At 34.7% G+C, this 57,671-nt stretch carries 57 protein-coding genes (1 of these 57 running past the window's edge); 23 read left to right on the forward strand and 34 right to left on the reverse strand.

Annotated elements, in window-relative coordinates:
• A partial coding sequence (locus EGI22_RS11895) for a hypothetical protein (protein ID WP_255068641.1) occupies positions 1 to 286 on the reverse strand: 286 nt, incomplete at its 3' end.
• A 231-nt stretch (positions 287 to 517) separates the two neighbouring features.
• Positions 518 to 1,906: a YfcC family protein gene (locus EGI22_RS11900; protein WP_255068643.1), complete on the reverse strand. Its 1,389-nt coding sequence runs from the start codon at positions 1,904 to 1,906 to the stop codon at positions 518 to 520.
• 154 nt (positions 1,907 to 2,060) lie between these two features.
• Here EGI22_RS11900 and EGI22_RS11905 point away from each other — a divergent pair, with 154 nt between their 5' ends.
• The 5 genes from EGI22_RS11905 to pruA all read left to right on the forward strand — a co-directional run bounded on the left by EGI22_RS11905 (position 2,061) and on the right by pruA (position 6,978).
• On the forward strand, positions 2,061 to 2,495 hold the full coding sequence (locus tag EGI22_RS11905) for a hypothetical protein (RefSeq protein ID WP_255068645.1): 435 nt from the start codon (positions 2,061 to 2,063) through the stop codon (positions 2,493 to 2,495).
• Between the two features lie 30 nt (positions 2,496 to 2,525).
• Positions 2,526 to 2,918, forward strand: coding sequence for a thiol-disulfide oxidoreductase DCC family protein (locus EGI22_RS11910; protein WP_255068647.1), 393 nt, complete (start codon positions 2,526 to 2,528; stop codon positions 2,916 to 2,918).
• 224 nt (positions 2,919 to 3,142) lie between these two features.
• Complete coding sequence (locus EGI22_RS11915; protein WP_255068648.1) at positions 3,143 to 3,523, forward strand: LytTR family transcriptional regulator DNA-binding domain-containing protein; 381 nt, start codon at positions 3,143 to 3,145, stop codon at positions 3,521 to 3,523.
• A 94-nt stretch (positions 3,524 to 3,617) separates the two neighbouring features.
• Positions 3,618 to 5,204: a tail fiber domain-containing protein gene (locus EGI22_RS11920; protein ID WP_255068649.1), complete on the forward strand. Its 1,587-nt coding sequence runs from the start codon at positions 3,618 to 3,620 to the stop codon at positions 5,202 to 5,204.
• 148 nt (positions 5,205 to 5,352) lie between these two features.
• Positions 5,353 to 6,978 (forward strand): L-glutamate gamma-semialdehyde dehydrogenase, encoded by a 1,626-nt coding sequence (gene pruA / locus EGI22_RS11925; protein WP_255068650.1) that lies wholly within the window; start codon positions 5,353 to 5,355, stop codon positions 6,976 to 6,978.
• A 57-nt stretch (positions 6,979 to 7,035) separates the two neighbouring features.
• Here the strand turns inward: pruA and EGI22_RS11930 are convergent, their stop codons facing one another.
• The 3 genes from EGI22_RS11930 to EGI22_RS11940 are packed head-to-tail and all read right to left on the reverse strand — an operon-like array spanning position 7,036 to position 9,413.
• Positions 7,036 to 7,878 (reverse strand): polysaccharide deacetylase family protein, encoded by an 843-nt coding sequence (locus EGI22_RS11930; RefSeq protein ID WP_255068651.1) that lies wholly within the window; start codon positions 7,876 to 7,878, stop codon positions 7,036 to 7,038.
• Positions 7,878 to 8,642 carry a methionyl-tRNA formyltransferase gene (locus tag EGI22_RS11935; protein WP_255068652.1) on the reverse strand — a complete coding sequence of 255 codons (765 nt, stop codon included), beginning with the start codon at positions 8,640 to 8,642 and terminating at the stop codon, positions 7,878 to 7,880. The genes EGI22_RS11930 and EGI22_RS11935 overlap by 1 nt, the downstream gene beginning before the upstream one ends.
• A gap of 21 nt (positions 8,643 to 8,663) precedes the next feature.
• Positions 8,664 to 9,413, reverse strand: a complete 750-nt coding sequence (locus tag EGI22_RS11940; RefSeq protein ID WP_255068653.1) for a glycosyltransferase family 2 protein — start codon at positions 9,411 to 9,413, stop codon at positions 8,664 to 8,666.
• Between the two features lie 122 nt (positions 9,414 to 9,535).
• Between EGI22_RS11940 and EGI22_RS11945 the strand changes: the two genes are divergently transcribed.
• From EGI22_RS11945 to EGI22_RS11960, 4 genes are all read left to right on the forward strand, one after another.
• A complete protein-coding gene (locus EGI22_RS11945) occupies positions 9,536 to 10,558 on the forward strand; it encodes a patatin-like phospholipase family protein (protein ID WP_255068654.1) in 1,023 nt (340 codons plus the stop codon).
• Between the two features lie 39 nt (positions 10,559 to 10,597).
• Positions 10,598 to 11,179 (forward strand): Crp/Fnr family transcriptional regulator, encoded by a 582-nt coding sequence (locus EGI22_RS11950; protein ID WP_255068655.1) that lies wholly within the window; start codon positions 10,598 to 10,600, stop codon positions 11,177 to 11,179.
• Positions 11,180 to 11,251: 72 nt separating this feature from the next.
• Entirely contained in the window at positions 11,252 to 12,523 is a 1,272-nt protein-coding gene (locus EGI22_RS11955; protein WP_255068657.1) for a parallel beta-helix domain-containing protein, read from the forward strand.
• A 4-nt stretch (positions 12,524 to 12,527) separates the two neighbouring features.
• The gene (locus tag EGI22_RS11960; protein WP_255068658.1) at positions 12,528 to 13,607 is read left to right on the forward strand and encodes an SO2930 family diheme c-type cytochrome; all 1,080 of its coding nucleotides are present in this window, start codon (positions 12,528 to 12,530) and stop codon (positions 13,605 to 13,607) included.
• A 62-nt stretch (positions 13,608 to 13,669) separates the two neighbouring features.
• Here the strand turns inward: EGI22_RS11960 and EGI22_RS11965 are convergent, their stop codons facing one another.
• On the reverse strand, positions 13,670 to 14,386 hold the full coding sequence (locus EGI22_RS11965) for an SDR family oxidoreductase (RefSeq protein WP_255068660.1): 717 nt from the start codon (positions 14,384 to 14,386) through the stop codon (positions 13,670 to 13,672).
• Positions 14,387 to 14,567: 181 nt separating this feature from the next.
• Here EGI22_RS11965 and EGI22_RS11970 point away from each other — a divergent pair, with 181 nt between their 5' ends.
• The 5 genes from EGI22_RS11970 (at position 14,568) to EGI22_RS11990 (ending at position 18,015) form a co-directional block, all read left to right on the forward strand.
• The gene (locus EGI22_RS11970) at positions 14,568 to 15,143 is read left to right on the forward strand and encodes a (2Fe-2S)-binding protein (RefSeq protein ID WP_255068661.1); all 576 of its coding nucleotides are present in this window, start codon (positions 14,568 to 14,570) and stop codon (positions 15,141 to 15,143) included.
• A 2-nt stretch (positions 15,144 to 15,145) separates the two neighbouring features.
• Positions 15,146 to 15,577 carry a thioredoxin family protein gene (locus EGI22_RS11975; protein ID WP_255068662.1) on the forward strand — a complete coding sequence of 144 codons (432 nt, stop codon included), beginning with the start codon at positions 15,146 to 15,148 and terminating at the stop codon, positions 15,575 to 15,577.
• Positions 15,578 to 15,609: 32 nt separating this feature from the next.
• Entirely contained in the window at positions 15,610 to 16,503 is an 894-nt protein-coding gene (locus tag EGI22_RS11980; protein WP_255068663.1) for an FAD:protein FMN transferase, read from the forward strand.
• A gap of 2 nt (positions 16,504 to 16,505) precedes the next feature.
• Positions 16,506 to 16,715, forward strand: coding sequence for a DUF4266 domain-containing protein (locus EGI22_RS11985; RefSeq protein WP_255068664.1), 210 nt, complete (start codon positions 16,506 to 16,508; stop codon positions 16,713 to 16,715).
• A 64-nt stretch (positions 16,716 to 16,779) separates the two neighbouring features.
• Positions 16,780 to 18,015 (forward strand): DUF3570 domain-containing protein, encoded by a 1,236-nt coding sequence (locus EGI22_RS11990; RefSeq protein ID WP_255068666.1) that lies wholly within the window; start codon positions 16,780 to 16,782, stop codon positions 18,013 to 18,015.
• A 14-nt stretch (positions 18,016 to 18,029) separates the two neighbouring features.
• Here EGI22_RS11990 and EGI22_RS11995 read toward each other — a convergent pair whose 3' ends face one another.
• Together EGI22_RS11995 and EGI22_RS12000 are read right to left on the reverse strand one after the other, a co-directional pair.
• Positions 18,030 to 18,770, reverse strand: a complete 741-nt coding sequence (locus tag EGI22_RS11995; RefSeq protein WP_255068668.1) for a LytTR family DNA-binding domain-containing protein — start codon at positions 18,768 to 18,770, stop codon at positions 18,030 to 18,032.
• Positions 18,767 to 19,768 carry a sensor histidine kinase gene (locus EGI22_RS12000; RefSeq protein WP_255068670.1) on the reverse strand — a complete coding sequence of 334 codons (1,002 nt, stop codon included), beginning with the start codon at positions 19,766 to 19,768 and terminating at the stop codon, positions 18,767 to 18,769. The genes EGI22_RS11995 and EGI22_RS12000 overlap by 4 nt, the downstream gene beginning before the upstream one ends.
• Positions 19,769 to 20,093: 325 nt before the next feature.
• Between EGI22_RS12000 and EGI22_RS12005 the strand changes: the two genes are divergently transcribed.
• From EGI22_RS12005 to EGI22_RS12020, 4 genes are all read left to right on the forward strand, one after another.
• On the forward strand, positions 20,094 to 22,622 hold the full coding sequence (locus EGI22_RS12005) for an outer membrane beta-barrel family protein (RefSeq protein WP_255068671.1): 2,529 nt from the start codon (positions 20,094 to 20,096) through the stop codon (positions 22,620 to 22,622).
• Between the two features lie 66 nt (positions 22,623 to 22,688).
• Positions 22,689 to 23,252 carry a YceI family protein gene (locus tag EGI22_RS12010; protein ID WP_255068672.1) on the forward strand — a complete coding sequence of 188 codons (564 nt, stop codon included), beginning with the start codon at positions 22,689 to 22,691 and terminating at the stop codon, positions 23,250 to 23,252.
• Positions 23,253 to 23,375: 123 nt separating this feature from the next.
• Complete coding sequence (locus EGI22_RS12015; protein ID WP_255068673.1) at positions 23,376 to 25,076, forward strand: SWIM zinc finger domain-containing protein; 1,701 nt, start codon at positions 23,376 to 23,378, stop codon at positions 25,074 to 25,076.
• Positions 25,077 to 25,079: 3 nt separating this feature from the next.
• Positions 25,080 to 25,694, forward strand: coding sequence for a hypothetical protein (locus EGI22_RS12020; protein WP_255068675.1), 615 nt, complete (start codon positions 25,080 to 25,082; stop codon positions 25,692 to 25,694).
• Position 25,695: 1 nt separating this feature from the next.
• Here EGI22_RS12020 and EGI22_RS12025 read toward each other — a convergent pair whose 3' ends face one another.
• Entirely contained in the window at positions 25,696 to 27,963 is a 2,268-nt protein-coding gene (locus tag EGI22_RS12025; protein WP_255068676.1) for an FdhF/YdeP family oxidoreductase, read from the reverse strand.
• A 472-nt stretch (positions 27,964 to 28,435) separates the two neighbouring features.
• Between EGI22_RS12025 and EGI22_RS12030 the strand changes: the two genes are divergently transcribed.
• Genes EGI22_RS12030 through EGI22_RS12045 form a run of 4 tightly spaced genes read left to right on the forward strand, consistent with a single transcriptional unit; the run spans position 28,436 to position 32,089 of the window.
• A complete protein-coding gene (locus tag EGI22_RS12030; protein ID WP_255068677.1) occupies positions 28,436 to 28,810 on the forward strand; it encodes a BlaI/MecI/CopY family transcriptional regulator in 375 nt (124 codons plus the stop codon).
• A 2-nt stretch (positions 28,811 to 28,812) separates the two neighbouring features.
• Entirely contained in the window at positions 28,813 to 30,030 is a 1,218-nt protein-coding gene (locus tag EGI22_RS12035) for a M56 family metallopeptidase (RefSeq protein ID WP_255068678.1), read from the forward strand.
• 12 nt (positions 30,031 to 30,042) lie between these two features.
• Entirely contained in the window at positions 30,043 to 31,674 is a 1,632-nt protein-coding gene (locus EGI22_RS12040) for a TonB family protein (RefSeq protein ID WP_255068680.1), read from the forward strand.
• Positions 31,667 to 32,089, forward strand: coding sequence for an energy transducer TonB (locus EGI22_RS12045; protein WP_255068681.1), 423 nt, complete (start codon positions 31,667 to 31,669; stop codon positions 32,087 to 32,089). The genes EGI22_RS12040 and EGI22_RS12045 overlap by 8 nt, the downstream gene beginning before the upstream one ends.
• A 40-nt stretch (positions 32,090 to 32,129) precedes the next feature.
• Here the strand turns inward: EGI22_RS12045 and EGI22_RS12050 are convergent, their stop codons facing one another.
• From EGI22_RS12050 to sppA, 24 genes are all read right to left on the reverse strand, one after another.
• A complete protein-coding gene (locus EGI22_RS12050; protein WP_255068683.1) occupies positions 32,130 to 33,644 on the reverse strand; it encodes a flotillin family protein in 1,515 nt (504 codons plus the stop codon).
• 10 nt (positions 33,645 to 33,654) lie between these two features.
• Positions 33,655 to 34,218 (reverse strand): serine protease, encoded by a 564-nt coding sequence (locus EGI22_RS12055; protein ID WP_255068685.1) that lies wholly within the window; start codon positions 34,216 to 34,218, stop codon positions 33,655 to 33,657.
• Between the two features lie 217 nt (positions 34,219 to 34,435).
• Positions 34,436 to 35,014: an alkylphosphonate utilization protein gene (locus tag EGI22_RS12060; RefSeq protein WP_255068686.1), complete on the reverse strand. Its 579-nt coding sequence runs from the start codon at positions 35,012 to 35,014 to the stop codon at positions 34,436 to 34,438.
• A 421-nt stretch (positions 35,015 to 35,435) separates the two neighbouring features.
• Positions 35,436 to 36,215, reverse strand: coding sequence for a sulfite exporter TauE/SafE family protein (locus EGI22_RS12065; RefSeq protein WP_255068687.1), 780 nt, complete (start codon positions 36,213 to 36,215; stop codon positions 35,436 to 35,438).
• A 19-nt stretch (positions 36,216 to 36,234) separates the two neighbouring features.
• Positions 36,235 to 38,595, reverse strand: a complete 2,361-nt coding sequence (locus EGI22_RS12070; RefSeq protein ID WP_255068688.1) for a TonB-dependent receptor — start codon at positions 38,593 to 38,595, stop codon at positions 36,235 to 36,237.
• A gap of 176 nt (positions 38,596 to 38,771) precedes the next feature.
• The gene (locus tag EGI22_RS12075) at positions 38,772 to 41,099 is read right to left on the reverse strand and encodes a glycosyltransferase (RefSeq protein WP_255068689.1); all 2,328 of its coding nucleotides are present in this window, start codon (positions 41,097 to 41,099) and stop codon (positions 38,772 to 38,774) included.
• On the reverse strand, positions 41,096 to 42,127 hold the full coding sequence (locus EGI22_RS12080) for a hypothetical protein (protein WP_255068690.1): 1,032 nt from the start codon (positions 42,125 to 42,127) through the stop codon (positions 41,096 to 41,098). Before EGI22_RS12080 ends, EGI22_RS12075 begins: the two co-directional genes overlap by 4 nt.
• Positions 42,124 to 42,294: a hypothetical protein gene (locus EGI22_RS12085; RefSeq protein ID WP_255068692.1), complete on the reverse strand. Its 171-nt coding sequence runs from the start codon at positions 42,292 to 42,294 to the stop codon at positions 42,124 to 42,126. The genes EGI22_RS12080 and EGI22_RS12085 overlap by 4 nt, the downstream gene beginning before the upstream one ends.
• Positions 42,295 to 42,306: 12 nt before the next feature.
• Positions 42,307 to 42,645, reverse strand: coding sequence for a cupin domain-containing protein (locus EGI22_RS12090; protein WP_255068694.1), 339 nt, complete (start codon positions 42,643 to 42,645; stop codon positions 42,307 to 42,309).
• A gap of 32 nt (positions 42,646 to 42,677) precedes the next feature.
• Positions 42,678 to 42,863: a hypothetical protein gene (locus tag EGI22_RS12095; RefSeq protein WP_255068696.1), complete on the reverse strand. Its 186-nt coding sequence runs from the start codon at positions 42,861 to 42,863 to the stop codon at positions 42,678 to 42,680.
• Between the two features lie 2 nt (positions 42,864 to 42,865).
• Positions 42,866 to 43,453: a YceI family protein gene (locus EGI22_RS12100; protein WP_255068698.1), complete on the reverse strand. Its 588-nt coding sequence runs from the start codon at positions 43,451 to 43,453 to the stop codon at positions 42,866 to 42,868.
• A gap of 432 nt (positions 43,454 to 43,885) precedes the next feature.
• Entirely contained in the window at positions 43,886 to 44,515 is a 630-nt protein-coding gene (locus EGI22_RS12105; protein WP_255068700.1) for a porin family protein, read from the reverse strand.
• Positions 44,516 to 44,561: 46 nt separating this feature from the next.
• Positions 44,562 to 45,026, reverse strand: coding sequence for a hypothetical protein (locus EGI22_RS12110; protein WP_255068701.1), 465 nt, complete (start codon positions 45,024 to 45,026; stop codon positions 44,562 to 44,564).
• An 18-nt stretch (positions 45,027 to 45,044) separates the two neighbouring features.
• Positions 45,045 to 45,233, reverse strand: a complete 189-nt coding sequence (locus EGI22_RS12115; protein WP_255068702.1) for a CsbD family protein — start codon at positions 45,231 to 45,233, stop codon at positions 45,045 to 45,047.
• A gap of 217 nt (positions 45,234 to 45,450) precedes the next feature.
• A complete protein-coding gene (locus tag EGI22_RS12120; RefSeq protein WP_255068703.1) occupies positions 45,451 to 46,056 on the reverse strand; it encodes a porin family protein in 606 nt (201 codons plus the stop codon).
• Between the two features lie 143 nt (positions 46,057 to 46,199).
• The gene (locus tag EGI22_RS12125) at positions 46,200 to 47,294 is read right to left on the reverse strand and encodes an AI-2E family transporter (RefSeq protein WP_255068704.1); all 1,095 of its coding nucleotides are present in this window, start codon (positions 47,292 to 47,294) and stop codon (positions 46,200 to 46,202) included.
• Between the two features lie 4 nt (positions 47,295 to 47,298).
• Positions 47,299 to 49,794 carry a cation-translocating P-type ATPase gene (locus EGI22_RS12130; protein WP_255068705.1) on the reverse strand — a complete coding sequence of 832 codons (2,496 nt, stop codon included), beginning with the start codon at positions 49,792 to 49,794 and terminating at the stop codon, positions 47,299 to 47,301.
• 131 nt (positions 49,795 to 49,925) lie between these two features.
• Complete coding sequence (locus EGI22_RS12135; RefSeq protein WP_255068706.1) at positions 49,926 to 51,632, reverse strand: murein L,D-transpeptidase; 1,707 nt, start codon at positions 51,630 to 51,632, stop codon at positions 49,926 to 49,928.
• Positions 51,604 to 52,212 carry a murein L,D-transpeptidase catalytic domain family protein gene (locus tag EGI22_RS12140; protein WP_255068707.1) on the reverse strand — a complete coding sequence of 203 codons (609 nt, stop codon included), beginning with the start codon at positions 52,210 to 52,212 and terminating at the stop codon, positions 51,604 to 51,606. The genes EGI22_RS12135 and EGI22_RS12140 overlap by 29 nt, the downstream gene beginning before the upstream one ends.
• A 193-nt stretch (positions 52,213 to 52,405) precedes the next feature.
• A complete protein-coding gene (locus EGI22_RS12145) occupies positions 52,406 to 53,023 on the reverse strand; it encodes a hypothetical protein (protein WP_255068708.1) in 618 nt (205 codons plus the stop codon).
• Between the two features lie 30 nt (positions 53,024 to 53,053).
• A complete protein-coding gene (locus EGI22_RS12150; protein WP_255068709.1) occupies positions 53,054 to 53,335 on the reverse strand; it encodes a hypothetical protein in 282 nt (93 codons plus the stop codon).
• A 4-nt stretch (positions 53,336 to 53,339) separates the two neighbouring features.
• Entirely contained in the window at positions 53,340 to 53,729 is a 390-nt protein-coding gene (locus tag EGI22_RS12155; protein ID WP_255068710.1) for a hypothetical protein, read from the reverse strand.
• Between the two features lie 298 nt (positions 53,730 to 54,027).
• Positions 54,028 to 54,588 carry an AraC family transcriptional regulator gene (locus tag EGI22_RS12160; RefSeq protein ID WP_255068712.1) on the reverse strand — a complete coding sequence of 187 codons (561 nt, stop codon included), beginning with the start codon at positions 54,586 to 54,588 and terminating at the stop codon, positions 54,028 to 54,030.
• Positions 54,589 to 54,856: 268 nt separating this feature from the next.
• The gene (gene sppA, locus EGI22_RS12165) at positions 54,857 to 56,620 is read right to left on the reverse strand and encodes a signal peptide peptidase SppA (RefSeq protein ID WP_255068713.1); all 1,764 of its coding nucleotides are present in this window, start codon (positions 56,618 to 56,620) and stop codon (positions 54,857 to 54,859) included.
• Between the two features lie 208 nt (positions 56,621 to 56,828).
• Between sppA and EGI22_RS12170 the strand changes: the two genes are divergently transcribed.
• Entirely contained in the window at positions 56,829 to 57,338 is a 510-nt protein-coding gene (locus tag EGI22_RS12170; RefSeq protein ID WP_255068714.1) for a YdeI/OmpD-associated family protein, read from the forward strand.
• Position 57,339: 1 nt separating this feature from the next.
• Here EGI22_RS12170 and EGI22_RS12175 read toward each other — a convergent pair whose 3' ends face one another.
• Positions 57,340 to 57,671 carry the 3' portion of a regulatory protein RecX gene (locus tag EGI22_RS12175; protein WP_255068716.1) on the reverse strand. The gene runs 133 nt beyond the window's last position, so 332 of the gene's 465 nt are visible here — the last part of the coding sequence; the start codon falls outside the window, past its right edge; the stop codon is at positions 57,340 to 57,342.

Consider the following 57,671-nt stretch of genomic DNA (forward strand, 5'->3'; position numbering starts at 1 on the left):
TCTCGTCTTTTTCGGTAAGTGTAAAAGGCTCAGTAATCCAATCTTGCCCTTTTACAGGCACTACGTCGGTCTGGCCAGATAATATTACGCCGCCATCCACTGCAGGCCCTATTCTGCAATGCATCAGTGCTTTGTCTCCTTCTGGGTTAGGAACTACCTCAAAATCTACATCTTGAGATTTTAAATAGTTTTTTAAATATTCAATAATACTTAAATTTCCGTCACCTCCCAAAACCTGGAAAGCTACCAATTCTGTCAATATTTCTTTTGTTTTCTGAAGTCTCATATATTTTTATTAAATCCTTTTTTATCAAAATTTTCCTGTTTCAAGGAAAAATCAATCTTTTTTTCTAAAACCTAATCAAACCAAATTTTATATATCCATTTCATAAATAGCCGATTTGTCAATTACTTTTCGATGATTAACTGGAGACTAATCAACAAATACACAAATTCCTAATTTACAAATACACAAATAACAAATACACAAATAAACCAATAACTAATTCAACCAAAATCAAGCAGGTCCGTAATGAATCAAAACAGAAATGACCACAAAAATAAGGCTGACAGCAATCAAAATTAACATTAATGGTAGAATAAATCTAACCCATCTGTCAAAAGGCACACGACAGATAGCTATCATAGCCACGAGTCCTCCAAGAGCTGGGTTTATCAAGTTAGTTAATCCATCTCCTATTTGAAATGCCAAGACCACTGTCTGTTTTGTTAAACCTAAAACCTCACCCACAGGTAAAAGAACAGGTAAAGTAGCCAATGCTTGGCCGCTACCTGAAGGAATCGCAAAATTCATTAGACTTTGTGTAAAAACCATTCCAACAGCTGATAAATAAGATGGAAGTCCAACTAAAAGTCCAGATAAATAATGTGCTATTGTATCGTTTATTTTTCCCATTTCCAATACAACCTTTATGGTAGAAGCAAACCCCACCATAAATGCCCCAGGAGCTACTTTGGCTACACTATCCAGAACAATTGAGCCAATTTTATTGGTATTAGTTTTAGACAATAATGCTAAAACAAAAGCCAGAATGAGAAACAATCCCGATATCTCATTTAAATACCAATGCCATTGAAACACACCAATTAACATCACGACTAACATACCTAAAAAAAGCAAAAGCGTAAAAATATCTTTTGCTGACATGCTATATTCTGAAAGTGGTTTTGATAATTCTAAACCTTTTGTTTCAAGGCCAATTCCTAGTCCATTTTCGGGTTTTATTTTCAGCTTTTTGAGATATCTTACATTGTGCCAAGCCAATGCTGCGATGCCTATGAAGCATAAAATACTTCTTAAACCCGCTCCAGAAAACAATGGCAATTGGGCAATTTTGTGAGCAGTTCCTACTGTATATGCGTTAAATGGTGAAAGGCCAAAACCGATTGTTACGCCTCCCACAGCTATACCAGCAGCAAGAATTAAATCTCCACCTATGGCTAAACTTAAAAGTGCAGCAATCGGTATCATGGCGATATTGTTTTCGTATCCCATAAAAATCCCTAAACCTCCATAAAGGAATGTCATTGCTACCACTAAGAAGTTTTTGTTTTTGTCGCCCAGCATATTTACAAAGGTGCCAACTCCGTTTTCAATAGCCCCACTTGCTTCTAGAAAACCAAACATTATACCACTTGACAAAATAATGAATACAATATCGACGGCTGTTTTAAAACCTTGAGGAAAGGCAAAAAACATTTTTACAATATTAACAGGGCTTTTCTCTATCAAATGATAAGAACCTGGTACAGCATTCATTTTGCCGTCTATTTCTACTCTTAGATATTCCCCAGCAGGAATTATATAGCTGAGTATTGACGCCAATACTAAAATTCCAAACAACATTACAATTGGGTGAGGAATATATTCATGCCATTTTTTCATTAAGAGCTTTTTTTAGGATAATAATTGAACACGTAATTTATCCGAAAAAAAATTAAATCGAGAATTTTCTACCTAGTTTAAAACCAAAATATGCCTTTTGGGTGTTTATTTAGAAATATTGAATTAATTTTGACAAACAATTAAACCCAATTTTATGTATTCCATTATTCTTCAAGCCCATCATTGGATCGCATTTATTTGCTTAGCTTTATTGGCTTATGCTACTGTAAACGGCATTATTGGCTCCAATTCTGAGAAAATATTTGATGATTCTAATCGTAAAATCAATTTATTTGCTTTGATTTCAACACATTTTATGTTCCTTTTAGGTTTGATTCTTTTGGCCGTTTCGCCAGTTGCCCAAAATGCATTTTCTGATATGGGAGCAGCAATGAAAGACGGAGCTATTAGAAAAGCAGTAGTTGAGCATCCATTTACTAATATTATTGCTGTGGTTTTAGCCACAATCGGTAATGCAAAGTCAAAAAAAGCTATAGGGAATGGTCGTAAATTCAAAGTTTCGATGATTTTCTTTGGTTTGGCCTTGATTCTGATTTTGAGTCGTTTGCCATTTGAGAAATTATTTTAAAAGAGATAGCCCCGAAAGGGGCTTTTTATTATGAATTCGCCTATAGTTCTTTTCGATGGAGTATGTAATCTGTGCAATTTTTCTGTACAGTTTATTATCAAAAATGACCCCGAAGAACTTTTTCTTTTTTCGTCCTTACAATCTGCATACAGCAAAGCTTTTTTCCTTAAATATAAAATTCCATCAGACGACTTATCTTCTATTATTCTAATACTTGATAATAAGATTTACAAAAAATCCGAAGCAGTTTTTAAAATCATTCTATTTCTACCTAAATATCGTTGGCTATCATTCTTTTCATTTTTGCCTCTTTACATCACTGATTTTCTTTATGACTTGATTGCCAAGAACAGATATAGATGGTTTGGGAAAAGAGAAACTTGCTGGTTGCCTACAGTACAATTGTCCAAAAGATTTTTATAGATACCAGTATTTTGTTGTTGATAATCAGTGTTTTAATGAATATTTTAATTTTGTTTTAATTTCAATCTTTCAATTTGTCTGTTAAAACTAGCCGATTATTTACTTTTTCATACCAATTGTTTAATAGTCCAATCTCATATTTTTTATTTTTTTAGGTTTGTTTAAGAATTTGTTCTGAGTGAAATAAATTCCTTAAAACTTTTAAACTATAAATTAAAAACACCATGAAAACTACTTTTACTACTACTGGTACACCTTGCATTATACTTAATTACGGAAAACAGGCATTACCAACACCCGAAATACAATATATAGTTGGAGAAGGTAATTATAGCCTAATTAGAACTAAAACCAATGGCTTACTTACAAGCTCTTTTACGATGCGTCTGTTTTCAGACAGTTTAGAAACATTCAATAACTTTTTCTCTCCTCGTAAAGGGCTCCTTTTAAATGTTGACTATTTGGAGAAAGTATACCAACAAGATGGCGTATATTATGCTATGATGTCAGATGGGAAATCACATATACTTTCTCGAAGAAAAGGTAAAGCTTTTCTTGATTATTTATTTAAAAATGAACTAGATAACCTAATTAATACGCCATAAAATAAAACAATTTACCATTAGATAAAACACTTGAATCAAAACCAAAAACCTCTTTTAATTTAGATTTACTTTTTTAAATAAAACAATTAAAACTATGAAAAAACTTATATTATTTTTGTTGATTTTGTTTCCGTTCTTGAAAATCAATGCCCAATCGGTATTGATAACGCCTGGAAATCAAACAACCACCAACTCCGCTCCTGATTTGGTTTTGAGGTCTTCAAGTTTACCTGATATTAGGGGGCTTAGGTCTTCTGGTTCAATATCCAGTCCAAGTGCCGTAACTAGCGGTAGTAACCTTCTTAGGTTACGAGGAAGTGGTTTTTACAATACAACCTCCTCGAGTGATCAAGCAGCTATTGACTTTGTCTCTGATGAACTATTTACTTTATCAGCTAGGGGAACTACTATGCGTTTCAGTACAACCCCTAAAGGTTCTACAGTTTTAACTGAATGGATGAGACTCGACCATAATGGCTATTTAGGAATAGGCACTTCGTCACCCGCAGCTAAATTAGATGTGGCAAATTCATCCTCTGGAGATTCAGATGCAAGTTTGAGGTTGCTTCATTCAACCTCAACTGGCTTTAATAGGTTAAACTTTGAAAATTTGGGTAGAACTGGAAAGTGGATTATGTCAGCTAATGTTGGTAGTAGTACAGCAGACTCTAGGTGGAATATTTATCACACAACAACAGGCAATATTTTAACTGTTACAGGCAATGGTAATGTAGGAATTGGATTAAGTAATCCGACAAATAAACTTCAAGTTGCAGGTAATACCCATTTACAAGGCGATTTAACATTAAATACTTCATTTCCTTTTGTTTTTCTTAATTCAACCGGAGCAAATGACAATGCCGGTTTGAATTTCCAACAATTAGGCAGTTCTAAAGGCTGGGTATTTTATGAAAATAGCTCGGCAGCAGTGAAAATCAATGCTTCTGCAGGTGGTGGTGGTGCTGGAGGTATAAATATTAAAAGTAGTGGATTTGTTGGAATTGGCACAGAATCTCCAAATCGCTCCCTTGAAGTTTCAGACGCAGGATCCCCGTTTATTAGAGTTTCTGATGTTTCTGGTGGAAGTGCAATAGGAATAGAATTACTGCGAACTGGAACAAGTTTTAATGATTGGAGAATGCAAAATGAAGGTGGAAGCTTAAAGTTTGGAGTTTCATTTAATGACTTCACTTCTACTACCGAAGAATATATTATGGACTCAGGGTCTTTTCGTCCTGCAACAGATAACACTAACGACTTGGGAAGTGCATCTTTCAGATTTGATGATGTTTTCGCCACAAATGGCGTAATACAAACTTCAGATAAAAGAGAAAAAGAAAATATATTGAGCTCAAACTATGGTCTTAATGAAATTTTAAAACTCAATCCAGTTACTTATTATTGGAAAAACAAGGCCGTTAAAGGTAGAAAACTGGGGCTAATTGCACAAGAGGTTGCTATACTAGTTCCTGAGGTAGTGAATGGTTTAACAAAAGATGGCAAAATTGGTGAAGAGCGATTAGGGATGAATTATGGTGAGTTGGTTCCTGTGTTGATAAATGCAATAAAAGAACAACAAGCAATGATTGAAAAATTGTCTGGTGATGTAAAAGTACTTAAGTCAGAACTTGCAAGTCTAGAGGATTCGAAAAGCATTAAAATAACCAATACAGACAAATAATTAATTTTTTATCTTTTTTTTGATAAAGGAAATGTCGAAATGATAACTCATTTCGACATTTTTTTTGCACTTTTAATCAAAGTTTATGGAATTCTAAAAAAATTCCGAACTTGCAGCATATTTCATCAATAAAACGTAAGTAGATAAAATGCATAATGCCATTTATAAAGTTCCGCTTCCACAAAACGAGCCTGTACTCAACTATGCTCCAGGAAGTGCCGAAACAGAAAATACTAAAAAAGCTTTAGCTGAACTTAGAAGTCAGCAGGTCGAAGTGCCCATGTATATTGGTGCTGAAAAGGTTTTTACAGATAAAAAAATCAAGCTTTCACCTCCTCATGACCACCATCATATACTTGGTAATGCTTCAGAAGGAGATGCTTCGCATGTAAATGCAGCCATTGAGGCAGCTCTTTCAGCTCGAAAAAAATGGGCAAATCTGCCTTGGAATGAGCGGGCAGCCATCTTTTTAAAAGCAGCCGATTTATTGGCTGGGCCATACAGAGCTAAAATCAATGCAGCTACGATGCTAGGGCAATCAAAAAATGCTTATCAAGCTGAAATAGATGCAGCTTGCGAACTAATTGATTTCTTGAGATTCAATGTGGCTTTTTATCAGGAAATAATGAACGAGCAGCCACAGTCTTCAAAAGGTGTGTGGAATAAATTAGAATATCGTCCGCTTGAAGGTTTTGTTTTTGCTTTGACACCTTTCAATTTTACGGCCATAGCGGGTAACTTGCCTGCTAGTGCGGCTATGATGGGTAACGTAATCGTTTGGAAACCAGCTTACACACAAATATATTCGGCCAATGTAATCATGGAAGTTTTTAAACTGGCAGGCTTGCCAGATGGCGTTATCAATATGATTTATGTGGATGGGCCACTAACTGGCGAAATCGTTTTTAATCATGCAGATTTTGCTGGAATACATTTTACAGGTAGTACGGGCGTATTTCAAAATATCTGGAAAACTATTGGAGGTAATATTCATAAATACAAGGCTTATCCTCGAATTGTAGGAGAAACTGGCGGCAAAGATTTTGTGATTGCTCACAAATCTGCGGATGCTAAAGCTGTAGCTGTGGGATTGGTAAGAGGGGCTTTTGAATATCAAGGTCAAAAATGTTCTGCGGCATCAAGAGCTTATATACCATCTAACCTTTGGGAAGATGTTAAAAAATATATGTTGGCAGATTTGTCTGACATAAAAATGGGACCAACCGAAGACTTTTCGAATTTTGTGAATGCCGTAATAGACGAAAAGGCATTCGATAAAATTTCTGCTTATATTACAGCTGCAAAAAATGATGCAAATGTAGAAATTGTTGCAGGTGGAGGTTTCGATAAATCTGTTGGTTATTTCATAGAACCGACTGTATTATTGGCCAAAGATCCAAAATATACAACCATGTGCGAAGAGATTTTTGGGCCAGTTTTGACAATCTATGTTTATGACGAAAATGCTTGGGAAGAAACTTTGGATTTGGTAAATACTACTTCACCTTATGCTTTGACAGGAGCAGTTTTCTCTCAAGATAGATATGCGATAGATCAAGCCACTTCTGCTTTGGTAGACGCAGCTGGAAATTTTTATATCAATGACAAACCAACTGGAGCGGTAGTGGGACAGCAACCTTTTGGTGGAGCTAGAGCATCAGGAACTAATGATAAAGCAGGTTCGAAATTGAATCTTTTACGTTGGGTAAATGCCCGTACAATAAAAGAGACTTTTGTTTCTCCAACTGATTATAAATATCCGTTTTTGGGTTAGAATTGGCACACGGATTTTACGGATTGGACACGGATTTTGTAATTCGTGTCCTTTTTTTTACAACTTCACAACCTTAGCTTTTTCCCAGTCAATAGAAGCCTCAGCTGTCCGAATATCCACAAATTCGTGTTTTTTAATCAATTTATCAAGCTTTGAAAGGCAGCCTTTGAGGCCGTAATATGACTTGAACTTCCTTACATAATTTAATCCTGGCACCATTGGTTGTTCGGCGTCAAAATCTCTTGGATGAAAATATGTCATAACATAGTCGGAGTTTTTGGTCATCAAATCTAGAAGAGGAAAGGGTAAGAGTCTAAAATACCCACCTCCCGAAAATATCATATTTTTTCCAGCTATGGAAGACAAGTTTATAGGAAATTCTTTCAGTTTCATGCCGTCTATTTCAATCCAACAGGGTTCGGCATGGCCAAATTGCTCAAAACCTCCATGTGATCTTTTGGCAGGGAAAATAGAAGCGTCGATTTCAATACCATTTTTTAGCAATACTTCGAACACCCATTTGTTTTCTTCCATTAAAGAGAAACCCGGAGCACGGTAAGCTCTGACTTTTTTTCCAATTGTATCTTCTATAGATTTTATAGAGCGTTCCAAGTCTTGCTCGAATGTTTGGCGATTTTGCTCATAAGCCAATTGGTGTAAATCTGAGTGCGTAGCTATCTCATGACCTCTTCTATCTATTTCTTTAAGTATTTCAGGATATTTCCTAGCAATCCATCCCAAGCAGAAAAAAGTTGCTTTTTGATTTTCTAGAATTCCATGAATTTTGTCCATATTCCCGTGAATCCTAGACTCAAAACCTTCCCACTCTGCTTCGGTTTTGGTGGCGTCATTGTCAAGTATATGAAACCATTCTTCTATGTCAAAAGTCAATATTTTCATCAAAAGAATCTTTTGCCTGCTTTATAAAATTCATCAACATCTTTCCTTGTTGGAAACGAAAAATAGGTCATTTCTTCGGCAGGATTAGGTATTAAATTGTATCCACCTTTTTGAATCAATTCCACACATTCTATTATCGATTCCATGCCTATTTGTTTGGTGTGTTTTATTAATTCCTCTTGGCTTCTATTTCCTATTTCTACTTTTTTTTGTACCAAAATCTCACCTGAGTCTATGCCTTCATCCACAAAAAATACGGAGACTCCGGTATATTTTTCATTGTTTTTTAAAACCCAAAAAGAAGGCATCAAACCACGATATTTAGGTAAAAGTGCAGTATGCAAATTCAAACAGCCATGTGTCGCCAAATCCAGTAAAGGTCTTTTGAAAATCTGATTTCCACCTATCGAAATTAATAAATCTGGCTCGTATTCTTTTAATCTTTTGCGGTTTTCTTTGCTGTTTATACTGCCCTCGATTTGTATAAGTGGGATATTGTGTTTTGCTAAAACTTTAGCTACAGAATTTGCGGCATCGAGTTTGGATTTTATAAATTTAAAACTGTAATAAGCAAAAAACCTAAACCCAAAAACATCAAAAGTCTTTTTCATTTTGTCTAAAAAAGACTCTCGTTTGCCGAAAGGCGAAACATCAAAAAGCACCGTACCTACTATTTCGGCCTCTTTGGGCATGTTTTTTACTAAAAAGTCAATGTTTTTTCCCAAATAAAATGGGTCATCTTGCGTCAATATTACAATTCTCATATTCCTTTTGCAGGTATTCTTTTATTTATTTTTAAACAGTTGAGTGATTTTTGATAGCGGTTTCCACCAAAGAGTATACCATTTTGGTTTTAAATCATTCACTTTCCATGCTTTTCTGTCCTCTTTGTTAGCTACCAATCTGTGTTTCCAAGAGGCTGTACTTGTGCCGCCATTCCGCATGGTCATTACTACTTTTGGTAAATACTTTGCAGAAGCATCGTTTTTGTATAAAGCCCTTAGCATCAATTCATAGTCAGCCGAGCAAGTGAAGTCAGTTCTATACGGTCCGATTTTGTCGTAGATTGATTTTTTAAGATAAAATGATAAATGTGGTGGCATCCAGCCTTTAAGCCAATTCTCTTTTTTGTATTCGCCTACCGTCCAATATCTTACTATTCTTGAGGTGTCTTCAGGGTTTACATATTGTTTGTCGCCGTAAATTGCATCCGTTTTGTATTTATCAAAAGCAGCAGCTATAGATTCTAAAACGTCATTTGAAGGGTAAAAGTCATCAGAGCCAATCATGCCAATAATCTCACCATTGGCCATTTTTAGGCCTTTGTTCATGGCGTCGTAAATGCCTTTGTCTTTTTCTGAGATATAACGAATTTGGGCTTTGTATTTTTCCAAAACCTGAAAAGTGCCGTCAATCGATCCTCCATCCACTACTATGTATTCAAAATCCTTAAAAGTTTGGCTTAAAACACTTTTTATGGTTTGTTCTATAGTACTGATGCTGTTATAGCAAACGGTGATAATGCTAAATTTCATTAAAGATGCTTTGTTGGCCTACAAAAGTACGGCATATTTGCCTTTTTTGTTTAAAAGTGTGGTATTTTTAAGCAATAAATCAAACAATATTAAGTTGTTTTTTTAGACTTAAAAAATATTTTATGATCCAAAAAGTATTAGTATTTATATTGATTTTCTGTAGCTTTCAATTACCTGCCCAACAAAAAACTGTTTATCGAAACCTCGTAATGGAAGGTGGAGGAATAAAAGGAATAGCTTACGGAGGTGCACTGGTGGAGTTAGAAAAAAATGGAATTTTGCAAAATATCTCTAGGGTAGCTGGGACCTCCGCAGGAGCTATTCAAGCGTCTTTATTGGCAATTGGTTATTCGCCCAAAGACATTGTGAAAATTGTAAATGAAACACCAATCGAAACATTTAATGACGATGGATTTATAGCCAGAGGTTCTAAAAGGCTCTTCAAAGAATTCGGTTGGTTTAGAGGAGATAGCTTTTTAAGAACCTTAGAGAATTTAATTTATCAAAAGACAGGAAATGCAAACTTGACTTTCGAAGAGCTACATCATTTAGCAAGAACAACTCCTTATAGAGACCTATATGTAACAGGAAGCAATCTTACTGAGCAAGTATTAGAGGTTTTTTCTTACGAAACATACCCTAAAATGAGAATAGCGGATGCCGTAAGGGTTTCCATGTCAATTCCCTTATATTACAGAAGCCTTTGGATTAGCAAGGAGGGAAAGGTTTTCGAACAAAATACACCCGAAGAAAACACCCGATTGTTCGTAGATGGTGGATTACTTTTGAATTATCCAATTGATGTTTTTGATGACAAAAAATACAATGAAAATCTAAATTCTGGTGATTTTTTTAATGAACAAACATTAGGCTTAAGATTGGAAAAGTGTCAACAGATTGATCATGAATTATCAAAGAAATCTGGTTTAGCTGAGCAAGATATTGTGGATTTTGGATCTTATATGGACGCTTTAGGCGGATTAATTATGCGAAATGTAAATCCACCTAATCCAAGAGATACTGAGAGAACAATTTACATAAATGACTTAGGGCTAAGTGCGAGAGTTCGGAAAGTTCCAGATTTTGAGAAAGTGCAAATGATGACGGCTGGTCAGCAAGCAGTGATTGAGTTTTTTGGTAGATGATTATTATCTTATTAAATTGTTGAAAAAAATAGATTGATATTGAATGAAATAAAAAAATCAATAATACAGAATCTCCAAGAAATGGTGGCTTTGGAATCGGAAGCGGTTTTAGCACTTTCGGATAGCTTGCAATCGTTTGAGTTTGAGAAAAAAGAATTAATTCTGCAAAAAGGTAATGTTTGCGATAAAATCTATTTTCTAGCAGAAGGTGCTGTTAGAGAGTTTATTTTAGATAAAAAACAAAATGAAATATCTGTATGGTTTGGCTTTGAAGGCGACGTTGTTGCATCATTGTCTAGCATGGTAAACCAAAAAGGAAGCCACACAGGATTTCAAGCACTTGAAAGATGTTCAGGGTTCTATATTAACTATGAAGATTTAAATAATTTATACTCCAAGTTTCACAGTATTGAGCGTTTAGGTAGGGTAGTTACTGAACACTATCTTCTTTCAACAGAAAGTTATCATTACGATTTTCATTACTTGACTGCTATTGAGCGATTTGAAAAACTCCAAAGTGAAAAAATGTGGATATTCAATCGCGTATCTTTGCACCAGATCGCCAGTTATTTGGGTGTTTCTAAAGAAACTTTAAGCCGAATTCGAGCCAAAAAGACATAAAATTGACTAATGTCAATTTTATTTTTCTTATTTATAAGATAATTTTACGTTTTCTATTTAAACCTTATCAATATGAAAAATATCTTTTTAGCATTTTTATGCTCTGCATTTTTATTTTCTTGTTCTTCCTCTGAAAAAACAAGCTCCAAATTAGATACTTCTATTCTCAAAAAAGCCTCTGAAGAGGAAATCGAAGAATTATTGGTACAGTTTATTGATGCTCAAGATGGAGCTGTAATCAATATACCAGAAGGATACTATGAAATTGGCACACAGTTAATACTAGATAGTTTGAATAACATCACCATAAAAGGTGCTGGAATGTATAAAAGTGTAATTTCATTTAAAACCCAAACTACAGGTGGAGAGGGAATGAAAATCGCTGGAAATAACATAGTTCTTGAAGATTTTACAGTAATAGATGCTCCCGGTGACGATATAAAAACCCAACATTGTGATGGGATAGTTTTTAGAAGAGTAAATACAACTTGGAGTCATTCAGATTTAGCCAAAAGCGGCACTTATGGTATTTATCCTGTACAATGCAAAAACGTTCTGGTAGAATATTGCGAAGTTTCCCACTCTCGAGATGCAGGAATCTATGTTGGTCAATCAGAAGGTATTGTGGTAAGAAACAATTATGTTTTTGAAAATGTAGCAGGTATTGAAATCGAAAACTCAGACAATGCAGAAGTATATGATAATGAGACCATAAACAATACATCTGGTATTTTAGTATTTAATTTGCCAGGTTTGCCAAAAGCTTTTGGTACCAATACTAAAGTGTACCGCAATTTAATAAAAGAGAATAATCACGACAATTTTGCACAAGGTGTGGCTTCTGAAAATGGTAATCCTATTTCTATGATTCCTCCAGGTAGTGGTGTTATAATTATGGCCGGAAAAAATGTAGAAGTATATGAAAACCAAATAATTAATCATAAAACTACAGGGGTTGCGATTTTGGATTATCAGATAACCGAACTAAAAGTGCCGAATCATCCAGGCTGGTCCCCATATTCTTCCGATATATATTTTCATGATAACATTTACGAACGTAAAATGGCTATTCCAGATATTTCTAAAGACTTTGGGAAACTAATAACTGCCAAATGCAAAGCACCACAAGATGTTATTTATGATGGAATAATAGATGAAAAAGTAGGAACTGACCCTACTAAAAATCCAATGAATATTTGTATTGCAGAGAAAACTGAAGGTTTAAGATTTTCAAGATTTGTTATTCCTGCCAAAGGAGGTATTATGGATATAAATGTTGTAAATGATCCTGAGAATTTTAATAGTTGTAAAGTAGCAGTTGCTACAGATGTAAAAGGTATTTGAAAAAATGAAAGGTTTAAAGATTTCGCTTGTATTCGCTTTATTAGTTTGGGGCTCTGTTGCATGTTTTAAAATGACAAAAAGCACTACGCCCGCAGATATTGATTTTACAAAACTTCCTTATAAAAATCTGTCTGAGTATGGTTTTTTTAAAGGAGAAATAAATGAATTAGAGGCAAATGAAAGTGTTTTGCTTTACGAGCCAATCTCTACCTTGTTTACAGACTATGCTTTCAAAACTCGCTTTGTTTGGATGCCAAAAGGATCGAAGGCTAATTTTGATATAAATGATCAAGACAAACCTTTGGATTTTCCTGAAAACACTATCTTAGTTAAAAATTTTTACTACCCAGAAGATTTTTCAAAACCAGAAGGTGAACGTAAAGTTATGGAAACTAGGCTTTTGGTAAAAAGAAAAGATAAGTGGGATGCATATCCTTATAAATGGGCCGACGACCAAAAAGATGCAAAGTATAAAGCAACGGGTGGGGTTTTTCCTGCTTCTTGGAAAGATGAAAAAGGGGAGAAGCATGATATAAAATATGCAATGCCCAATAAAAACCAATGTAAAAGTTGTCACAATAGAAATGGAACTTTCAGTCCAATTGGCCCTAAAATCAAGCAGTTAAATCATACCATAGCTTATGGTGATGAGAAAAAGAATCAGTTGGAAAAATGGGTTGAAGTGGGCTATTTGAACGGACTTCCAGATCAAACCAAGATAAATGGTCTCAAGAATATGAAAGATCAAACAGCAAGTTTGGATGCTAAAGCAAGGTCTTATTTAGATGCTAACTGCGGCCATTGCCACAGTACCTATGGCCCTGCAGCAAGCTCAGGCTTGAGATTAAATTATGAAGTTACAGATCCATATCATTGGGGAGTAAAAAAATCTCCTGTTGCAGCAGGAATCGGTGCGGGGGATTTCAAATACGACATTTATCCTGGACATGGTATGGAATCTATACTTACTTATCGCATGAATTCCACGCATCCAGGCATCATGATGCCTGAGATAGGAAGAGTGAGTATTCATAAGGAAGGAGTAGAACTTATTGCCCTATGGATAGATAGCTTAAAAGAATAAATTTAGCCAAAACATATTGGCCGAATTTATTAGTTTAAATATATGAATCCTTGATTTGCGAATTAAGGATTCATTCTAGAAAAAGCTGCTTTTAGCTCTTCTGGGCCAGCTTTCAGCATGTTTTCACTAAAGCCAAAAGTTAATTCATTTTTACCTTGTTTTAATTGCTCAAAAATTGAAGTAATAAATTCACTTACTGGAGGAGCATAGTCATGTAGTCCTATACCTCCCAAATCTGTATTTAGAGCTGGAGGAATAATTTCTATAACCTCAATATCTTTCAGTAAATATCTAAGAGATAGCGTTAAAGAGTGGAAAAAAGCTTTTGTGGCTGAGTAAACAGGCGTTTTAGCCAAAGGGGTAAAAGACAAGCCTGAAGTTACATTCATTATAGTTTTAAGGTTCGGCAATTTGGAGAAAAGCTGCGTCAAGTGAAGTGGTGCTTCTATGTTTATTTTTATTTCTTCTTGTGCTTTTTTAAAGAAATTTTCGTCTGAAATATCCATCCAATTTTGGATACCAGCATTGTTGATTAACACAGTTAAATCACTATGATTTTCAGCTATCCAATTGTATAATTTATTTCTTTCTTCAAAGTTGGCAACATCACAAATTTTCGTAATTATATCAGGATGTTTGGCTTTAGCATCTGCTAAGACCGATTCTCGTCTTCCACAAATAATAATAGTATTTTTTTCTGCTAAAAATTTCTCAGTCAGACCCCATCCTATTCCTGTTGCACCTCCCGTTATTAATATTTTTTGATTGCTAAGTTCCATAATATTGTTTTTTTGTTTTTCAACGTTTGGTATTTTCAAAAGGTTTAAAAAAAACTAAATCTTATTTTTTTTAATTAATTTTACGAAAGGCAAAGTTTGAGTTTTAAAAAGAATATTTTTTTTAAACAAAGGCAACGTCAAAATACATATAATCGTAAAGATTAGTATTAATATACAAGGTATGACGAGATACGATTTTTTGAAACAAGCAGGGTTTTCCGGAGCATCTCTTATGGCTTTGTTATCTTGTGTGCGAGTAGAAGATACTTATGTTGAGGCATTGGTGATTACTCCAGAAACTAACACTGGAGCAACTAATAGCACCACAAACGGCAGCTCAGATTCTACCACAACCTCTGGCACTACAGGTACAACAGGTACAACAACTAGCTCCCTTAGTACCGTTGCTGATCAATCTTTGTTTATTACCACCGAAGCACTAAATAGATTTTCTGCCAAAGTAAAATTAGACCTTTCTACAACTACTTACGCTAAGTTAAGAACATCATTAGGTGCTTATTTTGTAATTAATAATTCTTATGTAATTGCTCTTTCTAAAACTGGAAAATATATAGCTGCAACAGTGACTTGCTCTCATCAACCTAGAAATAGAATCGTTTTTTCAAACGAAGAGTGGTATTGTACAGATCATGGTGCTCGTTTTTCTTTAAACGGAACTGGCTTAAACTCAAGAGCCAATGGTGGTTTAACAATTTACAAAACTGCCACAGATGGAAATACACTCATAATTTATTAATAATGAAAATTTTAATCGTAAAGTTATTTTTTATTTTTCTTTTTGGAGAAGGTTTTTGGGGGCAAAACTTAGAAACTGCAAAAACAGATGCCAAAGAAAACCATAAACTGGTTTTGCTTTATTTTTCAGGCTCTGATTGGTGCGGGCCATGTATAAAATTGAAACAAGAAGTCCTTGAAACCTCAGAATTTCAGGCATTTTCAAAAGACCATTTGAATTTGGTACGGGCTGATTTTCCTCGAATGAAAAAAAATCAGTTGTCAAAAGAGCAAACGCAATACAATGAGAAATTGGCAGAAAAATATAACCCCAAAGGCAAGTTTCCGCTGACAGTTTTAATTGATCCAGATGGAAAGGTTCTTCAAGAGTGGGATGGTTATCCAAAAAACATGGATACAAATTCTTTAAAATCAGAAATTACCGCACATTTTTAATGCAAGAGCTTTTTTCGAGAACCCTCAAACTCATGGGGAACAGGTTCGCCATTACGGTATCTGATAAAGATGCCAAAAATGCTGAATCTAATATCGATAAAGCAGTAGCCGAAATAAGTCGGATTGAAAATCTTTTAACTACGTTTTCTGAAAATAGTCAAACATTTAGAATAAATCAGAATGCAGGAATCATGCCTGTGGAACTTGATAGTGAGGTGTTTAGCTTGATAGAGCGAGCTGGTAGAATTTCTAAACTTACAGATGGAGCATTTGACTTGTCTTATGGTTCTTTAGATAAAAGTCTATGGAATTTTGACAAGAATATGACGAGTCTTCCAGATATAGAAACAGCAAAAAATAATGTAAGACTGATAAATTATAGAAATATTATTTTGGACAAAACCAATCAAACGGTTTTTTTGAAAGACAAAGGAATGAGAATTGGTTTTGGTGGAATTGGCAAAGGATTCGCAGCCGACAGGGCGGCTCAATTGCTTAAAAAACTAGGCGTAGAAAGTGGAATTGTAAATGCAAGTGGCGATTTGATCACATGGGGAAACAATATAAATGGTCAACCTTGGACTATTTCGCTTGCACATCCAGACTTACCAACAAAGGCTTTTTCTGAATTGAATATCAGTAATCTAGCAGTTGCTACTTCTGGCAACTACGAAAAGTTTGTAATAATCGACGGTAAAAAATATTCTCATACGATTGATCCAAAAACAGGCTTGCCGATTTCAGGGATAAAAAGTGTTAGTATAATTTGTCCTATTGCAGAGCTAGCTGATGCATTAGCTACGCCCGTCACAATTTTAGGGGTAGAAAAAGGCTTGGACTTAATTAACCAAATGAACAATGTGGCATGTGTGATTATAGATGACCACAACTTTGTTTATAAATCAGATAATATAAAAATATCTTAAATATGCGAACATTCCTTTCAATTTTAGCTTCAACACTATTTTTAGGTTCTTGTGTAAGTGTAAAAGAATACCAAAAAAGCAGAATAAACGACTCTGAAATGGAGCTGGCTAATAGAAAAGTTGAGAAGTTTGAGACCAATTTTTATCTATATCGCGAAGGTGCTGCTGGTGCCAATGGCGGAAAAAGCGGTGGAGGATGTGGTTGCAACTAAGCTATTCTAAAGTTTTTAAAATTTAACCTCTAAGAATTAGGCAGTAAAATTCATTAAAATAAGAATGAAAAAAGTAGCAATAGCGATAGGATTATATTGTTTGGGTATGGTTTCTGCAAAAAGCCAAACCAATACCACAGATTTAAAATTACAAGAAACACCTAAGCAAGTGAAAACGGGTTTTAGAAGTTTGAAATTTGAGGAGGCCAATATAGTTAGTGCTTATTATCAACAAGATGGAAATAATTCCCCTGTAACAGGTGGCATCGGAAGCGAAAAGCTTTGGGATGTTGCCAATTCTTTGGATATTAAAATGTCTTTTTTGGATAAATTACAAAGGACAAATTATCTAACTATAGATGCTTCAATGGATTATTATTCTTCAGCTTCGTCTGATATGATTGATTCTCGTTCTTTGTCTTCCGCTTCCATGACAGACCTGCATTTTTATCCATCCATAACTTGGAGTAGAAAAGACGAGAAAAAACACAGCAGTGTAGGAGTGAATTTTGCCTATTCTACCGAATGGGATTATCAATCTTTTGGAGGGAATTTGAGCTACTCTAAGTCTTCAAAAGACAACAATACTGAGCTGAATTTAAAGATTGGAGCTTTTTTTGACCAATGGATGGCCATTTTGCCTTATGAACTCCGGCCGACAGGTTATCCGTCTGGAGCGGAAGGTGACCAAGTAGGAATAGCTTATAAACAGCGGAATTCTTATAATACAAGTATCGGAATTTCAAGAGTTGTTTCTAAGCGAATGCAGTTGCTCTTTAGTATTGAGCCTGCTTATCAAGAAGGATTATTGAGCACGCCTTTTCATAGAGTATATTTTACAGACAATACCTTGAAGGTTGAAAAACTGCCTGGTCAAAGAGCAAAGTTGCCGATGAGTTTGAGAGCCAATTATTTTCTTGGAGACAAAATAGTCATTCGCTCGTTTTATAGGTATTATATCGATAACTGGGGTATGACAGCCCATACGTTTAGTGCCGAAACATCCTATAAAATCAATTCTTTTTTGTCCATTACGCCACACTATAGATTTAACAGTCAATCTGCCGTTAAATATTTTGCTCCATATCAAAAACATACCCTGAGCGAAGCTTATTATACTTCAGATTATGATATTTCGGATTTTAATAGTGCTTTCTGGGGGGCAGGGTTAAGAGTAGCACCTCCTGGGGGAATAATGGGTAACAGATGGTGGAATTCTTTCGAGATAAGATATGGCCATTATAACCGCACCAACGGAATGGTATCACATATAATATCCTTAACTACTAAAATAAAATAAATAGGATTGGGGTTTTACAGAGCTCCAATTTGCTTTTTATCAATGAGTTCTCTGAAAGCCTTTTTGTAAGTATCTGAGATTGGAATGGTGTTTTTTCCAATAACTAATCTATCTTTTTCGATGGTGTCTATTGCATCAACAGCAATTATATAACTGTTATGAACTCTCACAAATCTATTTTCGGGCAAGGCTGAATCTAACGATTTCATGGTTTGAAGAGAGACTATTTTTTTTGTTAAAGTATGAATACAAACATAGTCTTTTAGGCCTTCAATGAACTGGATATCTCCAAGGTTTATCTTTATGAGTTTAGTGCCATCTTTTACAAAAATATAATCTTGGTTGTTTGAAGTCGAGCTTTCTTGAACCACTACTACCTCTTTTGTGCCATTGCCGTCCAGCCGATTTATGCCCTTTTCTACGGCTTTTAGAAATCTTTCAAAACTTATCGGTTTCAATAAATAATCGTAAACCTCAAGTTCATAGCCTTCGAGAGCATATTCAGAATAGGCGGTGGTAAGGATAGTTAATGGTTTGTTTTTTAATAGTTTGAGAAGTGTAATGCCTGTAACTTCGGGCATCTGAATATCAGAGAACAAAATATCAATGGTGTTTTCACGGAGATATTCTAAAGCTTCTAAAGCGTTAGAAAAAGCTTTTTTAAGTTCAAGCCTAGGCACTTTTGAGATATAAGCCGTAAGAAGATTTCTTGCCAATGGTTCGTCTTCGACTATTATACAACTATAAACTTTCATATCGCTATTGTCAGGTGTATTTCGTAAGTATCCTCAGTTTCATTTTTCTTTAAAACATACTTCTCTGGATAACTGAGTTCAAGCCTCCTATTTACATTTTGGAGTCCAATACCCGATTTTGCCATTATATTCTCTTTAGGCAATTTACTGTTTTTTACCGTATATTCAATTTTTTCAGGACTTATTTCTACACTTACATTTACAAATGAGCCACTGAAACTGTTACTTACACCGTGTTTAAATGCATTTTCTAAAAAAGTAATAAATATCAAAGGCACAATCTTTACGTTTTCAGGATTTCCTTTAATTTCAAATGCTATAGGTACTTGATTGTCTAGTCTCAGTTTTTCTAGGCTAATATAATTTTCCATATAGTCCAATTCTTTTTCAAGAGAAACCAAAGGATGATTTGATTCATAAAGCATATACCGCATCATGTGTGATAGTTTTTCAATAACGCTTGTGGTATTTGGCGAATTTACCGTAGCCAAGTAATAAAGGTTATTTAGCGTATTAAAAAGAAAATGAGGATTGATCTGAGCTTTAAGAAAACGCAATTCAGAGCTTAATTTCTCGTTTTCCATCTCCTTTTTATTGGCTTCAATTGTAAACCAATCTTCCACAAATTTCAACATTCCAACAAAAAAAACTATAAACAATGTAACCGCTACATGCTGAAAAATGAATTTCCCAGATGCCATAAAACCTTTTCCTTGTTCTATGAATTCTGAATAAAGGAATCGTTTAAACAAAATGTGAAGTGTGACAATAATAACAAACGGAATAGTAAATTCTATGATATATTTCAAAAGGTTTTTATGTTTCAAAAACCTTGGAAGCCAAATAAAATAATTTAGATAACTAACCAATGCCATAAAAGCCACATGCGTAAATGCATCCACTGATGCTCTGCCAAGGTCTAGGTCTTCTTTATGCCTGAAGAAAGTGATCTGATAAAAGAAAAAAGAGAAGTATAAACACCAAAAAGATAGGTGCATTATAAGAACTCTTTTATTGATTAATATCGGTTTTGTCGTCATTTGTATTTTCTAATAAATCCTCCAATATTACTCATAAGTTTATATTGGACTTGTATTTTTTGTTTTCTATTATATGCATGCTTGGTTTTTTTCTATCTTTTGCGTCTTTTAATCGAAAACTGCTATTTTAAGCCTTTCTTTCCATAAAAACCATTTTCTGGCGTAATTGTCGAATTATTACGGCCTTTGGTCTATTTACAATAAATACACTTAAACTTCTTGGTTTACTTTGTGTCATAATTCCACTGAAAGACATTTAAAGAATCATTAATAATACAAAAAAATGAAAAAGATTTTATTAACAGCATTAGTTTCACTCGGCCTATCGGCAACTTACGCTCAGTTTGGCCCTCCAGGTGGAGGTCGCCCAGGTGGAGAAAATGGTAGACCAACTAACAACAATCAGTCCAAAAGTGCTACTTTGGATTTGGAAGGTAGTCTTCCAAAAGGCAACTCAAAAATATCAGGAAATGTAGTGGATGAAGCCCTTACATCTGCCGTTGAGTTTGCCAATATTGCGATATTAGATGCCAAAACAAAAAAAGTATTGGATGGTACAATGGCAGATGAAAAAGGTGCTTTTACAATGAAAAGAGTTGGTGAAGGTACTTACAATATTAAAATTTCATTTATTGGTTTTGAAACTATGGTTTTAGAAAAAATTGTAGTTGAAAAAGGTAAAGATGTTGATTTAGGTGTTATTAAACTGAAACAAAATACCAAACAGTTGGATGAACTAGTAGTTCAAGGAGAAGCTGCTATGATAGAAGAAAAAGTAGATAGATTGGTATATAACGCCGAGAAAGATTTATCTGCGAAAGGTGGTGACGCATCAGATATATTGAAAAATGTACCTATGCTTAGTGTTGACTTGGATGGTAATGTGTCGCTAAGAGGAAGTGGAAATGTCAGAGTTTTGATTAATAATAAGCCTTCAACTATTGTGGCCAGTAGTATAGCTGATGCCCTTAAAATGATACCAGCAGATATCATAAAAAGTGTAGAAGTTATCACGTCGCCATCTGCTAAGTACGATGCCGAAGGTTCCGCGGGTATTATAAACATAATAACAAAAAAATCAAATCTTAAAGGTTTGAATCTTAATATTGACTCTGGTGCAGGTTTGAGAGGATCCAATTTGGGACTTAATGGAAACTACAGACAAGGCAAATTGGGCGTTAGTTTAGGCGGTTATGGAAGAGCTTTTTACAATAAATCTTCTAGCATATCATCACAGTTATTGAAAACAACAGGTGTTAGTACCGAACAAAATCAAGATGGAACGCATTTTGGAATGTTTGGAAGGTATAATTTGGGATTAGATTATGATTTGACAAAAAATCAATCTTTGTCAGGAACAATTGCCTTTGGCACTAGAACTTTTAATAGAGATCAATTATTGAATTCAAGTAGTTTTTTAAACTCTGCACTTCTTAGCTCAACTATTAGAGACGTAAACTCTACAGATAGGTCAAATTCGGTAGATTTCAATCTTGATTATATAAGAACTTTCAAACCAGGTCAAGAGTGGTCTATTTCAAGCCAATATAGCCAAAACAATTTGGTGAATAATTTCAATACGGATATATTAAACGAGGCTCAAATAATCCAAAGCAGACTTAAAAACTTAAATGACAACATAAATACAGAGATGACATTCCAAACGGATTATGTAAGTCCAATTGGCAAAAAGCAACAAATAGAGTTTGGCGTAAAAGGCGTTTTTAGAAATGTGGACAGCAATTTTGAATATTTAACTGCTAATTCTACTGGAAGCTTTAGCAATGATGCTCGTAATCCTTCAGGATATTTGAACTATGGTCAAAATATTATGGCTGGCTATACTTCGTATCTTTTTTCTACTAAAAACAAATTTAACTTTAAAGTTGGGGCAAGATATGAATTGACGGACATTAAAGCTGACGACTCTAGAGGTGCTATAACTATACCAGCTTACCAAAATTTGGTACCTAGTGTAAATATTTCAAAAACGATAAAAACTTCGACATACAAAGTAGCTTATAATAAAAGAATTCAAAGACCAGGTTTACAACAATTGAATCCAAACAGAGATGTCTCAAATCCATTGAATATCAGTTTTGGTAATTCAAGTTTAAGTCCTGAACTTACAGATAACCTTGAGTTTAGCTTAAGCAAAAGTATTAAAAAATCATACTTGACAATTGCAGTGTTTGGTCGTTCGTCAGGCAATGCTATAAACAGAGTTAGCTCTCCGTCAGACTCAATTCCTGGAGCAATTATTACGACTTATGAAAACATAGGAAAAGAACAAACAATAGGAGGTAATGTATTTGGCAATGTGATTTTAAGGTCAAATTGGACTTTAAACGGAGGTGTCGATGTATATTACAGATACCTAGAGGGAAGACAACCAAACCTACAAGGCGTGTCTGAACTTATTAGTAATGGTGGTTATTCTGTTAGTGGTAGATTGATGACAAATCTTAAACTGAAAGATGGTTGGGCAATGCAAGCTAGTGGTGGAATGAGAGGAAACAGAGTAAACCTTCAAGGAATCCAAAGAGGAATGGGAATGTATTCATTAGGCTTTAGAAAAGACTTTAGCAAAAAAACAAGTTTGGGTTTAGCTGCTGATAATTTCTTTGGAGGCATGGTGATGAAAAATACAACTGATAGTCCTACTATTCTTCAAAAATCAACTAACTACATGTACAATACCAACGTTAAAGTAACTTTCAGTTACAAAATTGGTAATATGAAATTTGTAGCTGATAAAGGCAAGAAAATCAAAAACACTGACGTTAAAAGCGGTGGAGAAGATACTAATTAATCAACCTTTTTACAAATTAACACGTATCGTATTTAAACTATAATATATTAAACTCAATTTAAAAGAATGAAAAGAATCAGTTTATTGGCAATTGCAATGTTTGTGACTTTTGCCGTTTCAGCACAAAAATGGTCATTAGATAAAGCTCACGCTAAAATGACATTTACAGTTACGCACCTTTTGATGTCAGAGGTTGACGGTGTGTTCAAGTCGTTTGATGCGAATATTACTTCTTCCAAAGAAGATTTTTCTGATGCAGTTTTCGATCTAACTGCAGATTTGAAGGCAGTAACTACCAACAATGATATGCGTGACGGTCATCTTCAAAAAGCTGATATGTTTGATACGGAGAAGTTTCCAACTTTGACTTTCAAAAGCACAGGAATTAAAAACGTTGGCGGTAAAAAATATTCTTTAACTGGAAATCTTACCATGAAAGGCGTTACAAAACCTGTAACTTTAGATCTTACTCTTATCGGTACAGGTACTAATCGTCAAGGTAAAAAGCTTGTTGGTTTTAAAGTTACTGGTAACGTGAACCGTACGGATTTCGGAGTAGGAGCTATGCCAAGTGCAGTAGTAAGCGAAGAAGTAGAACTAAGAGCTAGTGGCGAGTTTGCTTTGAATTAATCATAGGGGTGTTTAATAAAAAAGGGCAGTTCTTCGAAAGGAGAGCTGCTTTTTTTGTTTAAAATTTTCTACTTATTTTTATGCAAAATATTGCTGAGAAACCTTTTAAAAAAACAAAACTAAATGGCGGTTTTTAGTTTAAAAAATTTTAACGAATTCTTTTCAGATCAGGCAAAGTTATGGGCTACAAAGTGCGTAGTTAGAGAATGCGATGAAGAGTCCAAAGGTCGATTTGTGGCGTTTGTGGACCAAGGCTCAGAGACTTATGACGTAAGTGTAGATTTTGGCAAAGCCAAAGAAATAAGTCAAATCAGTTGCGACTGTAAAAAAGGAGATGGTTTTTGTCATCATAAATTGGCACTGCTGCTCTTTGTGGCTGGAAACAAAAAAGTAGAAACCCCGAAGATAGTTAAGAAAAAGAAATCGGGAGTAGAGACTATTTTTGATGAATTGACTTTCGAAGATTTGAAAAATTGGCTTCTGGAAGTTTTTGAGAAAGAAAAACCACTGAAGGCTGAGTTTGAGTTAAAATTTAGTGCTGATTTAAAGGTAGATAATACAGCGGAAGGAATTAAAAAAGCCTTAAAGGATTTGTCGAAATCTGTCGTTGGTTCAAGAAAAACATTAGAAACCCTAGAATTGAAAAAGATTATGGGTTTATGGGAGAATTTTGTTTTTTCGGCATGCAAACCTTATTTTCTGGATCCAACTATATTGGTGAATTTTCAGATACTTAAATATTCACTAGACGCAATAGATGAATTAGTGAGTGTTTATCGTTCCAAGTCATTTACTTATTTTAACAATCTGATTAAGAATATTAAAGCCCAAATAGTTGTGGCTTTTGATTCTGTGAAAGATGATGATAAATTTTCGAATGGTATCGATTTGTATTTTGGAAATATTATTTACAAACCTGACACCTATGATATTGTTTTTGTAAATATTATCATGGAGATTAATAAAATGTCAAGTCAAAGCAGACAGAAAATAATTTCGGATAATTTCTCACAATTTTATTCAGCTTTTCATAAAGGAAAAAAATCTGGAGATAAAAACCTAAGCTTTGCTTTATGGAATATGGCGAGTACCAATGGAACTTTAAACCAGTATTTGGATATTCTACTGCCAGTGGTTTACGCAAATGAATACAACATAGATTTAATACAAGCTTTAGTTGGGATTGGAAAAATAGAAAAGGCGAGGGAATTATGTCAAAGGCAGATTGATAATAATTTTCATGTTGAATACAGTTTGCCTTATTATAATATCCTTAAAGAGATATTTTTAAAAAAAGGGGATCGTCACAATTACCTCAATATTGCGAAAGAAATATTGCCATATACACAAAACATTGATGACTTTTTTGAGATTTACAATGACATGCCTTTAGGTGAAGAAAAAATGATTTTTAAAAATCAAACTTTAGCAAAAATGAGAGCAAAGGCCAAGCTGTCAGACAATTATGACTCAGCTAAGTTTTGTGTTTCGCTTTTAGGAAGAGTGAGTGAGTTTAAAAAGTTGATAACCTATCTTCAAGATTATAAGTATATTTCATTGTTTGAGCCCTATTTAGAGAGTATGTTAAAAGTTAATAAAATAACGGTGTTGAAAAACATTTTTGATAATTTTGGGAGTTATCCTTGGGATGTAAATCAAGAGCTTTTGGGAATAGAAAAATCTAGTTTTATTTCAGTTTTAGATGCTCTTCAAAATACTTTTACAGAATACGAACTTCAAACTTATGTGGAACAATTTAGAAACAAAAAGTATCACAGAAAGGATGAGGGCACTTTTGTGCATTTTATATTAAAACATGTATGAGATATGGAAAGATACGTAGAGCAATTAATTGAAGAAATAATTAGTAAAGCCAAACCTGAAAAAGAACCTGAAACGTGGGAAGACGTGGATATTGAGGATGCTTTGGACGAATTCATAGAATATTCGGATGAGGAACTGCAGCGGCAAGAAGACAAAGCGGATGAAGATTTGGAGACGCATTTTCAGGAAATAGAAAAATATCTATCAGGCGAAGCACATAAGCCTTTACATGAGTTTTTGGGTATTTTTCCAAATCAATTTCCTCCAGGTAGAAGATTAAATAAAAAACAGAAGGAAGGCATAATTGAAGCATTTGTTGAGACATTAGGAAGCTTTCATATCCGTTTAGATTTTCCTGATGGCATTTCGGTTAGTAAACAATACGAATTGGTTGAAGAAAGTTTACTTGAAGACGTTTTTGAATGTACTATTGGTTACACCACAATTGATTTTTGCTCTGGAGATGCTTATGATTGTAGATTTGGGAAAAAATGTCCTTGTCTTAAAGAACTTTTAAATCCCCGCAAGCCTGGGATTCTGGATGATGTAATTGATAGACTAAAAAATAATAGACCTGATTTTTTAGATGAAGTTGATGATTCAGAATTACCTTTTTAATTCAAATCTTTTCCAATCTCACCACCACGCTTTTACTCGTTGGTGTTTGGCTGCCATCTGCCCTTGATTTTAGAGGCACCAAAACATTTGCCTCAGGAAAATAGGTAGCCAAACAACCTTGTGGAATATTGTAGGGAACAATAATAAACGCCTCGGCAATTCTTCTTACACCTTCAAACTCATTGATAATGTTCACTTTGTCGTAATTTTTGAAAGCATCTTTCAGCATGTCTGCTGGATGCATAAATACTATTCTTCTTTCATTGAAAATCCCTCTGTATCTATCATTTAGCCCATAAACTGTTGTGTTAAACTGGTCATGACTTCGAATGGTCATCATCAAATATTCGTTGGGTTTTACATTTATTGGCTCCCAAGGATTTACTGAGAATTGAGCTTTTCCAGTTTTTGTGTTAAAATTTCCCTCACGTGGCTGGTTGGGTAGGTAAAAACCGCCTGATTTGTTTATTCGTTCTTCATAAGCTTTAAAACCAGCAATCGTTTTTTCAATATCTTTTCTTATTAAAGCATAATCGTTGGCATAAGAAAGCCAATCAATTTTGTATTTTTCTCCTAAAGTAGCATGAGCCACTTGTGCAATAATAGCAGGCTCGCTCATCATTTCATCTGAAAGTGGCTCCAAAACACCCTGAGACTTTTGAACCACTCCCATAGAGTTTTCAGTACTCACAAACTGCTCCCCGCTTTTCTGAAAATCTTTGTCGGTTCTTCCTAAACATGGCAAAATCAAAGCTGTTTTGCCATGTATCAAATGGCTGCGGTTGAGTTTGGTAGAAACTTGTACTGTCAGGTTACAATTTTTTAAAGCTTGTGCCGTATATTCTGTATCTGGTGATGCAGAGAGGAAATTGCCACCGAGGGCAAAAAACACCTTGGCTTTTTGTTCATACATAGCTTCAATGGCTTCTACCACATCATATCCATGGTGCTGTGGAGGTGTAAAACCAAAGTTCGTTTCAATGGTTTCATTAAATGCCGCCGAAGGTTTGTGCATAATACCTACGGTTCGGTCGCCCTGCACGTTTGAATGACCCCTTACTGGACAAGTTCCAGCTCCAGGTTTGCCAATTGAGCCTTTCAAAAGCAACAGATTAACTACTTCTTTTATTGTAGCCACGGAGTTTTTATGTTGTGTTAAACCCATTGCCCAGCAAACTATTATTTTTGAGTTTTTCTCAAGAATCGAACAAAAAGTTTCGAATTCTTCTTGCTTTATCCCTGCATCTTCGAGTAAATTTTCGATAGAAACTTTAGAAAACTGTGCAAGGAATTCTTCAACATTTTCAGTATTTGATTTTATGAATTCATTATCAATTGCCCCTTTTTCTATTAATACTTTGCAGGCGGCTTTTAACAAGGCCAAGTCTCCGTTTATTTTTATTTGAAGATACAAATCTGTCAAAGTTGTGCCTTTGCCAAGCAAGCCTTCCATGGTTTGAGGGTTTTTAAAGCCCAAAAGCCCAGTTTCAAAAAGTGGATTGATACTGATAATTTTTGCTCCTTTCTTTTTTGCTTTCTCAAGGGTCGTGAGCAATCTTGGGTGGTTGGTGCCTGGGTTTTGTCCCATTATGATGATTACCTCGGCTTCTTCAAAATCATCCAAAGTCACTGAGCCTTTGCCTAAACCTAAAGTTTCGGTAAGGGCTACACCACTAGACTCATGGCACATGTTGGAGCAATCTGGTAGGTTATTTGTGCCATAAGCCCTGATAAAGAGTTGATACAAAAAAGCCGCTTCATTGCTTGAGCGACCCGAAGTATAAAATACAGCCTCGTCAGGAAGGGAGAGTGTGTTTAGTTCTTTTGCCACAATGTCAAAAGCATCTTTCCATTCTATTTTTTTATAATGGGTATCGCCTTCTCTGACAAGCATAGGATGTGTAAGTCTGCCCTGTTGCCCGAGCCAGAAGTCGGATTTTTCTGCCATTTCTTTTACAGAATATCTTTGAAAAAATACGGGGCCTGCTTTTTTAGTGGTTGCCTCATCGGCAATAGCTTTTGCTCCATTTTCGCAAAACTCACCGATTGAGGATCTATGCCCATCAGGGTCAGGCCAAGCACAACTTGGGCAGTCTATGCCGTCTTTTTGGTTTAGGTTCAACAATGTTTTGATACCTCTAGCCACCGGCATTGCTCCAAACACATGCTTTACGCTCGAATATATTGCTGGCCACCCAACGGCTGTTTTAGGTGTATTTACTTCTTGATTTATTCCAGTAAATTCTTTTGGAGGCTGAGCTAAAGACATATCTAAGGTATTTGCACCAAAAATAAGCTTTTGTTTTGAAAAAATACATACTTCTGTAGCGATTAGAATTTCAGAACAAAGCTTTCTTAGAATGGCACACAGATGATGCTGATCTTTCGAACGCCGATATACGCGGATTTCTGAAAATATTCACGTTAATCAGGGTTACTCTAATATTAGCATTATGAATGGAACGCAGATGACGCTGATCTGTCGAACGCCGATATACGCGGATTTCTGAAAATATTCACGTTAATTAGGGTTACTCCAATATCAGCATTATGAATGGAACTCAGATAACGCTGACCTGTCGAGAGTGGATTACGAAAAAAAATCCGTGAAAATCAGCGTTATTTTAATATCTGCGTCATCAGCGTGCCAATATTCAAAATGTTTTTCAAAAAAAACTAACAAAATAGTTGCAAAACTAAAATAATAGTTTTAAGTTTGGTTAAACAATAAATATTTACCGATGGATTTAAAAGAATTGACAAAAGCAGAAGAGGAGATAATGCAGGAATTGTGGCAGCAGGAAAGTGCGTTTGTAAAAGACATTTTAGAGGTATTACCCGAACCCAAACCTGCCTACAATACGGTCTCTACTATTATTAGGATTTTGGAGCAAAAAGGTTTTGTAAAGCACATAGCCTACGGAAAAACACATCAATATTATCCGGCAGTTAGCAAAGAAGATTACAGGAAATTTGTGACTGATAAACTCAGAGTTGGGTATTTTGATAATTCTGCGAGGGCGATGATGTCGTTTTTCATGGAAAACGAGCAAATAAACCTTAAAGAAGCAGACGAGATTATGAAAATGATTGAAGAAATGAAAAAACGACAATAATTATGGAAAAGCTAATCCCCTTCGTACAGATCAACTTATTTTTGGTTGTCTTTTATGCCATTTATTGGCTATTTCTAAAAAAAGAGACCTTCCATCAAGTCAATAGATTTTATTTGTTGCTGAGCACTGTATTTTCGGTCATTTTGCCGTTTGTGCAGTTTTCTGCAGTAAAATCTTGGGGATTAACCTATCAGTTCCAAACAATGGTTTATGAGTACAATTTGCCAGAGTTAGTGGTTTCTCAAAACTCGGAAGAAAAACTCTCTTGGGTGTTGATAGTCAGTATTGTGTATCTTACAGTTGTGGCTTTACTTTTTTTAAGGTTGGCCTACGGCATTGCCAGAGCTTATGCTATCATACAGAAAGCTTCATTTATGGAAAGCAATGCGTTTTCGTTTTTTGGAATAATAAAAATTGACAAGAAATTGCCATATTTTAAAACCATCAGAGAGCATGAGCGTGTACATACTTTGCAGTTGCATTTCCTCGATTTGTTCTTTTTTGAACTATTGAGTGTGGTTTTTTGGTGCAATCCCGTTGTGATGTTTTACAAATTTAGCATTAAAAACATCCATGAGTTTTTGGCAGATGAGAAAGCATCGGCTACGCTTAACTCAGTGGCAGATTATGCAACATTGTTATTAAGCAAACAATTCAAAATTGCTCCCGAGCATCTTTTTGTACAACCTTTTTATAATAAATCAACTTTGAAAATTAGAATCCAAATGTTGATGAAAGGGAAATCTGAAAGTTGGGCGATGCTGAAATATGGCGTAATAGCACCGATTTTGTTTGTTTTTGTGGTTTTGACTTCAGTTTCTTGTTCTGAAAAAGACTCAATAGCAGATGAATTCAATGCCATTAAAACCGAAGATTTAAATAAAATTATTCAAAAAGATGGAGAGCCAATTTTTACCGCAGTTGAAACCAACCCAGAGTTTCCAGGAGGAGTAGTTGCAATGTATAAATTTTTAGGAGAAAACATTAAATACCCAAGTGCCGCACAGAGAGCAAATATAAATGGAAGGGTATTTGTGAAATTCGTAGTTGAAAAAGATGGCTCAATTGGTGATGTGGAGGTTATGAAAGGCATTGGTTTTGGATGTGATGAAGAGGCTATAAGGGTAATGAAGACCATGCCCAGATGGAACCCAGGTGTTCAAAACGGTAAAAATGTTAGGGTTTATTATAATATGCCTGTTGTTTATAAACTTGAATAAATACCTCCCGCTATGTCAACACTTATTTACTTTTTACAAGCCAATATATTTCTAATTCTATTTTTTGGCTTTTATTATTTCTTTTTCAAAAAAGAGACTTTTCATGCCATAAATAGGTTTTTTCTATTGTTTGGAGCTGTATTTGCCATAGTTTTACCTTTTTTTAAATCTCCTTTTTTGAAAGAACTGCCGATATATCCAGTAGAAGCTGAGCATATAGCAACAGACTATTATTTTGTAACTGCGGCAATTGTTGAAAAGCATTTGACGCATCAAATCACCTATTTGGAAGTTTGTGAATATATCTATTTGGTTGGTTTAGGTTTGAGCATTTTATTTTTATTGTTCAGAATTTCAAAGACTATACTTTGGGTAAAAAACAATAGAAACCAATTGGGAACTGCTTTTTCGTTTTTTGGTAAAGTGTTTATTGACAAAACATTATCCGGTCAAGAATTTATCGAAAAGCATGAAGAGATTCATGTTCGCCAATTACATTTTGCTGATTTATTGTTTTTCGAAATTCTCAAAATTGTCTTTTGGTTTAATCCGGTGGTTTATTTTTATATAAAAGCAATAGTAATAATTCACGAGTTTTTGGCAGACGAGGTAGCGAGTGCTATTGCCAAAGACAAAGCTCAATACGCACAAATCCTTTTAAGTAAACAGTTTAGGGCAGAAAACGCCGCTGTATTCACACAACACTTTTTCAATCATTCAACACTTAAATCTCGAATTATCATGTTATCGAAAAATCCTTCAAAGAAGACCGCCCTTCTAAAATTTGGCCTTTTGGCACCTACTTTTTTTGTGATGTTGGCTATAAGTTCGTTTACGGTGGTTAATAATCCAAAATTGGAAATAATATTAACGAAGTTGGAAGAAAATCCGTCTGAAAATGCCACAAGAATTACAACAGATTTGCCCAAAGTCGAAATTAAATCCGATACTTCAAAACCTTCGCTTAATGAAGAAATATTTGCAACTGTTGAGCATAACCCGGAATACCCAGGAGGTACAACTGCAATGTACAAATATCTCGGTGAGAACATTAAATATCCAAGCGAGGCACAAAAAGCCAATATGCAAGGTAAAGTTTATGTAAAATTCGTCATAAAATCCGATGGTAAAATTGACAAAATCAATATAGTAAAAAGCGTCAGTCCTGAACTTGATAATGAAGCCATAAGAGTAGTTCAAAATATGCCCTATTGGCGACCAGCTATGCAAAATGGCAAAGCCGTGTCGGTATATTATAATTTACCTATAAATTTTAAGTTGGATGGAGGAACTAAAGAACTTGAAGGTGAAGAAATCGTGGTGGTTGGATATGCCAAGGAAGAAACTTCTCAACAATCTATTGAATCAAAACAACCTACTATGATTGGTTTAAATAGAGAAATTAAAACAGAAGAACAAATCCGAATTAGAGGCAACAATACTAATTTAGATAAAGGGTTGATTTTTGTCAATGATGTCGAAATTTTAGATAAAAAAATAGACTTCGTAAGCCCAAATTCAATAGAAAGTGTAAGTGTCCTAAGACGGGAAGAAGCTATAAAAGCTTATGGCCCAAGAGCCAAAGACGGCGTTATTTTGATAAAAACCAAAATCAATTTCATCAAAACTGATGAAAATGAGTAAAATATTTCTCTTATTTTGTTTTTGCTTCATTACATTCTTAAGCTTTGGAAATGAAGCAATATCAGACACGCTAAAGAATCCAAAATATCACCAAGATGAATTAGTTTTTACTGCCACCGAAAAATGGCCAGAATTTAAAGGTGGAACTCGTGAGATGTATAAATTTTTATCTCAAAATATTAAATACCCAAATGAAGCCATGAAAAACAAAATTTCGGGTAAGGTATTTTTGAAATTTATTGTAGAAAAAGATGGCTCATTGAGCGATATCCAATTGATGAAAGGAATAGGGTACGGCTGTGATCTTGAAGCTATTAGAGTGGTAAAAACTATGCCCAATTGGATTCCTGGTATGAACACCAATAAAGCAGTTAGATGTTATTATAATCTTCCAATTTCGTTTTCAATAAAATAAAAACACAGATTGATTCAATCAATCTGCGTTTAATTAGCTCTTATTCAGCTGCTTCAGTTTTTGAGTCTGTGCCTTCTGCTTCTTTTTCTGCTTCGCCTTTTAGGTAACTTGGCAAGTTTAAACCAGCCATATTAAATAAGTCGTTTAGTGGCGGCACTGCTTTCATCATTCCTGAAACAAAGTTGGCAGTTGAGCCATTTCCTTGTTCTGAATTGCCCGAATCCCAAACTGTAATTTTGTCAATTTTGATGTTTTTAACTGCTTCTACTTGCGTTTTAACCAATTCTGGCAATTTCTCAATCAGCAACAATTGGAAAGCTTTTGATGGATCACCACCTGCTGCTGCAACCACTTCTTTATATCCTTCCGCTTGTTTGGTCAGTATTTCAAACAAACCTTTGGCTTCTGCTTCCATTTTTGCAAAAATCGCATCTGCCTCACCTTTTGCTTGCTCTCTGATTCTTTCCGCTTCCGCTTGGGCATCAATTATAGCTTTTTGTTTGGCAATTTGAGCAGGTATTACAATGTTGGCATTTTGTGTTGATCTTTCTCTGTCTGCTCTAGCTTCTTCCGCTTTTTGCTCTGCCACATAAGATTCCTCAAGTGCACGTGCCGACTGTACTTTTTCCGAAGCCAATGCCGTTCTCAAAGCTTCTGCCTCTCTTTCTCTTCTTAAAGCTTCAGATTGTGCAATGGCTATTTTAGCTTCGTTTTCACCTTGAATCGCTATCGCATTGGCTTCCGACATTTTTACTCTGGTGTCCCTTTCAGCTTCCGCTTTACCGATAGACTCGTCCTTTTTAGCTAAAGCTATGCTTACTTCTTTGTCTTTTTGCGTAATAGCTATTTTTACATCTCTATCTCTATGTGTTTCAGCAATTTGGGTGTCTTTTTCTCTGTCTGCCAAGGCTTTTCCAGTTTCACCAATTTTTTCTTGCTCGGCTACGCTTATTTTTGCCTCGTTTATTGCTTTAGCAGCAGCTTCTTTTCCTAAAGCCTCTATATAACCCGACTCGTCTTTGATGTCCGTCACGTTTACGTTGATGAGTTTTAAGCCTATTTTTTTAAGCTCACTGTCCACGTTTTTCGAGATATTTTCCAAAAACTTGTCTCTGTCGGAGTTTATTTCTTCAATGGTCATAGTTGCTATAACCAACCTTAATTGTCCAAAAAGAATGTCTTTCGCCAATTCTTGAATTTGCTCATAGGTAAGACCCAAAAGTCTTTCCGCGGCAGTATTCATACTGTCACCTTCGGTAGAAATAGCAATAGTGAATCTACAAGGCACATCTACTCTGATGTTTTGTCTACTCAACGCATTGGTCAAATTGGCTTCAATAGACAGCGGTTTTAGGTCAAGAAATGCGTAATCTTGAATAACGGGCCAGACAAATGCTCCTCCGCCATGAATACATTTGGCAGATGTGCCGCCAGTACGGCCATAGATTACGAGGATTTTGTCGGACGGGCATCGCTTGTATCTCGACACCAATGCTGCGATGGTTACAAATAGTACGATTGCAAATACTACAATGATAATTAGTGGACTACTCATGTTCATGTGATTAAATTTTAGTTACGATTAATATATTATTATTTTCAATTTTAGATACTTTCACTAAAGTTCCAGTATTTATTGCCTCATATTCTGTAATGGCAGGCAACTCATGGCTGGATCCTTTTATACTTATCAGAATTTTACCGTGTCCTGTCTTGCTTGCAGGAATGTTAAGGTAAACTTCTCCAGTTTTGTTCAGCGTTTCTGAAATCTTAAAACTATTGTCTTCAGACAATTTTTGCATTTGTTTTATGATAACAAAAAACACGAATACAAAAAGTACACCAATTCCCAATGCCACTACTATTAGCAGTATTTTGTTCGGTATAAGATTGTAAAAAGAAATGCCTGTCCAGCTAAATCCCAAGAGGAAATTGATGAGGTTTCTTAGTGAGAAAATCTGTAAAGGTCCATCGTGTTGAAAGTCTCCATCAAAGTCTGCCGATAGCCCGTCTGAGGCGTCAGAGCCCATAAAGGTCATGATAGTTTGAAAAAGAAATACGATGCTTGCAGGTATGGCTACATACCAAAAAGAGCGTAAAATAGGGTCTAAATCATTTAGGATTTCCATGTGGTTGTTTTGTTTTTGTTTATAATTCTAAATTACTCGAGAAGAGTAAAATGGCAATATAAATCTACATGATTGGTGAAAAAATAATTTGATTCCTTCAAAAATATGGATGGATTTTGGGGAAAATTACAAAATAAAAAAAACACTAAAGGAAGGTTTATTTATGAAAAATCTGCCTACTCTTAGTGTTTATTAAGTTTTATGAAAATTACTTATATCAACTAGACTTTTTTGTAAACTTTGTAAGTATTACAATAGCAGTTCCGTTTACTTTGCCTTCAATATGTTCGTGGTTATCGTGTACCAAATGTATGTTTCTAACAGCTGTTCCTCTTTTGGCTGTAAATGTTGTTCCTTTTACATTAAGGTCTTTTATTAAAACTACAGTGTCGCCAGCTTCTAAAACGGCACCATTGCTATCTCTATGGACTGGATCACCTTCTTCTTCTGGTTTGTCAGCACCTGCTTCGGCCCAAGCCAATGTTTCTTCGTCAAGATATAGCATGTCTAATAAATCGCCAGGCCATCCTTCGGTTTTTAGTCTGTCTAACATTCTCCAAGCCAAAACCTTCACCGCGGGCACTTCTGACCACATACTGTCATTTAAGCATCTCCAATGGTTTGGTTCGGTTTGGTTTTGGTCGTCAATTTGTTCTATACAATTACCACAAAGATATGCGTAAGCATCATTTGAGTCGTTTGGAGCATGGCTTACTTCGTATATTTGTAGGTTTTCGGTTGTTGCACAAAGTTCACATACATTTCCGCTTCTTTCTATTATTTCTTTTTCGTTCATTCTGTTTATTTAAAAATTCCGCCGCAATTTACCCAATTTAATTTAATAAGAGAATTTGGCCTTTTGTGCATTAATTCAAAATTGGTAGGAACACGGATAAACACAGATTTGACACGGATTGAATTTTATTAATTTTTTTCTTTCTTTTATACTCCAACAGAGACAGATATTTAAATCTTGATTTTTGGAAAATTTATTATTTTAACATTTAAAATCAAACTTGTTATAATTCGACCCTTACAGGGTCGGAAATGCCTATTTTCATTATTTTCTAAAATAATTTGACCTCTCTGAGGTCATCGGATAGGTAATGATTTTGGATAATGGAAGCTAGGTTTTATGGTAATTAGAATAAATTCGGATTTATGTTTAAAAAAATATCCGTGTCTAATCCATAAAATCCGTGTTCCATTATTATAGTTTAAACGAAAAACTTAATGGCGGAAACTGCCACAATTACAATCAGAAGTCTATAAATCCAAAGGTTGGCATTGGGAATTTTCGTGACATAGTTTACACCTAACCAAGCTCCGATAGCTTGAAAAATTCCCATCAATAGGCCATAACCATAATGTACTTTTCCATAATACATAAATAAGGCTAGTGCAGGAGCAGTAAAAGCCAAAACTAGTGCGAGTTTAAGGCCATTGCTTTGTACTAAGCTGTATTTAGAAACCAATACCAAGCCTGCCAATAGGAAGAAACCCACGCCTGCCTGAATGAATCCACCATAAATACCAATCATGAAAAAAGTAATAAATGTACCAATGGTTTTGTTGTTTGCTTTGGTGATTTTGTCTGCTATTAGCCACCTTTCTGGTTTAAATAATAACATCAATAACATAAAAACCATCAAGCCACCAATGGTATAGTTCATCATTTTCTCATCAATGTTTACAGCTATTTTTGAGCCCAAAATTGATCCAAGAATTGCAGGGATAATTAACCAAAGCGAATCTTTAAAAACCTCTGGCTTTTCTTTAGCGTATTTGCTTGTGGCCACAAAAGACTGTAGAAATACGCCTATTCTATTGGTTGCATTGGCAACCGAAGGCGAAAGTCCACACATAAATATAAAAACGGGCAGCGTAATCAAAGAACCGCTTCCAGCTAGTGTATTGATGATACCGGTAAGTATTCCTACGACCACAAAAACTAAAAACTGCCAGAAATTCAGATCTATATTTAAGAAATTTTCCATTTTGCTATCTCTCTTTCAATTATTGCTTTAATCGGTAGCTGAAGGTTAAGTTTATTTGTCTCGGCCTAAATTGTCTGTTGCTTTCAGTATAAAAACCTGGTCCTTGACTTATGGTTCTACTCCAACGAGTGTTGAAAATATCCAGAACAGAAAAGTTTATTGAGCCTTTCTTTTTTAGAATGTCTTTTTTTAATGAATAATCAAAGAAATATATTGCCTTACTACTACCTTGTGCAGTTTTTTGTGCAGCTTCGTAATTGAATCTTAGCTGCATATCGTAGCCTTTTGGCAGTGTGAATCTTGAAGTTTGGCGAGCAAACCATGTGTTGGTTTCTACCACATAAAGTTCGTTGATATTGCTTCCATCTATATTGGCATGGAAAAGATTAAAATTTAAGTCAAACTTCCACCACTTGAACAGTTTATAATTGGCCGTAAAATCTAAACCGTAAGCTTTTTCGGATACTAAATTTTCCGGCCTATTAGTTGAGAAACCATTTTCGTCTACTCTTCTAATTCGGCTTATAGCATCTTGGGCGTTTCTGTAATATATTGATGATGTGAAAGAACCTTTTTCGAAGTTTTTTAAATGACCTACCTCATATACATCACTGTATTCCGGATTTAAGTTTGGATTTCCGCTGTTGAAATTCCGACTGTCTGAGAGCGTCATAAATGGACTTAAATCGTTGTAAACTGGTCGGCGAATTCTTCTACTATAGCTGACTTGTAGGGAGTTGTCAGTGTTGAGTGCATAAGTAAAATGTGAACTTGGAAACAAGTTGAAGTATTTTCTAGGGTTAAATTCATTCGTTTTTTGTAGGGTCGTACTTACATCTGTCCATTCAGAACGAAGTCCTAATTGATAACTGATTTTTTTCGCTTTGTTTGAAACAATACCATATGCCGCACTGATGTTTTCATCATATATAAAATAATTATCCAACCAATCTATAGGGATTTCTTTGCCATCAATTTTGTCATTTACAACAAAGTCGTTCACCATGTTTCGCAAAGAGGATCTCGCTCCAAGTTCAAACTTGCCCTCTTTGGCAAATGGTTGCACATAATCTAATTGGAACAGGTATTGTTTCTCAAACTCATCATTAATGGAAGTTTGTAAAAGTGTGTTTTTAAGGTCAGTTTTTCCATTGGGCAATACTGCTGTTTGTGAAAAAGTTTGATCTGAATTTTCTGAATGGTCAAGATAACGAAACTGTCCAGTAAGCTCATGCCCTTTCTTATTGAATGACTTTTTATAGCTCAAAACATACTCTGAAAGTGGCTCTTTTTCTACTTCATCCTGAATTCGGGAAATGGTACCTAAAGGATTGTTTTGACTATTGAGAAAATCCTGATATACATTTTTGGTGTATCTGATTCCACCAGCACGACTAAACATATAAGAACCTGTCAAGACACTTTTTTCTGTGAAATAATATTCAATTCCTCCTCTTATGTTGTTGTCAAAGCCAGATACATCGCCTTTGTTATCTTGATTTAAGATTTTGGTGGTATCACCGTCATAAACTTCTTGGTACAAATCTCCTTTGTAGGGATTCCATCGATAAGCAAGCCCATAATTAATGAAAAAATTGACTTTTCTGTGCCTGTAATTGAGATTTGCAGCAAATCCATAATTGGTCGGATTGCCCGTAATCAATTCAAATGAACCATTAAACCCTTGTTTTGAGTCTTTTTTTAGGATAATATTGATGATGCCCGCTTGCCCTTCAGCTTCATATCTGGCAGATGGGTTGGTGATAATTTCTACACGCTCAATCATACTGGCTTGAAGCTGCCTAAGGCCAGCACCACCTTTAAATGAAACCATGCCAGATGGTTTACCGTCTATTAATATTCTGACGTTACTACTTCCTCTAAGTTTTATTGCTCCGTCGGGGTCAACAGTTACTGATGGAATATTTACCAAAATGTCAGATGCTGAACCTCCAGCATTTGCGAGATCTTTACCTACATTAAAAACACGTTTGTCTAGCGAAAGCTCCATGCTGCTTTTTTCGCCTTGTACAACCAATTCGTCTAAAGATTGGTCCGAAGGATTGATAGCAATATCACCAAGATTTAGGCCTTCATTAGTAAGAATTAATTCAGTAGAAGCGTATTTTTTGTAACCTATAAATTCTACTTCAAGCAGATATTTTCCCTCAGCTACTTTGAATTCAAATTCTCCATTTTCATTGCTCACATTGCCTGTCAGCATTTTGTTGTTTTGAAAAACTTTTACACTTGCAAAACTTAATGGAGATTGGTTTTTTGCATCAACAATTCTTCCTTTTAAGGGAAAAGAAGATTGAGAAAACGAGAAATTAGCTATAAAAATGAGTAATGTCCCAAATAAAATTCTGAGATGCTGCATATTGTAGGGTTGAAAAATGAAGAACAAAGATACACTTTATCCGACATTTTCTGCCTAATCGATTTTCAAAATCAGCTATTATCGACCAAAATTGTTTTTTTGAATATAAATAGATTTTAATATTCTTCCCTTAATGAAAATCCTTTTTTGGAAAAACTAAAATTTGATTTTTATTTTCAAACCAATTCTCTTGATTTTACTTCGATTTTTGTCTTTTTAGTTCTCATTGGCTCAGTTTTTTCCATACAAAATCTTGCCATCAAATAGCTGACTGTTGATTCAGACCCTTGGTTTAGATTCACATAAGTGCTTTCAAGTCCGTCGTAACATCCGCCAGTGCATGGATTGTAGATGATTTGGTGGAGGTGATTGTTGCCTAAAAACCATTCAAATGCCCTTTCTCTTTTTATTAAATAAGACTCGTCTTTGAAAATATTGAAAAACGTGGTCAAAGCCAAGATGGTGTAAGCCACGTCAATTGGTTGCTCTCCACCTTCATTTTCTTTTATAAAATCCTCGCCTTTTTTAATCCAGTTTTGGTTGGATACTACCTTGATTTTGTCGTTTCTGAAAATATTTTTTAACAGAAAATCAAAAGATGCTATTGCTATTTGTTTGTAAACTGGATTTTGTGTGGCTACATAAGACATGGCCATAGCTTCAGGCAAAAGGCTATTGCCGTAAGTTAGATAATCTTCGTACCACTCCCAGTTTTTACTGCTTTCGTGGCGGTACATTTGCACTATTCTGTCGGCAAACATTTGGATAGATTCCAATACGTATAACTTTGGATTTTGTTTGTAAATATGACATAAACCTTTGGTTATAAATGCCATAGCACGTGTGGAGTGAATGCTTTTTAGGCCACTATATACTTTGTCGAAAATCTCGAATGCTTTTCGGATCAATCTGTATGGAACAAGTGTATCCATTTGAATCAAATATCCCAAAGCCCAAACTGCTCTTCCGTTAGAGTCTTCGAGATTTGTTTCGAAATTTTGGGCCGTAAAAGCTTTGTTTTTGTCAACATAATTCAAGAAATCTCCATCTTTGGTAACACAGAAACCGATAAAGTTTAGATAGGTTTCAATATATTTTAAATCTTCACTGTCGTTGGTGAGTTCGAAATGTTTACAAAAGGCAATCATGGCTCTTGCGTTGTCATCTAATGTGTAGCCAGTTTCTATATCAGGAATATTGATTTTTGAAAACTGAATTATTCCAAAATCTGTCGTCATCTTTATGATATGATCTAGATTTATTTCCGGAACTGCATAGTGAAGCTGAAAGTGGTTTTTATCAAGTTTTTGAAATAAATCAGCATGTGCTATGGCCGAGTTTTCCCAGGCAGTTGGAGCTATTTTATGTAGTCCATTTTGGCTGAAATTGTACATTTGTGTTTTGTCTTTCAAAAGGTTGATTACCTCTTCAGTCAATTTTTCGGAGTCTTCAAAAGGTATTATTTTGCCAGCATCTTGACTCAAAACTTCTATAGCATGAGGAATAGGAGTTGAGATGATAGGGCAACCACAACTTATTGCGTACGAGAACGTGCCACTAACAGCTTGGTTAGGGTCTTTTGATGTAAAAAGATAAATATCAGTAAGTTGTAGATATTCTAATAGCGTAGGTAGAGGCAGAAATTCATTTATAAATCGGACATTGTTTTGAAGATTTAGTTCGTTTACCAAATCTGTCAACATTCTCCTATACACTTCGCCTTCGTTTTTTACAATGGACGGGTGAGTTTTGCCAATTATCAAAAACATCACATCTTGATTATTTTTGATAATACCGGGTAAAGCTTTTAGTGTAGTTTCTATACTTTTTCCTGAGCCTAATAGGCCGAAAGTCGATAGGACTTTTCGGTTGCTAAGTTTATATTTTTCTTTAAGAATGTTTTTGTCCAAATGTGCCACCAAGTGAGTGCCATGCGGTATTACATTAATTTTTTCTGGCGAAATATAGTAATCACGGTGTAGGATTTTTGAGGACGAATTGGTCATTACAATTATTTCTTCAGCCTGATTGGCGATGGCTTTTACATTGGCCAAAAGGTGGCTCGAAGGCTTAGGCAAAACAGTATGAAAGACGATAGCAATTGGTTTTTTTATAATATGTAAAAATGATATAAAAGCGGATTCAACTTTGGCGTAAAAGCCAAATTCGTGCTGAATCAAAACCAAGTGAATGTCTTTGTCTTCGTTTATATAATTGGCAATTTTGAAAAAATCATCAGGATTGTCAACATTTAAAGTTTGATTTATTTCTGGAGAATATTCATGGATTTCGTTGTTGGATTCAAGAGCACATATTTCTATCGCAAAAGAATGCCCGAATTTATTAATTATGGCTTTTTCTAAATCCTGCGAATAGGTGGCTATGCCGCATTGTCTTGGTGGATAAGAGGTTATCATCAATACTTTGATAGTATTAATTTGTATGTTTTTTTGAAAAATAGTTCCTAAGTGGTTTTCTGAGCTATGTGAAAGTGAAGTTTTCATTCTTTATTTGAAAGTATTTCTGCTATTAATTTTGAAATAGAAACTGATGCACAGGCTATTCGCTCATCTGCGGCACCATAATATATATACAGATTGTCGTCTATTACCGCGGTTCCAGTAGGAAAACAAACATTGTTTACCTCACCTTTGAGTTCCCATTCTCTTTCTGGTTTGAAAAGCGGGTAAGGTAATCTAGCAATTTCTTTTTTTGGATTTTCGAGATCTAAAAGTGCAGCACAGGCAGAATAGACAAAACCCTTGTCTGATGTTTGTACACCATGGTAAATCATTATCCATCCTTCTGCTGTTTCAATCGGAGGGCAACCACCACCTACATAGCTTTTTTCGTGAGGGTATTTTGGTGATAAGACAATAAAATCATCAATATTTTCGAAATATTTTTCCCAGAAATCTTTTGTGAGTTCTTTTAAGTCTTTTACACCCACTAAAATCTGAATATTTGGTTTGATTCTATGCAAAAAACAAATCTCTCCGTTTATTCTTCTTGGAAAAAATATCAGGTTTTTATCCCAAAGCAGCTCTTTAGTATCACCTAATGCCCTTTGATGTTCATCGTACCAAATGGCGTTTTCGTCGTTCTTAACTTTGGAGTTGGTGAGTTCTTTGAATTTCTCATAGGTGATTTGAGGAACGATTATGCCTTGTTTTTCGAAATTTACCAAATCCTTCGAAGTTGCTAATGCTCCTAGTGCATTTATGCCATCAAACGCTGTGTAGGAAAGATAAAAAATGTCATCAATTTTGACAATTCTTGGATCTTCGATTCCTTGAGATTCATACTCAAACTGCGGAAAAAGTACTGCCTTATCAGAGCGGAAAAATATTTTGAGTGGGTCGTGTAATTGACAATAGCCAATACTAGAATGATTACCAATGCTAACTGCTCTGTAAAAGAGGTGAATTAATCCATTGTTCATAATTGCGGCAGGATTCAGTACCCCTTCGTTTTCAAAACTTAGGTTTGTCTTACCTAATAATACGCCATGTTTTATTACTTCTAGCATCATTTTTTTTGTTTTTGTCCAGCCTTAAGGTCAAGTTTTGGATTTGCAGTTTCTACTGCGGCATATTTACTTTTACTTTCAGACTTGTAAGCTGAAAGCTCTTTTTGTTTGCCTAATGAATGATCAATGGCTATCTTTTTTGAGTTTTTATTTCCTTTGTCTTTGCTCATTATTTTTGTTTTTTATTCGTATCCACTTTTTATTACAGTTAATATCATTTTAAATCTACCGTTTGGCTTTACTAGGTTTGGCGAATGTGCAGGTATAACGATAGATTGTCCAGTGTTCAAAACATGCGAAATTCCATCTATTACAATCTCGGCTGTACCGTCAATAATTTGTGCAAACGAATCAAACGGTGTGGTCTTTTCAGTAAGGCCTTCGCCTGAGTCAAAAGACATCACACTTATGTTTCCGGTGGATTTTTTAAGAATAGTTTTTATGACTACCGAGTTAGGTAGGTATTCTATGATTTCGACCGTAATCACGGCTTTTGATTTTTCTAATTCTGGTATTTCCATAATGAAGTTAATTGGTTAGGGTATGATTTTTTTTATAGATTTTTGAAAATTTTCTCTAATTCATTTTCATTCAAACACAGTTTTATTTGAAGGTTTTCGAGCATTGCACTTCTGTTGCCATCTCTAAAGGCCAAATCGTCCTCAGTCAGGAATGTGTATTTATTCAATAGCTTTTTTTTCTGAACCTTCCAGATATCGTTTTTTTCTTCAGTGCTCATTTTCAGGCTTTTAAATTTTCAGTTTTTTGTTCTTCCATTTTAAGTTCCTTAAAGCCGATGTTTACCAACTCTAATTCACTGATAATTGAAACTTCATCGCCTACCATTACGCCATTTTCGATCAGATTTGTATTCCAAACCAGTCCCCAATCTACTCTATTAATTTTGGTTTTAACACTCAAGCCAGCCCTTTGGTTACCCCATGGGTCGTTTACTATTCCACCCAAATCCGCTTCTAACTTGACGTTTTGCGTTACGCCCAATATTGTCAATTCTCCCCAAAGTTCACTTTCGCCTTCTTTGTCAGGTTTTTGCATGGTGCTTGATATAAAAGTTATCTGTTTGTGATTCGCGACATCCAAAAAATCTAGGCTTTTTAAGTGCTCGTCTCTTTCTTTATTTCCTGTGTCAATCGATGATACGTCAATCCACAAATCCACCTCAGCAGTTTTAAAATCGGTCCCGTAGGTATATATACTGGCATTAAATATTTTGAAACTGCCTTTTACATGGGCAATCATAAGGTGTTTTACTTTGAAAGTAATCTCTGAGTGTGCTTGGTCTATTGACCATTTGGTTTGCGTTATCATTTTGATGTTTTTTGCTGATTTCTTAAAAATGAAAAAAAAGTGTGTGGATATTACCCTAAAACCTAACCTATTTAATTTTTTTGGAGGTGAAAAACGATTGATGTTTTGGCTTCCCCTACTAAACAAAGGTATATAGATGCCTATAATGTATGTTACACAATAAAACTTTAGATTTACATGATTCACACTTTGAAGCTTTTTAAAACAAAAAAAATCACCTAAAAAAAGGTGATTTTTCTAATTACAAACCCACTATAATAAAAACTATTCAACTTAGTAATTGTGTTTATTCGACTTGCGAGTATGTTTTAACCATAAATCGTGCATGTTGGTTAAATTAAATATCTCATAGGCTGCGATAATAAGAAGGGCAATAATTAAAAATAAATGCAATGGAAAATTCATGTTATTGGTGCCTATGGCAAATAGTTGTTAAATTACATTAAATCCCAAAGTCAAAGCTCCCCAGGCATTTTTATAACGCGGGTTGGTTGAGGTACCATCTCCGTTGTTATTCTGAAGTTCCATTCCTACTCTCGCACCAATTATCAATTTGCTTATATTTACATCCACTCCGCCTACCAATCCTAAAATATTCTTTCTGATGTTGGTGTTGTCAAATTGCTGAATTTGTTCTGAGGTAAAAACTGAGTTTTTAAAAACATCTTTTTGCTTCATCAAAAATGAATATTGAGGTCCAGCTTTTATGGTCAAAAAATTCGATGGTTTGATGGAAATAAACAAGGGGATGTCTATATAATCCGTGGTTCTGGTTTGGCTGAATGTTATCCCTCCTAAAGTTCCAGAAGAATTGTAACCTTTTTGAGAAAATAAGATTTCGGGTTGAATTCCAAGAAATTTACCTATGGGTATGCCCATAAACAAACCTCCAGTAAATCCTATTTTGTAATCTGCTGTAAAAACTTCACCTGTTTTATCGTAAATGTTTGAAATGTTAGCACCGGCTTTTAAGCCAATTTTAAATTTAGAACGGTCATCTTGGGCCATTGATTTTAAGGTGAACAATGTCAAAACTCCAAGTGTAATTAATATCTTTTTCATGTTATTTGTGTTTTTTTGTTAAAAAAAGTCATGTGGACAACCAACCCTATTTTTTTACGTTTTTCACCGTAAAGTCTTTTAATGAATTACCCAATTCTTCCATATCATGGCTGAATTCTTTTTTAAATTTATCCCAGTTTTCTTCTGTGTCAGATTTGGCATTGTCTAGTTTCAACCGCATGTCTGAATTTTTCTTTTCAAGCGATGCTACTTTTTCTTGATATTCTTTTTTAGCTTCTGCTTTTTGATCAGCTATTCTTGCATTAAATTCTTTAATACTCGCTTCGTTTGCACTTAGTTGAGTTTTGCTTTCTTCTTTGTATTTTTCAACCTCAGCCAAATAATCATCTTTGGCATCTTTGAGGTTTTCTGTGGCGTCTTGAAGATTAGATGTCGCCTCATTCATCTCTATTTTTTCATCACCAGATTCCTCTTTCGGTGAGTTACAACTCAAGGCATACATTCCCAAAATAATTGATAATGCTATCCACTTATTAATTGAAATTTTCATGTTTTTTTTAATTAAATTTTATAATCCTGATATGTATTCTTGAATTTCCGCTTTGGTTTTGCCAAGTTTCGCTTGGATTCTTCCCCACATTTCTTCTTGTTTTCCTTCTGCAAAAAGTAGGTCGTCGTCCGTCAAAATTGCGAATGATTGCTTAAGTTTTCCTTTAGTTTCTTCCCAGTTGCCTTTTAGCTCGCTAATGTTTGTCATTGTTTGTCTTATTATTTATGATACAAATGACGCTAATGTTTTAGCTTTTATCTTACACAATAAAAATTATAATTTACAGAATTCACACATTTTAAGATGCTGTAAATCAAATATTTGAATGACAATTTAGTTTTTTTTTTAAAAGTATTTAAATAAAAAAAACCTTAAAACAATTGAGTGTTTTAAAGTTTTCTTTCCAAGGATTCAATTGATGTTTTTAATCTCCAACAGGGAAACTTAGTCCGACGTTTAAGCTAAAATTAATATTGTGATAATTTAGCTTAGAGGCTTTGAAAATGTCATTCAAACTTCCTCCTAGACCTGCGTCTAAGTTTAGCCAAGTCCTAGATTTTACTAAAATATTAAGTCCAGCTCCTCCTTGGGCTCCAAAGTCAATCGGAGTATAGGCTGACTTTTTGTCGCTACCAAGTATGTCGTCACCAATTTTGTTTTTGGCTTTCAACAATCCACCAAAATATGGCCCTGCATATAATTTTGGTCTAATTTTATCGCCATTGTTGCCGAAAAAATAAATTGCAGACAGCGGTAATTGAATGTAGTGCAGACGAATTAAATCACTGTTGTCGGTATAGTTGGCTCCTAATTGCGAATATAAAAGTTTAGCCCCGACTCCAAAATGTTCGTTTATACTATAATTGGCAAAGCCCCCAATCGACATGCCAGCTATGGCTTTCGTTACCACTGAGTTTTGAATTGAGGAAATGTTTATGCCCACCATAGGGCCTACGGATAAAGTTTGTGCGATACTCTGAAATCCAAAAAACGAGAGTAGGCAGATAGATAGAAGTGTTCTTTTTAACATTATTTTGGTGTTTATTTTTTATTACCCTACAAAGGTGAGTATTAATAATCCCAAAGAGTTACACAATAATTCATAATGTTTACATGATTCTCACTTTACATGTTTTAAAATAAATGTAAAATTAAAAATAGACTTTTTGTATATTAAGGGGTCTTAGTTCTTTTAAAAAGCTTGTTGAAAACTCGGTTAAATCTTCCTTCCCTTTTTTTCTTTGAAGACAAATCACCGATTAAAAAACCGTAAGGTTTTAGTGGCTCTACATGGTCACAGACGATTTTTATCATGGCTGTAATCGGTATGGCTAATAAAATACCCGAAATACCCCAAATCAAATCGCCTACCACAAGAGCAATAATAGTAAATAGTGGATTGATTTTTACCTGTGCACCTAAAATGAGGGGTTCTAATATCCAACCTTGGATAAACTGTACTATGCCATAAGTAATAACTATACCTAATAGCATAGTAAAACTACCTCCATGTATCGCCGAAACCAAAACTGTTAGGGTAGTACCTGTGATGTTACCTATAAATGGAATGATCTCGAGAAGGCCACAAAGAATGGCAAAAAATATGGGATTTTGGACGCCAAGAATGCTAAAACCTATGCTATACATAATCCAAAGTAGGAAAATCATTTTTGAAAGTCCCAATAAATATTGTTGAGAAACTTCTGTAGTTCTCTTTAAAATTTTCTCTAATTCTATTTTCTGATTGTCTTTGGTGAGTTTCAGAAAAAAAAGTTTGATATGCGACCTAGAATATAATAGGAAAAAGAAATACGCTAGAACTAAAACTAAATTTGTAAACAAAGACTTGAGAGAACCTACCGTCATCTGCATAAGGTCAGTTAGCGAAGGTTGCTCGTTTTGGAATATTTCGGATTGTTTTTTAAAAGAAATACTCCAATGATCAAAAATAAAAGTTTGTGCTTCGCTTAGGCTTTCAATTGCTTTCTGTTTTAGCATATCAAAATCGTCTAAAAGGCTAGAGATTTTCCAAGTTAATAATGATATAAGAATTCCAAAAGCTATTAAAAGAGCCAACAGACTAAAAGTTGCAGCCAAAGCTCTGGAGATTTTGTTACGTTCTAACCAATTTGAAAAAGGCAAAAATAAAGTCGCTAATATGCCGCCAATCACAATGGGCATTAGAAAAGCTTTGCCCAAAATCAGAGTAGCGATTACTAAAAATAGTACCGTCAGTTTCTTGATTAATGAAGATATGTTGATAGACATTTATTTAGATTTTTACCTGACTTCTTTTTATTGCTTTCACTATTTCGTACCATAGAACACTCAGCATTCCTACACCTACACTTAAACCAAATTGCTCCATATTCATTATTTCAAATTGGAAGAAAACGGTGAGTGGTTTCACAAAAATCATTAGGGCAGTTATACTAATTGTGATAAGGATAATAAGTAAAACTAAATTGTTTTTGTACCGTAGTGTGGTAAATATTGAATAGTAAAAGGAACGATTTACGAGCGTAAGCATTATGTTAGCTGTAATTAAAGCAGTGAAAATCATTGTTCGAGTTATGGCTTCGTTGAAATTATTGTAAACTGCATATTGATAAGTAAACATGGTGCCTAGTGTAATAACCAAACCTTGAATTATGCTGGTTGTCAGTTCTTTCCAACTGAAAAAAGTATCAGTAAACGGTCGAGGTTTTATTTGCATGGTGTTTTTCTCCATTGGCTCATTTTCATATATAATAGAGCATGTTGGCCCCATGATCAATTCTAAAAAAATGATATGAACGGGCGAAAAGATATTTGGATAAATCCAACCAAAGGCCAAAGGCAAAAACACCGTGAGGATAATAGGAATGTGTATAGAAATGATATATTGAATTGCTTTTTTGAGATTGGTATATATTTTCCTTCCCATTGCCACGGCCACTACCATTTTTGATAAATCGTCTTTTAGAAGTATTAGCGAAGCAGCCTCTTTAGCAAGTTCTGAGCCTTTTTTGCCCATCGCTATGCCTATATGAGCTGCTTTGAGTGCTGGGCCGTCATTTACACCATCGCCAGTCATGGCTACTATTTCGTTTTGTTTTTTTAATGCTTCTATTATTCGCAGTTTCGCCTCAGGAAACATCCTCGTGAAAATCTCTGTTTTCTTGACTTTTTTTCCAAATTCAGCATCTGAAAGTTTCATTAATTCATGTCCTGTTACAGTGTTTTCATATCCTTGGAAACCGATTTGTTTGGCAATAGAAACAGTAGTAGCTTCATTATCGCCAGTTATGATTTTTACTTTGATTCCAGCATCATAAAAATCTTTCAAGACTTTGGTAATGTTATGTTTCGGCGGGTCATAAAAAGCCAAAATTCCTTTGAAGCTGAATTTGAATTCTTGCTGTGTTTTAGGGAAATCATTGCCAGTAAATGTGCTTTCTCCAACACCCAATACTCTGTAACCTTCTGTGGTGAAGGTTTTTATGGCGGCATTTATTTTTTTGATTTCTTCGGTATCAAGACCTGAAACCTTCATTATAGCTTCAGGAGCTCCTTTTGCCGCAATTATCCTGTCTCCATTCTCTTTTTCAAAAATATGCGTCATCATAGGCGGAGTCCCACCTAAAGGATATTCATGGATGATTTTGAATTGTGGACGTTCATCACTTTCGATTGTCTGGCTGTACGTAGTATGTAAAGCTACTTCCATGGGGTCGAACGGAATCGGTTCGGAGGCAAACATGGCTATTTTTATCAGGTGCTTTTCAGTTTCATTTGGCTTATTCTTAGGGTCGAATATTTTATCCGAGCCAAAATCATAAAGCCTTGCCAAATCCATTTTGTTTTCGGTCAATGTGCCTGTTTTGTCGGTGCAAATTACAGTAGCACTTCCTAGCGTTTCTACGGTTTTCATTTGTTTTACAACAATTCCATTTTTCATCAATCGCCATGCTCCCAAGGCCATAAATGTTGTGAAAGCAACAGGTATTTCTTCTGGCAAAATGCTCATCGCCAAGGTAAGAGATTGAAGCAAACTGTTGAGTATTTCTTTTGAATGAATATAATTGATAGCCCAAACTATTAGAAATACAATTACACCTAAAACAGCCATTTTCTTCACGAAATTGGCTATTTGGAGCTCCAAAGGTGTTTTTTCTTCCTCTATATCCTCTAAAGATTTTCCTATTTTTCCGAGTGAGGTTTCGTTGCCTATAGCGGTTACGGTAGCTATTGCCAAGCCACTTACTACGTTTGTGCCTTTAAATATTTGATTGTTTTCGGAGTTTTTAGAAACCGCCATCGATTCCCCTGTCAAGATCGATTCATTCACTGAAAAATCATTGGATTGAATAATGATTCCATCTGCCGGAATAGCTGTTCCTTCCTCTACTATCATGGCATCGCCCTGCACCAGTTCTTCACTTTTTATCTCTATTTTTTTTCCATTTCTTATGACTTTACACTTGGGATTAATGTATTCTTTGAGTTTCTCGAGAGCATTTTGGCTTCGAGCACTTTGGTAAAGAGAAATACCCGATTGGAAGATGATAGCAGCGGCCAGAAATATCCCATCGCCTGTTTTACCACTTACAAAATATATAATTGACGCCACCAAAAGCATAATTACCATTGGGTCGTTTGCAAGGCTTTTTATGACTTTCCAAAATCCATTTTCTTTTTTGAAATCCAATGAGTTTAGGCCGTATTTTTCCCTAGCTTCGAGCACTTGTTTTTGGGATAAACCTTTGATATTATTATTTTCTTCCATTGGATTTGCCTGAATTTTTGTGAACAGAATATTGAAAAACTAATTTAAAATGAAATTATGAGGAATGTTATGAAGTTTTTCATATCAATTTATGATTTGAGAGCAAAATATTAAAAAAGTCTTTTGAAGTGTTATTTTTTAGAAGTTTCGAAAATTTCCTCCGAAAGTCTTTTGTCAAAATCGTAAATATCATTTCTGAAATTTAGCTGGCCCGTATGATCTACCCAGGCACTTAGATACACGATGAAAACTGGAACTTTTGGCTCAACTTTTATTTGCTGTTCTTTGTCGGTTTCTAAAACCTTGTCTATATTTTCAATTTTCCATTTTGGGTCATTTCTTAAAATATACTCAGCCAGAGATTTTGGATTTTGAACCCGAATGCATCCATGACTAAAAGCTCTTTGGTTTTGTCCAAATAGACTTTTTGCTGGAGTGTCGTGGAGGTAGATGCTGTAATTGTTTGGAAATAAGAATTTTATCTTTCCTAAGGAATTGTTTTTGCCAGGTTTTTGTCTGAAACTATATGGCGTATTACCCGAATATTGCGACCAGTTTACTGTATTTGGATCTACAAGTTTACCATTTCTAGAAACTTCCATATTGTTTCTTGTCAAATACGATGTCCCTTTTTTTAGTTTCGGCAAAATCTCGTTGTCAACTATACTCTGTGGAACACCCCAATATGGATTTAAAACAACTGTGGCTAGTTCTCCTTTAAATATGCTCGTTTTAGTTGCAGTTTTTCCCACTACCACATTTGCATCAAAAACTTGTTGGCCTTTTTCGAAAACATGAAGTTTAAATTCAGGAATATTCACCAGCAAATAGTCCGACTCGATTTTTTCTGGCAGCCATCGAAGTCTCTCTAGGTTTACCATCATTTGCTTTATTCGGTCTTCGATTGGCGTATTTATTTGAGCTAAAGTTTGGCTGTTGAGTTTGCCATTTGACACCAAGCCCATTCGCTTTTGAAAGTTAGAAAGAGCAGTTTTTAAATCTTCATTAAAAACCGCCGAAGTGTCTTTATTCTTTAAATCTTGGTAAAAAAAGAGAAAGTTTTTTACTTGTCTGATGCTTGCCGAAGTATCTTTTAGTATCAGTTCTTTTTTATCAATCTTAATCAAAGGAAAACTCACAGTCCTTTGTAAATTTTTATAAAAAGCCAATTGCTCTTTCAATAATTTATAATACTGATTTACAGGCTCTTTTACATTTGGATTTCCAGAGTCAGAAACCAGTGAATCTAATGTAGTTAGGTAATCCTTTTTTTTACGAGGAATAAACCACTCGAGGTCAAAAAGGTCTTTCTGGATTCCTCCGTAGGCTTTTTCTGCAAACCTGAAATAATTGGTTGTAAGAAACAATTCAATCGTATTGGAGTCTTCCTCATTTATTTTTTGATGGTCTTGATGAGCTAGATTGATTAGCGAGTCAATCTTTTGAATATCAAAACTTTGGTCGTCAAAAGTTTGAATATAGGAACTGAGTTGGTTATAAAAAATATGGCTTGCTTCAGTAATACCTTTGGCATTGAACCAGGCCAATTGGTAAGCTCTTCTAGCATAAAACTGATTGGTATATTCTCGTATGGAGTCTTCTACTTGATATTTGTTATAAAATGAGTAAAGTTGGCTAGTATCAAGTTTTATTTCGCTGAAATTAATTCCAGAATAAATGGCAGTATCGGGCAAAAAACCTTCTTTATGGTTTTTTTTGCAGGCATTTAAAGAGAAAACCGTGCTTGGAAGTACAAAAAGAGAAATGAAAAATATGAATAGTTTTTTGGCTATTGGAAAATTTTTAAAACTACGAATGTATGTAAAGTAAACTTCCATTTGCTAACACAGGTACTACCTGCGGAATTAAGTCGTTTGGCAATGCTGGGCAGCCGAAGCTTCGACCCAGACGGCCGTGTTTTTGTACAAACGCCGAGCTAACGTAATCGGCACCGTGAATGATGATTTCACGCTTGCGTGCGTTATCATTTATTCCTTTTTCTAAACCAAATAACAAAAGTGCCTTGCCATGTTTTGGGCTTATGATTTCATCTCCAACTAAATAAAAACCCAAACTACTTTGGTGTGAGTCCATTTTGTTTGAGAATGACTTAGCCATCATCTCTCCCGAGTTTTTGCCATGAGCCACCAAAGACTTAAACAATAATTTCTTTTTATCAAGATCAATCACAAAAAAACGTTCCTGATTTGACGGTAAACTAAAATCAACTATCGTAACAATGTTTTTTTTAGGCTTAAACTTTTCAAAACCGTCTAAAGATTTTTGAAATGTTTCGAAATTTATCACTCCCGTTATTTTACAATCATCATAAAGCTGTTGCTTTTCGTTTATGGTTTTTGTTGGTGCAGAAGTAAATATGCTTAGAAATATTGATAAAACCAAATAATTGAAAATCATTGAATTGTAATTTGATGTACAATAAACAATAACTTTTCAAATTTGCAATTCATTGTATTTCAGGATGATAATATTTTTTCAATGTCATTTCCTTTAGATTAAATTAGATTTTTTAAAGTAAATATTTCTTGCCTTGTTAAATGATAAGGTTTTCGCTCTTTCTCTTTTGAAAAATCATGAGACGAATTCTGGTTTATTTTTTCGAAATAAAGCCTTCTTTTATCATTCTTTTTTGTAAAACTTTAGCTATTTCATTTGTCATTTTATCAACACCATCAGGGTTTACAGTTTTTGTTTCGCTGGTCCAAATAATTTGGTCTTCCAAAATCGAGAATATTGCAACTTCTACAGTAAAAATCTTAGTTGTTAAATAATATCCATCTCTGATATCGCCTGGCCAATGTCTGTAATAATAATTGGTAAAGGAAATCGGATTGCCAGGATATATTCCAACATAACTAAGGGTATATATTCTTTCTCTTTCCACATCCATCAATGTCATTGTGATGGCTCCATCAAATCCATCTCCTTTTATTTTTGCTCTTAAAGCTTGTTCGTCTTTTCTATTAAATGAATCTTTCAGATAACTGTATGAAGGAACACCTTTTCCATCCAAAAATTTCACCATTTCGTCTTCTGCTTTGCGTCTTGCATTCTCGCTTTTTAGCATCGCTACTACCAATACTTTTTTTAGACTTTGGATATCTATCTGCTTGTCGGGCTGTTTCCAACTACTCGCTATTTTGGTTGTTTTGCACGAAAATAGTATTCCAAAACTTAAAATTATTACTGCTATTGCACTATTCTTCATTTTTTGAGATTTGTGTATTAATCGAAAATCTTAATTCCATCTTCCGTTCACCCAACGACTACCTTTTTTGTTAGATTTCCACTCGCCTTCGCGATAGTTTTTTTTATTTTTCGGAGCTACCCAGTGGCCATTTCTTTGGGTGTAAGTCCTCGATTTTCTATTGTATTTCCATCCGTCTCCTACCCAGACATGTTGACTACTTGGTCTCGCTGGTCTTATGCTACTTGTATATTTTGGCTTTACACTTACATATCCAGGTACGCAACTTTGTAAGATTGCGACAGTTGCCAAAATGCCTATTAACTTTTTCATATTTTCAAGAAATTTTCTGACTAAAATAGTTTTTCACAAAAGCATGTTTATGATTTTCATTCATTTTTTCTGAATCTTCAGTCTCTATTTTTATGCCTTCAAATTTTTGGTCGGTTTCTAACATATCCATTAATTCTGTTTTTGCTTTAGTAGGGCCAAAAAGAATAACTTTGCCATATTTTAAAATTTCATTAGCGATTTTTTTGTAAAAAATGTCAATCAATTCTCTTTCTTTAATGTATTCAAGCTCTTCATTTACAATTGCTTTTCTTTTTTTTGCTGGATTACTAATGTTTGATTTTATGACAATTGCGTCTACTCTAAGTGGCAAGAACTCTATTAAATGTGCAGACATATAATCCATCCAAATACCCATTTTTTTTGTATTTTCCATGGTAGATTTATTTATGACTTATAGGGTAATTTGTAAGTAAAGCATCTAATGAATCGGCATATTCTTGTAAATTCTCAGCGTTGATTTTTATTTTTTCTTTGCTTGGCATTTCGCTCAAATACTTCGTCAGTTCCGGAAATTGTAATTCGATTTCTAATATTTTTTTAAAATATCTTGTTCGATTGCTGTTTATGGATTCGAATTTTCTAAATTTTTATGTGAACGAATTTCCATAGCTCAAAGGTGAGCTTTTTCCTAGGAGGTACCATTACACTATTCAATGAAAACATTACATGATTCACATGTTTTCGAGTGGGAGCCTTTTTTTTGATTTTAGGCTTTTAAAAAAAGTTGGAGTCAATCCAGTGATTTTTTTGAATTGGTTTGAAAGGTGAGCCACACTGCTGTAGTGCAGTTTCCAGGCGATTTCGGTGAGGTTCAATTCGTCATATATCAAATACTCTTTCACTCGCTCGATTTTGTGGTGGAGTATAAATTGCTCTATGGTAGTTCCGGTAGCTTCTGAAAACAAGTTGGCTAGGTAAGTATAATCGTGATTCAGCTTTTCACTGATATAATCTGAGTTTTTAATTTTCGGTAGTTCCTCTTCATAGTGAATCATTTCCACTATGATATTTTTAATTTTTTCTATCAACATGGCTTTTTTGTCATCCATGAGCTCAAGTCCTGACTTTAATAAAGCCGCTGCAAATTGATCTTTTTGTTCTTGGGTAATCAAACCCAAAACATCCACTTGCCCTAAGTCCACTGTCCCGTAAAGTATGCCAAGTTTATCTAACTCAGATTTTACCACCATTTTGCATCTGATGCTAACCATGTATTTTATGTATAGTTTCATGATTGTGGCGTTTAAGTATATCGATAAGATTTAAATCAAAAGTACATAAGTTAAATGGTAATAAAACTGATTTGTTTAACTATATAATATGTTTCTCAACAGATAATTAAACAAAATGTCTAGTTTATGATATTGTGTTGATTATTAATCCATTAATTATCCATTTTTATTAAATTGAATTTCTGTTTTAAAAAAACAACCAGAATATATTTCCATAAAAAAAAGCCCGAGTCACCCCGAGCTTTTCAAAATATTCAATATTCTCAGATTACTTAATCTCTAAATCATAAGGCATTTTAGCTTGAAGTTTTTCCATTTTTTGCAAGGATTTTACCTCTTTTGCAAACGGAGCCAAAATTCCCAAGTATTCCTTCAATTTAGCATCTTCGCCGCTTTTATTAAACTTCTCCATGATTTGCTCAAATTCAGTCTTAGGGAAAGGATAATATTTTACTTGATAATCACCCGCTTTAAGTTTTGCCTTATTTGCTGCTACTTTTATGGCTTCATCTATTCCACCAAGTTTGTCAACCAAACCTATTTTTATAGCTTGCTCTCCAGTCCAAACTCTACCACCAGCCACAGCTTTTAAGTCTTCTATTTTCATTCTTCTACCAGCTGCAGCTTTCGATGTGAATTTTTCATAGCCCAAGTTTACCGAATTCTGAATCATCATTTTTTCTGCATCGCTCATCTCTCTTGTGATAGAGGGCGAGTCAGCAAATTCGTGGGTTTTTACACCATCAAATGTTATTCCTAACTTATTGTTCATCAATTCTTGCGTGTTTATCAACATTCCGAAGATACCGATAGAACCTGTAATAGTTGTTGGTTGAGCCACTATACTATCGCAACCCATTGCCATATAATATCCACCAGAGGCAGCCACATTACCCATTGATGCTATCACAGGTTTAACTTTTTTGGTAAGTTCTATTTCTCTCCACATAATATCCGAAGCCATTGCACTACCGCCCGGAGAATTGATTCTCAGTACAATAGCTTTGATTTTCTTGTCTTTTCTAGCTTTTATCAGCTCTTTTACAAAAGTCTCAGAACCAATGGTCTCTGATTGTCCTTTTCCAGAGTTAATCTCACCTTCTGCTACTATTACCGCAATTCTATTATCTCTTGAACCTTCTTTTACTAATTTTTTAGCTTTTCCATATGAGCTCAAACTTACAGAGGTGATTTTTGCATCATCTTTCAGTCCAAGTGCTTTGCGAAGAGCGGCATCGTATTCGTCTTCATAGCCAATATCTGTCAATATCTTATATTTTACAGCATCCTCTGGTTTTTGAATCAATGCTTTGTTCAATATTTCATCTATTTCTGCTTTTGTCATGCCTTTTGATTCGGCCATTTTACCATATATGTGATTTGAAATAGAATTTATATATTCAGAAACCTGCATTTTGTTTTCAGGACTCATATTGGTTCTGATATAAGGCTCAATAGCACTTTTAAATTCTCCAACTCTGAAAATAACAGGTTTTACGCCGATTTTGTCAAACAAACCTTTCATAAAAGTAACCTCGGCATCAAGTCCGTTAAACTCAATTCCTCCCGCTGGATTAATAAAACTTTTGGTAGCTGCCGACGAAAGATAGACCGCTTTTTCGGTCATTATTTCTGCATAAGAATAAATGAATTTCCCAGATTTTTTAAAGTCCAAAAGGTCATTTCTAATTTCTTCTAATTCTGCAAAACCAGCAGAAGGATATTCCAATTTCATGCTGATTCCTTTTATATTCGGATCAAGCTTTGCATTCGCAATAGCACTTTTTAGCTCAGAAATACTCGTTTTTGTTTCATTATTGCCGAAAATGTTTGAAAAAGGATCTTCTTTAACACCATTTTCGGTGAATTGAGTATTCAAGTTTAACTGTAAAACTGAATTAGACTTTACTTCTGTTTTATCATCTCCGCCTGAAAGCATCGCACCTATGCCAATCATCAAGAAAAATGAAATCAAAGTAAATAAGAAAATACCTATTATGGTGGCTAAAACATATTTTAAGAACTGGACCATTTTGATTTTTTGATTTTAGTAAATTACAAAACTACAAAACAAAAGTATGTGATGACATATATTTACTTTCCGAAAATTAATCTAACGGAAAATTAAAGTTTTAAATGGTGAATTTATGATTTAGTAATTTAATAGATGGTGCTTTAAGATTTACAAATCCGAAAAAGAACAGAATTATTTTTAAATTCGCATAAAATAAAAATTAAAAATGGTTTCTTTTTCAACTGAAATAAGGAAATATATTAAAAATGGCGAGAAAACTGGCTGGACTTATATTGAAGTTTTAAGAGAAATAGCGGATAAGTTAAAACCAGAAGTTAAAACCTCCTATAGAGTAAAAGGCACCATAGATAAACATAAAATAGCTCAGGTTGCACTTGTGCCAATAGGAGAGGGGGATTTTATTTTGGCTTTAAATGCGGAAATGCGAAAGCACATAAAAAAGCAAGTCGGAGATAAAGTGGAGGTGGTACTCGAAGTTGATTCCGATGAATTTCTAATGTCGCCAGATTTAATAGCTTCGCTTGAAATGGAGCCCGAAGCTTTGGCACTGTTTGAGTCTTTTCCGAAAGGCCATCAAAGGTATTATTCAAATTGGGTAGAATCTGCCAAAACCATCGAAACCAAAACTAAGCGTATCTATATGTGCTTGTATGGTTTATTACATAAGATGGATTATGGTGAAATGATTCAGCATTTCAAGAAAGAAAAACAATAAATCAATTGGTTTTTGATTCCAATTTTTTAATGGTTTCCAATATTAGATTCGATTCAAATCCTTTAGAAATCAAATAGTTAAATATTTTTTGTTTCCTTTTTAAATAATTAGGTTCCGTTTTTACATCCTCAGTTTTTTTTATTATTAAATTTTCTAAAGTTAAAATATAATCATCAAAAGATATCTCTTTTATAGCTTGGTCTAAATTGTATTTGCTTATTTTTCTAACTTTTAGCTCGGCAAGGATTCTGTTTTTACCCCATTTTTTTATTCTAAATTTACCTCCTGCAAATGCTTTGGCAAATCTTTCTTCGTTCAAATAGTTTTCAACGA

This window comes from Lacihabitans sp. LS3-19, assembly GCF_024343575.1.
GTDB lineage: Bacteria > Bacteroidota > Bacteroidia > Cytophagales > Spirosomataceae > Leadbetterella.

What these genes read in the sequence shown, in the direction of transcription:
- EGI22_RS11900 (WP_255068643.1), bottom strand. Translation starts at nt 1,906, where the DNA reads ATGAAAAAATGGCATGAATATATTCCTCACCCAATTGTAATGTTGTTT.
- EGI22_RS11905 (WP_255068645.1), top strand. Translation starts at nt 2,061, where the DNA reads ATGTATTCCATTATTCTTCAAGCCCATCATTGGATCGCATTTATTTGC.
- EGI22_RS11910 (WP_255068647.1), top strand. Translation starts at nt 2,526, where the DNA reads ATGAATTCGCCTATAGTTCTTTTCGATGGAGTATGTAATCTGTGCAAT.
- EGI22_RS11915 (WP_255068648.1), top strand. Translation starts at nt 3,143, where the DNA reads ATGAAAACTACTTTTACTACTACTGGTACACCTTGCATTATACTTAAT.
- EGI22_RS11920 (WP_255068649.1), top strand. Translation starts at nt 3,618, where the DNA reads ATGAAAAAACTTATATTATTTTTGTTGATTTTGTTTCCGTTCTTGAAA.
- pruA (WP_255068650.1), top strand. Translation starts at nt 5,353, where the DNA reads ATGCATAATGCCATTTATAAAGTTCCGCTTCCACAAAACGAGCCTGTA.
- EGI22_RS11930 (WP_255068651.1), bottom strand. Translation starts at nt 7,878, where the DNA reads ATGAAAATATTGACTTTTGACATAGAAGAATGGTTTCATATACTTGAC.
- EGI22_RS11935 (WP_255068652.1), bottom strand. Translation starts at nt 8,642, where the DNA reads ATGAGAATTGTAATATTGACGCAAGATGACCCATTTTATTTGGGAAAA.
- EGI22_RS11940 (WP_255068653.1), bottom strand. Translation starts at nt 9,413, where the DNA reads ATGAAATTTAGCATTATCACCGTTTGCTATAACAGCATCAGTACTATA.
- EGI22_RS11945 (WP_255068654.1), top strand. Translation starts at nt 9,536, where the DNA reads ATGATCCAAAAAGTATTAGTATTTATATTGATTTTCTGTAGCTTTCAA.
- EGI22_RS11955 (WP_255068657.1), top strand. Translation starts at nt 11,252, where the DNA reads ATGAAAAATATCTTTTTAGCATTTTTATGCTCTGCATTTTTATTTTCT.
- EGI22_RS11960 (WP_255068658.1), top strand. Translation starts at nt 12,528, where the DNA reads ATGAAAGGTTTAAAGATTTCGCTTGTATTCGCTTTATTAGTTTGGGGC.
- EGI22_RS11965 (WP_255068660.1), bottom strand. Translation starts at nt 14,386, where the DNA reads ATGGAACTTAGCAATCAAAAAATATTAATAACGGGAGGTGCAACAGGA.
- EGI22_RS11970 (WP_255068661.1), top strand. Translation starts at nt 14,568, where the DNA reads ATGACGAGATACGATTTTTTGAAACAAGCAGGGTTTTCCGGAGCATCT.
- EGI22_RS11975 (WP_255068662.1), top strand. Translation starts at nt 15,146, where the DNA reads ATGAAAATTTTAATCGTAAAGTTATTTTTTATTTTTCTTTTTGGAGAA.
- EGI22_RS11980 (WP_255068663.1), top strand. Translation starts at nt 15,610, where the DNA reads ATGGGGAACAGGTTCGCCATTACGGTATCTGATAAAGATGCCAAAAAT.
- EGI22_RS11985 (WP_255068664.1), top strand. Translation starts at nt 16,506, where the DNA reads ATGCGAACATTCCTTTCAATTTTAGCTTCAACACTATTTTTAGGTTCT.
- EGI22_RS11990 (WP_255068666.1), top strand. Translation starts at nt 16,780, where the DNA reads ATGAAAAAAGTAGCAATAGCGATAGGATTATATTGTTTGGGTATGGTT.
- EGI22_RS11995 (WP_255068668.1), bottom strand. Translation starts at nt 18,770, where the DNA reads ATGAAAGTTTATAGTTGTATAATAGTCGAAGACGAACCATTGGCAAGA.
- EGI22_RS12000 (WP_255068670.1), bottom strand. Translation starts at nt 19,768, where the DNA reads ATGCACCTATCTTTTTGGTGTTTATACTTCTCTTTTTTCTTTTATCAG.
- EGI22_RS12005 (WP_255068671.1), top strand. Translation starts at nt 20,094, where the DNA reads ATGAAAAAGATTTTATTAACAGCATTAGTTTCACTCGGCCTATCGGCA.
- EGI22_RS12010 (WP_255068672.1), top strand. Translation starts at nt 22,689, where the DNA reads ATGAAAAGAATCAGTTTATTGGCAATTGCAATGTTTGTGACTTTTGCC.
- EGI22_RS12015 (WP_255068673.1), top strand. Translation starts at nt 23,376, where the DNA reads ATGGCGGTTTTTAGTTTAAAAAATTTTAACGAATTCTTTTCAGATCAG.
- EGI22_RS12020 (WP_255068675.1), top strand. Translation starts at nt 25,080, where the DNA reads ATGGAAAGATACGTAGAGCAATTAATTGAAGAAATAATTAGTAAAGCC.
- EGI22_RS12025 (WP_255068676.1), bottom strand. Translation starts at nt 27,963, where the DNA reads ATGTCTTTAGCTCAGCCTCCAAAAGAATTTACTGGAATAAATCAAGAA.
- EGI22_RS12030 (WP_255068677.1), top strand. Translation starts at nt 28,436, where the DNA reads ATGGATTTAAAAGAATTGACAAAAGCAGAAGAGGAGATAATGCAGGAA.
- EGI22_RS12035 (WP_255068678.1), top strand. Translation starts at nt 28,813, where the DNA reads ATGGAAAAGCTAATCCCCTTCGTACAGATCAACTTATTTTTGGTTGTC.
- EGI22_RS12040 (WP_255068680.1), top strand. Translation starts at nt 30,043, where the DNA reads ATGTCAACACTTATTTACTTTTTACAAGCCAATATATTTCTAATTCTA.
- EGI22_RS12045 (WP_255068681.1), top strand. Translation starts at nt 31,667, where the DNA reads ATGAGTAAAATATTTCTCTTATTTTGTTTTTGCTTCATTACATTCTTA.
- EGI22_RS12050 (WP_255068683.1), bottom strand. Translation starts at nt 33,644, where the DNA reads ATGAGTAGTCCACTAATTATCATTGTAGTATTTGCAATCGTACTATTT.
- EGI22_RS12055 (WP_255068685.1), bottom strand. Translation starts at nt 34,218, where the DNA reads ATGGAAATCCTAAATGATTTAGACCCTATTTTACGCTCTTTTTGGTAT.
- EGI22_RS12060 (WP_255068686.1), bottom strand. Translation starts at nt 35,014, where the DNA reads ATGAACGAAAAAGAAATAATAGAAAGAAGCGGAAATGTATGTGAACTT.
- EGI22_RS12065 (WP_255068687.1), bottom strand. Translation starts at nt 36,215, where the DNA reads ATGGAAAATTTCTTAAATATAGATCTGAATTTCTGGCAGTTTTTAGTT.
- EGI22_RS12070 (WP_255068688.1), bottom strand. Translation starts at nt 38,595, where the DNA reads ATGCAGCATCTCAGAATTTTATTTGGGACATTACTCATTTTTATAGCT.
- EGI22_RS12075 (WP_255068689.1), bottom strand. Translation starts at nt 41,099, where the DNA reads ATGAAAACTTCACTTTCACATAGCTCAGAAAACCACTTAGGAACTATT.
- EGI22_RS12080 (WP_255068690.1), bottom strand. Translation starts at nt 42,127, where the DNA reads ATGATGCTAGAAGTAATAAAACATGGCGTATTATTAGGTAAGACAAAC.
- EGI22_RS12085 (WP_255068692.1), bottom strand. Translation starts at nt 42,294, where the DNA reads ATGAGCAAAGACAAAGGAAATAAAAACTCAAAAAAGATAGCCATTGAT.
- EGI22_RS12090 (WP_255068694.1), bottom strand. Translation starts at nt 42,645, where the DNA reads ATGGAAATACCAGAATTAGAAAAATCAAAAGCCGTGATTACGGTCGAA.
- EGI22_RS12095 (WP_255068696.1), bottom strand. Translation starts at nt 42,863, where the DNA reads ATGAGCACTGAAGAAAAAAACGATATCTGGAAGGTTCAGAAAAAAAAG.
- EGI22_RS12100 (WP_255068698.1), bottom strand. Translation starts at nt 43,453, where the DNA reads ATGATAACGCAAACCAAATGGTCAATAGACCAAGCACACTCAGAGATT.
- EGI22_RS12105 (WP_255068700.1), bottom strand. Translation starts at nt 44,515, where the DNA reads ATGAAAAAGATATTAATTACACTTGGAGTTTTGACATTGTTCACCTTA.
- EGI22_RS12110 (WP_255068701.1), bottom strand. Translation starts at nt 45,026, where the DNA reads ATGAAAATTTCAATTAATAAGTGGATAGCATTATCAATTATTTTGGGA.
- EGI22_RS12115 (WP_255068702.1), bottom strand. Translation starts at nt 45,233, where the DNA reads ATGACAAACATTAGCGAGCTAAAAGGCAACTGGGAAGAAACTAAAGGA.
- EGI22_RS12120 (WP_255068703.1), bottom strand. Translation starts at nt 46,056, where the DNA reads ATGTTAAAAAGAACACTTCTATCTATCTGCCTACTCTCGTTTTTTGGA.
- EGI22_RS12125 (WP_255068704.1), bottom strand. Translation starts at nt 47,294, where the DNA reads ATGTCTATCAACATATCTTCATTAATCAAGAAACTGACGGTACTATTT.
- EGI22_RS12130 (WP_255068705.1), bottom strand. Translation starts at nt 49,794, where the DNA reads ATGGAAGAAAATAATAATATCAAAGGTTTATCCCAAAAACAAGTGCTC.
- EGI22_RS12135 (WP_255068706.1), bottom strand. Translation starts at nt 51,632, where the DNA reads ATGGAAGTTTACTTTACATACATTCGTAGTTTTAAAAATTTTCCAATA.
- EGI22_RS12140 (WP_255068707.1), bottom strand. Translation starts at nt 52,212, where the DNA reads ATGATTTTCAATTATTTGGTTTTATCAATATTTCTAAGCATATTTACT.
- EGI22_RS12145 (WP_255068708.1), bottom strand. Translation starts at nt 53,023, where the DNA reads ATGAAGAATAGTGCAATAGCAGTAATAATTTTAAGTTTTGGAATACTA.
- EGI22_RS12150 (WP_255068709.1), bottom strand. Translation starts at nt 53,335, where the DNA reads ATGAAAAAGTTAATAGGCATTTTGGCAACTGTCGCAATCTTACAAAGT.
- EGI22_RS12155 (WP_255068710.1), bottom strand. Translation starts at nt 53,729, where the DNA reads ATGGAAAATACAAAAAAAATGGGTATTTGGATGGATTATATGTCTGCA.
- EGI22_RS12160 (WP_255068712.1), bottom strand. Translation starts at nt 54,588, where the DNA reads ATGAAACTATACATAAAATACATGGTTAGCATCAGATGCAAAATGGTG.
- sppA (WP_255068713.1), bottom strand. Translation starts at nt 56,620, where the DNA reads ATGGTCCAGTTCTTAAAATATGTTTTAGCCACCATAATAGGTATTTTC.
- EGI22_RS12170 (WP_255068714.1), top strand. Translation starts at nt 56,829, where the DNA reads ATGGTTTCTTTTTCAACTGAAATAAGGAAATATATTAAAAATGGCGAG.